Here is a 57,671-nt window from a genome sequence, read left to right as displayed (position 1 = left end):
GTTAGCATGAACTCTCGTAAGTTCAATTTTATCAGCAAAATCAATGGATTGGTTGTAGATATCAGCACCACCAATAATAAAAACTTCTTCCTCTTTTGGGCAAACTTTAATAGCATCTTCAATAGAATTGACCACGATGCAACCTTCAAAAGCATAGTCTTTTTGGCGTGTGATAATCACATGGGTACGGTTGGGCAAAGGTTTCGGAAAGCTTTCAAAAGTCTTTCTACCCATAATAATGTAATGGTCAGAAGTAATTTGCTTGAATCTTTTAAAATCATCGGGTAAATGCCAAACCAATTGGTTGTCTTTACCAAGAGCATTGTTTTCGGCCGCAGCCGCGATAAGAGTAATCATTAAATATTTTTTTTATTGTCAACTTCGTTTTTAAGTTGTTCGATTTTTTTTCCTTGCATAGTCATGAGACGATTAATTTGCTCACGTTCCCAATTTTTATTCATAAAACTATCGGTAATAAACACCTTAATGAAGTGCAAAATAAAGATAAAACACCAAGCGGTGATGGCCCAGATGTACCAATTAGTTGGTTCTCCAACATTCAGCCATTTGTTAATTATAAAAATAAAAATGCTTCCTAAAAAAAACAAAACAAAATGAAAATAGAGCCCTTTTTTTTGTTTGATTCTTTTTCGTGCATATTCATACATTTCATGTTGATCGTTATTCATGTGGCGAAAATTTGAATTTAAAGGTACAATTTTTTTTAAAATTACGAAATTTTCAATTGGATATAATTTAATGTGAAAACGTTTTCTTATTTTTAATTTTATAATTAACCGACTAAAAATTAAGAATATAGATTTTATTTCTGCACAAAATTAATAAAACAATAATTCTTTAGGGTGCTTGTAAAACGTTGCTTTTTATTGCTTTACTTTGCTTCATTAATCTATAAATGAATTAGTTATGTCAATTAAGAAACAAGTTATAAAAACAAAACCGGTTGTTAAAGTTACCTTTTCAGTCGATGCAAAAGAAGCAACTACCGCTGCAGTAGTAGGAGATTTTAATAATTGGAATCCATCAGAAGGGGAGTTGTCAAAATTAAAAAACGGAACTTTTAAAGCCGCTTTCGATTTACCAAAAGACCATTCGTTTGAATTCAAATATCTTGTTGATGGTACGTATGTAAACGAACCAGAAGCAGACAGTTACCGTTGGAATGAATATGCTAATGCTGAAAACAGCGTTTTAGAAGTATAATTATAAGTTTAGTTTGTTTGTATGAAAATCCGTTTGACCTTTATAGTCGAGCGGATTTTTTTATATGCTGCAATCTAATGAAATTGGTATATTGTAGGAACATCTAACGCGTCTTCCTCTTTGTAAAGCAGGATTCCAATCGTCATATAGAGATAAAACTCTAATGGCTTCTTCGTCTAGTCCATAGCCTAGTCCTTTTATAACTTTGATGTCTGTTATTTTACCTTCTTTGTCTACGATAAAAGACAATAATATTTTTCCTTTCACTTTATTTTTATAGGCTGAATTGGTAGGTGAAAATTTTTTACCAATGAATTTGTAGAAATGCTCCATTCCTTTTTTAGGTTCTGGTCTTATTTCTAAACTTGTATATTCATTTTTTATTCCGTTTTCTTCAGTGCTTACACCTGAAATTAGTTCGCCATCAGCATAAGTTTCTTCATAAGTAAAAGATGATTTACTAGATTTTCCTGCCCATTTTCCGTCTTTATAACCTTCTTTATAGTTGCCTTTTTCTTCAAAAAACTCATCCACAGCTTCTACATAACCATTGCCGTTGGTAACGGTTTGTTCTCCTTTTTTATTCCAATAATTAATCATTTTATGGTACTTCGCATTGTTCCAAGGCAAGTCAAAATAGAGGCTTTCTTCTCTAAGGTTTCCGTTTTCATACCAGGTAAAAGACTTTCCAATGGGTTTGTTATCTACATAAGTAATAAGGCTTTGCTTGTTGCCATTAGCATAATAATAAATACTTTCACCATTTAATTTTTCGGCATTTTTATCCGTATAAGAAAAGCTACTTAGCAGTTGGTTTTTGTTGTTGTAAGTGGATAAAGTATAGCTCTCTATTTCTGGATTGACTTTTTTGAATACTTTATATCTAAAAAAAGTTTCTTTAGTTGCAGGATTTCCCAAAGAGTCAAGATACTTGATGGCAGATTCGCTGTCTTGAGCTAATGCTATTTTAGAAAGAAATAGAAGCAAGAATACTAGTTTTGTTTTCATATATTACGAATGATTTTTTATATAATTGACTAAAGCTTGTTCGATGTTTTCCATCGATTTTACGGATACCATTAAACTGTTTATTTTTTGTTTTTCAACTTCAGAATTTGCTTTTTCATTATACCAATTGCCTTGTCCTTTAAAGGTTTGCTTTTCCCAAGTTACAATTTCTTTTTTTGAAATCGGATTCCATATTACACTATCAAAGGTGTTGTCGACGGTGACTTTATAATCAATAATTTTGTTTTTGACCGTTATCGGAATTATAAATTCGGACCAACTGTGATTGTTGTCGGTAATCACTTTTCCTTTCAAATTTAGTGTTTTTAAAAGGCAAACAAAAGCCATTTCTCTTTCACTACACCATCCAAAAGTAGAAAATTTATCGCAATTTGGAGCGGTATACAATGGTTTTTCACTCAAAAGCTCACTCAAAAATAAGTAGGGTGTTCGGTCGATATCGGCGTATGATTTGTATTTAGAAAAAGCCGCAGGAGATTTTACCGTGTTCAATTTTTGATTGGTATTGAGTGCCGTAATTTCATATCTCGGATTGGGGTTGATCCAATGCCAAAAATAAGGAATGTTTAAAATGTCACCTCGTGAACCATTTGAGGCGTTTTTGCTGGTAAAGAGTTTGTGAAGTATTTCAATAGTGTAAAATTGTTGCTTTATCACAGTGTCCTCTGTAGGTAAGTTATTCTCAGAACAAAAAGACTTATAAGTCGTGTTGTCTGTTGATGCAAAATCTTTGTAGTGATTTTGAATCAATTGTTTAAAGAAAAGTGGCGCGCTTGTTTCTGTATAAGAAGAGGTTTTTGCCTGAAAAGGAGTGGTATCTTCAGAAACGATCTTTTTGCATGCCCAAAAAGGCAATAGCAAAACAAATAGGTAAGTATATTTCATGAAAGAGTTTCTTTTCATAAACGAAAAAAATAGAAAATTCTTATTCAAAGAAACAACTGTAAATTATACCGCTACAATTCCTTTAATATGCGGATGCGGATCGTAACCTTCTAAAGTGAAATCGTCAAAAGTGAAGTCGAAAATGTTTTTTACATTCGGATTCAAGATCATTTTTGGTAATGGTTTTGGCTCACGCGATAGTTGCAATTCGACTTGCTCAATATGATTGTTGTAAATGTGTGCATCACCAAAAGTATGAATAAATTCGCCTACTTGTAATTCGCAAACTTGTGCGATCATCATCGTAAATAAGGCATACGAAGCAATATTGAAAGGAACACCAAGAAAAATATCGGCGCTTCTTTGGTACAGTTGACACGATAATTTTCCGTCGGCTACATAAAACTGAAAAAAGGCATGACATGGTGGTAAAGCTGCTTTTCCATTAGCCACATTTTCTGAAAAAGATTTGGAAGTATCAGGTAAAACAGATGGATTCCATGCCGAAACCAACATTCTTCTGCTGTTGGGGTTGTTTTTTAAGGTATCTATTAATTCGGTAATTTGGTCGATTTCTTCGCTGTTCCAATTGCGCCATTGGTGGCCGTAAACCGGACCCAAATCGCCATTTTCATCAGCCCATTCGTCCCAAATTTTAACACCGTTTTCTTTTAAATACCCAATGTTAGTATCGCCTTTTAAAAACCAAAGCAATTCGTATATAATCGATTTTAGATGTAATTTTTTAGTAGTTACCATCGGGAAACCTTCCGATAAATCAAAACGCATTTGGTAACCAAATACACTTTTGGTTCCGGTTCCGGTGCGGTCACCTTTTTGAGTTCCGTTTTCTAAAACGTGCTTTACTAAATCGTGGTATTGTTTCATTTTTTGTTGATTTGGTTGTTTGGTTATTTGTTAATTCGAATAACCAAATTAACGAACATCCGAATTAACTTTTATGATTCTCTTTTCGAAATTTCGTCTCTAATGCGAGCTGCTTTTTCATAATCTTCGTCTTGAACAGCACCTTCCAGTAAATCGTGCAATTCGGATAAACTGAATTTTTTATACGTGTTTTCGGAATTTGTATCGTCGTTTTCTAAACCAAAAGTTTCGGGTGTTGAAAGTACGCCTTCATCTTCTGGATTTGAATTTTCAAGATCGGCAGGGTTGGCATTTAAGTATATTCCGGCTTTGTCAAGAATGTTTTTGTAAGTAAAAATAGGCGCTTGAAAACGCAATGCTAAAGCAATCGCATCGGAAGTTCTAGCGTCAATTATTTCTTCAATTTTGTCTCTTTCGCAGATGATACTGGAGTAGAAAACACCATCCACCAATTTATGGATAATGACTTGTTTGACTACAATGTCAAATCGGTCGGCAAAACTTTTAAATAAATCGTGTGTTAGTGGACGTGGTGGCTTAATTTCTTTTTCTAAGGCAATGGCAATAGATTGTGCTTCAAAAGCTCCAATGACAATAGGTAATTTTCGTTCGCCATCTACTTCATTCAAAATTAGAGCATAGGCGCCATTTTGTGTTTGACTGTAGGATATTCCTTTTATGGTTAATTTTACTAAACTCATTTAGATTTTAGATTTCAAATATTAGATTTTAGACTTCTGAATTGAGATAAACGTTCTTCTAAAAACTGATTTTTATTCAATTCAGTTTGCCAACTAGCCCTGATAGTAGCGGTATCTTTTACACCTGTCAGGTTTTAGAAACCTGACAGGTGTAAAAATTTAGCGGATAGCAGGAATTGCGACTGCAAAGTAACGAAAAAGATTCGCTTCTAAAAATAAAAAAATAAGCTACCTGAAAATAATTTCGGATAGCTTATTGTGTTTGATTTTGATTTATTTTTAGCTGTTATTAGCTTTAAATTCTTTCAATTTTTGAGTCAATCTTGGAATGATGTCGAAGGCATCGCCTACAATTCCGTAATCGGCTACTTTAAAGAAAGGTGCTTCAGCATCAGTATTGATGACTAATTTTACTTTAGAAGAGTTGATTCCGGCGATGTGTTGAATAGCACCCGAAATTCCCACAGCAATGTATAAATTAGTAGCTACTGGTTTTCCAGTTTGACCCACGTGCTCGCTGTGAGGACGCCATCCTAAATCGGAAACCGGTTTAGAACACGCAGTTGCTGCTCCAAGTACAGAAGCCAATTCTTCCAGCATTCCCCAGTTTTCTGGGCCTTTCAATCCGCGACCGCCAGATACTACAATATCGGCATCGGCAATCGTTACTTTTCCTGATGCTTTTTCTACCGATTCTACTTTTACATTGAAATCGGCATCGTTTAAACTAGGTACAAAATCTTCTTCGGCTAATGAGGCATTGTTTTCTACTAATCCGAAAGAATTTTTAGCCAATGACAATACTTTAATGTCTGTAGCTATTTCTGTGATATTGAATGCTTTGTTAGAAAATGCATTTCTTTTTACTTGAAAAGGTGTAGTAGAAACCGGTAATCCAACTACATTAGAAGCAAATCCTGCCTCTAAACTTACGGATACGAATGGTGCTAAATACAAACTATCGGTTGTTGAAGAAAGCACAATTACTTTAGAACCTTCTTTTTGAGCGGCTTGTTTAACTACATCGGCATAGGCTTTGGCGTTGAAATTGGCTAACTTGTCGTTGGTTACTTTCAATACTCTATCAACACCATATTTAGATAGTTCGGAAACATTTCCTGCGTTAACAGTTACTGCTGTTACAGTTGTACCAAGAGATTCGGCAACTTTTTTTGCATAAGACGCTAATTCGAAAGCTACTTTCTTAAATTTTCCGTCTGCTGATTCTGCGTATATTAATAATGACATAATAAATTAGGATTAAGGATGTTTTATTAAGGATTTTGAGCAAGGAGTTCGTGTTTAGGATTAAAACCTAATTCCTGAATCCTAATTCTTAAATTACTTTTGCTTCGTTGTGTAAGGCATTTACCAAACCGTCTAAATCGTCTGGAGCAAATAATTTTACTGCCGATTTTGGAGCAGGTTTTTCAAATTTTACCGCTTTCGTATTGTTGTTGGCCGCTACCGGTTCCAAAACAGTTAGTACTTTGGTTCGTGCCGTCATGATACCACGCATGTTAGGAATACGAAGGTCTTTTTCTTCTACCAATCCTTTTTGTCCACCAATAACTAATGGAAGTGCTGCCGAAATAATTTCTTTACCACCATCGATTTCTCTTGCTGCTTTGGCAGAAGAACCGTCAATGGTTAATTCGGTACACGAATTTACGAAGTTGTAATTTAACAATCCAGCCAACATTCCAGGAACCATTCCGCCATTATAATCTAACGATTCTTTTCCGCAAATGATTAAGTCGTAGCCACCATTTTTTGCTACTTCAGCCAATTGTTTGGCAACAAAGAAACCGTCGGTAGGAGCAGCATTAATACGAATAGCTTCGTTAGCACCAATGGCTAATGCTTTTCTTAACGTTGGTTCGGTATCGGCGCCACCCACATTGACAACAGTTACATTGGCTGCTTGTTGTTCTTGAAACCAAATGGCTCGGGTTAAGCCAAATTCGTCGTTGGGATTGATAACATACTGTACTCCGTTGGTGTCGAATTCTGAATCGCCGTTTACGAAGTTGATTTTTGAAGTAGTATCAGGCACATGGCTGATGCAAACTAGTATTTTCATTATAGGTGTGATTAAAAATTTTCTGAGTGTAAAAGTATAAAATATATTTCTAATTTTTATATGCGCGCATAATATTTTTTTAAAAAAATGCAGTATTATATCGATTTCGCTGTTGATTTTGAAGTACAGTAACGAATATGCCGAAGTATAATTTCGAAAAATAGTCAATAAACAATCTGTTAAGGTATGTTTGGGACTAAATTTAGTATTTCTGATTTAAAGCGAAGAAGCATTTGAATTTTTGTAAAAGTGCATTTTTTCTATAAAAGTATCCATGTCACATTTTTGGTTTGTTTTGATTTCTTCAATAATAGGCTCAGAAGAAGTGTCTGTTTTTATAACCAAAAAATAATCGTAATAAAAATTTACTTTAGAAAGTAACATACCAATTATGCCTATTGTAAAAAGAATGTAGAAATCTATAAAGAAACTTGTGATGATGAAAAAAAGTGCTCCTGTTATTAAAAAAAATTCTGTTTTGCCACTTGGGATGTAGAAATAGTTAATTGCCTTGATGTGGCTGGTTTTGATGACATGATTATTGATTGTAACCTCATCATCATTAATGGTTCCGATACAGTTTTTATAAATCATAGTAATACTTGCTTTTACAAATTTACGTTAAAATTTAAGTTGCGGATGTTATAAAAAAAGTTAATTTTAAGGAGTGTATTTACGATTAAAGAAGTTGTGATTTCTTCTTTTAATTGGAATTGATTTTTAAATTGGGTGCAATGATAAAACAATTTCTCTAGTATTATATCGATTTCGTTAAAAACAATTTCTTTTTTTTGCTAAAACAATTTATAAAATCACCTCAAAAAATATTTTTATCATTTTTAATTTTTACTTTTGCTATCCAAAATTGACATTAAGAAATTCTATACATGAGAACAATACAATTTAGAGAAGCAATTGCCGAAGCGATGAGTGAAGAAATGCGTCGCGATGAATCCGTATATTTAATGGGAGAAGAAGTAGCCGAATACAATGGTGCTTACAAAGCTTCTAAAGGAATGTTGGATGAATTTGGACCAAAACGTGTAATCGATACTCCAATTGCCGAATTAGGTTTTGCTGGAATAGCTGTAGGTTCAGCCATGAACGGATGTCGTCCTATTGTGGAGTACATGACGTTCAATTTTTCATTAGTAGGAATTGACCAAATTATTAATAACGCTGCTAAAATGCGTCAAATGTCGGCGGGACAATTTCCAATGCCGATGGTTTTTCGTGGGCCAACAGCTTCTGCTGGACAATTAGGAGCAACACATTCACAAGCTTTTGAAAATTGGTTTGCTAACACTCCAGGATTGAAAGTGGTAGTTCCATCTACTGTTTATGATGCTAAAGGTTTATTAAAGGCAGCTATTCGTGATAATGACCCAGTTATTTTCATGGAATCAGAACAAATGTATGGTGATAAAGGCGAAGTGCCAGATGGAGAATACATCATTCCGTTAGGTGTTGCCGATATCAAAAGAGAAGGTATTGATGTAACAATAGTGTCTTTCGGAAAAATCATCAAAGAAGCATTTATTGCGGCTGACGAATTGGCTGCAGCAGGTATTTCTTGTGAAATCATCGACTTGAGAACCGTACGTCCAATGGATTATGACGCGATTATCAATTCGGTTAAAAAAACCAATCGTTTAGTAGTTCTTGAAGAGGCTTGGCCATTTGCCAGTGTAGCTTCAGAAATTACTTATATGGTTCAAGACAAAGCTTTCGATTTTCTAGATGCTCCGGTACAAAGAATCACAACCGCTGATACGCCTGCACCGTATTCACCAACCTTATTAAAAGAATGGTTGCCAAATGCAGCAGATGTTGTTAAAGCTGTTAAAAAAGTTATGTACAAATAATATAATCCACTATATTTGAGGCTTCATCAGAGACTATTTGATGAAGCTTTTTTTTTGCTTGCTATGAAGAAAATACTTTTTTACCTTTTTACAGTTGGATTGATCAACACTGCTTTGGCGCAAACTAAAGTCAGTGGCGTTGTTATTGATAAAAATAATCAGCCAGTATCGTATGCGAATATTGTTTTTAAAGGTTCAAATGAAGGAACTGTAAGTGACGAAAATGGTAAATTTTATTTGGAATCGGCAAAAACGTATACCACAATTGTAGTCGCTTTTGTAGGGTATGTAAATAAAGAAGTCGATTTAGAGAAGCCTGTAACCTACAATATGAAAGTGCTTCTTAATGCAGAAGAAGTGCTTAAAGAAGTGATTATTTATAAAGGTAAAACGTCTAAAAAAAACAATCCAGCTTTAGATATTCTTCGAAAGATATGGGAGCGAAAACGCAAAAACGGATTGCGAATGTTCAGTCAATACCAATATGAAAAATACGAAAAAGTAGAATTTGATTTGAACACCATCGACAGTGCTTTTATGAAAAGTAAAGTCTTTAAAGGAATGGAGTTTGTATTCAAAAAAGTCGATACTTCTAAAGTTACAGGCAAAACCTACTTACCCATCTTCATCAACGAATCGATGTATGATGTGTATGGAGACAATAAAATCAAGAAAGAAAAATCGATATTAAAAGCCAATAAAAACTCGGGTTTGGGTAATGGTGACGGCGTGAATACGTTTATCAAAGATTTGTATAACGACTACAATATTTACAACAATCACTTGAATTTTTTCGATAAAAGTTTTACCAGTCCATTATCTACAACGGGTATTGACGTGTATAATTACGTGCTAAGCGACAGTGCTTTTGTAGATAAAAAATGGTGTTACAACATTGTATTTTACCCAAGAAGAAAAAACGAGTTGACTTTTAAAGGTGATTTTTGGGTAAACGACTCGACTTTTGCCATCAAAACCATCAATATGGCGGTGTCTAAAAGCGCCAATATTAACTGGGTGAAAGACATTTATATCGAACAAGAATTTGATGTGGTAAATGATTCGGTGTTTCTTTTAACACGAGATTACATGATGTCTGATTTTGCCTTGAATAAAAAAGAAGAGTCCAAAGGGGTTTATGGAAAACGAACCACATTATTCCGGAATCATAAATTTGATGAAGTAAAACCCGATAAGTTTTATAAAGAAGAAGTCAATTTTATTGATAATTCGGTCTTCACCAAATCGGATGATTATTGGGAGCAAAACCGATTTGAAAAACTCAATAAAGATGAGGTTGGCGTTTACAAGCTCTTAGACACCCTCAAAACCGTCAAGAAATTCAAGCAGATGTACAGTTTGGTCACCATATTGGGCAGCGGCTACATACAAAAAGGAAACATTGATTACGGACCGATATTTTCAGCTTTTGGATACAATGTAGTAGAGGGTTGGCGTCTCAGAGTAGGCGGTAGGACCTATTTCGGACCCAATGATAAATGGCGTTTGCAAGGGTATACGGCTTACGGATTTGACGATAATAAATTCAAATATGGCTTGTCGGGTAAATGGATGATTGATACCAAAAACAGAATTATCATTACTGCCGGAAACCGAAGAGATGTTGAACAAATAGGAGCGAGTTTAACCACAACCAACGATGTGTTGGGAAGAAGTTTTGCTTCTTCAAGCGTGTTCAGTTCGGGTACCAATGGGAAATTAACCAACATCAATTTATCAACCGCTTCTATCGAAATTGAACCGGTTAAAAATTTAATTTTTCAAACTGGATTTTCGTATAGAACTTTAGAATCGGCATCGCCAACGTTTAGTTTAGATTATTATGCTGATGATACGTATACCACCACTAAAAGTGCTGTAAAACAATCGGAAGTCAATTTGCAAGTAGAGTATACACCCAATAAAAAAACGGTAGGTTACGGTGTGGAACGCTTGAGTGTGGATAGTCCCTACAGTCGATTTTTTATCAACTACAGCCAAGGTTTTAAAGGTTTAATGAATAGTGATTTTGATTACAGCAAAATTCAATTGTATTATAAGCAACCCATTTTAATTGGGCCATTAGGCAGAACTAATTTAACGATGGAGTTAGGGAAAACTTTCGGACAAGTACCACTTGGATTAATGAGTGTTATTCCCGGAAATCAAACCTATTTTATCATCGGAAATACGTTCAGTAATTTGAATTTCTACGAATTTGTAACCGATCGATATGCAACACTGCAATGGGAACACAATTTTCAAGGAAGACTGTTGTCTAGAATTCCGTTAATGCGAAAATTAAATTGGAGAGAAATTATTGGAGCACGTACCGTTTATGGTGATATTTCTAATGAAAATATGCTGCTTAACGCTTCGGGATTACAATATAAAGCGCCAACAACTCCGTATTGGGAATACAGTGTAGGTATTGGAAATATCTTCAAAGTGTTCCGAATCGATGCCAGTTGGAGAGGCAATTACAGAGACATGCCGGGCACTAATAATTTCACTATTAAAGGCGAATTCGGATTCTATTTCTAATCGAATTTTCTTCTATGCAAGAAGCTATTCACTACTTATCGGCTAAAGATGAGACCCTAAAATTCATTCTTGAAAATTTTGGCAATCCCATAATCCAAAAACGAGAAGAAGGATTTGCTTCCATGTGCCACATCATTTTAGAACAACAGGTTTCTATTGCTTCTGCCAAAGCGTGTTATGTCAAATTGGAAAATCATTTCGGAAAAATTACTCCAAAAAACATCTTATATGCAACAGATCTCGAACTTAGAAATTGTGGTGTTTCTCGCCAGAAGATAATTTACCTCAAAGATTTAGCGGCTAAAGTGCTTTCCAAAGAAATTGTTTTTGAAAGCTTTTCATCCAAATCAGAAACGCAAATCCGTAACGAGCTTATTGCCATAAAAGGCGTCGGAAATTGGAGTATTGAAGTCTATTTAATGTTTTGTTTACAATCACCCGATATTATTCCTTTAGGAGATATTGCCATTAAAAACACCTTAAAGGAATTGTATCAATGCCAAACACAAGAGCAAATGGCTTTACTTTCAGATAATTGGAAGCCTTTTAGAACAGTTGCTTCCTACGTTATTTGGCATTATTATCTGGTAAAACGCAACAAAATAAAAATGCAAAATTAATATACATTTCTATGGCGTTTTTCGATAATTATTTACCTTTGCACTCGTTAAAAAAATAATAAAAAAAATGACAGCAGATAAAGTGCAAACGTTTGATGTTTTGGTAGAAATTCCAAGAGGTAGCCGAAACAAATATGAGTATGATTTTGAGTTAAAAAGAATGCGATTTGACCGAATGTTATTTTCGTCAATGATGTATCCGGCAGATTACGGATTTATTCCAGAAACTTTAGCGTTAGATGGTGACCCATTAGATGTTTTAATATTAGTTACCAAACCAACGTTCCCAGGTTGTGTTATCGAAGTAAAGCCAATAGGTGTTTTCCACATGGCGGATGATAAAGGACCCGATGAAAAAGTAATTTGTGTTCCTGTATCCGACCCAAATTGGAATAGCCTAGAAGATTTGTCAGATATTCATCCACACCTTCTTAAAGAGATTGAACATTTTTTCGAAGTGTACAAAGATTTAGAAAAGAAGCAAGTCGATGTGCAAGGTTGGGGTGATGTTACAGAAGCCCGACGAATCATTAAAGAATGTGTAGATCGATTCGATGCCATAGAAAATAAACCGAAAGGCCTTTTCAGTATAAAATAATCAAAAAAGCAATACTCTTATTAAAGTATTGCTTTTTTATTTATTTCTGTTTTGCTACATTTACAAAATATTAACAAAAACCAAATTTATATTTTTATGGATTCATCAATGATTTATGTGCCAATAGTCATGGCATTAATTGGATTAGCTTTTATGGCAATCAAAAGATCTTGGGTTTTAAAACAAGATGCCGGAGACGGTAAAATGAAAGAGATTTCAGATTACATCTACGAGGGTGCCTTAGCGTTCCTAAAAGCAGAATACAGATTACTAGCAATTTTTGTGGTTATAGCAAGTGCTGTTTTAGCAGGTATTACGTTTATACCAGGTGTTAAAACGGATATTTTAATTGTTGTAGCTTTCATTTTCGGAGCTTTCTTTTCAGCTTTAGCTGGAAATATGGGGATGAAAATTGCGACTAAAACGAATGTAAGAACCACGCAAGCAGCTCGTACTAGTTTGCCTCAAGCACTAAAAGTGTCTTTTGGAGGTGGAACTGTAATGGGTCTAGGAGTTGCTGGTTTAGCCGTTTTAGGATTAACCGGATTTTTTATCGTTTTCTATACCATCTTCATGAAAGGCGCTTGGACGAATACTGAAGATATGACTAAAGTACTCGAAACACTTGCTGGTTTCTCATTAGGTGCCGAGTCAATTGCCTTGTTTGCACGTGTAGGTGGTGGTATTTATACCAAAGCAGCCGATGTGGGTGCCGACTTAGTAGGTAAAGTAGAAGCTGGTATTCCAGAAGATGATCCGCGTAATCCTGCTACCATTGCCGATAACGTAGGAGATAATGTAGGTGACGTTGCGGGTATGGGCGCCGATTTATTTGGTTCGTATGTAGCAACTGTTTTGGCGGCGATGGTACTTGGAAATTATGTGATTAAAGATATGGGTGGCAACCTTAAAGATGCTTTTGGTGGAATCGGACCCATCTTATTACCAATGTCAATTGCAGGTTTCGGAATTTTATTCTCGATCATCGGAACCATGTTAGTTAAAATTTCAAGTGATGATGCTAAAGAAGCACAAGTACAAAAAGCATTAAATATCGGAAACTGGGTTTCTATCATTTTAACTGCCGTAGCTTGTTTCTTCTTGGTAAAATATATGTTACCACAAACCATGAACATGGAGTTCTTCGGAGAAGGATTAAAAGAAATCTCATCGATGCGTGTGTTTTATGCTACTTTAATTGGATTAATTGTGGGTGGTGCTATTTCATCAGTAACCGAATATTACACAGGATTGGGTACAAAACCAGTTTTGGCTATTGTACAAAAATCATCTACAGGTGCCGGAACTAATGTAATCGCTGGTTTAGCTACCGGTATGATTTCAACCTTCCCAACAGTATTATTGTTTGCAGGTGCTATTTGGGCATCCTATGCCTTTGCTGGTTTCTATGGTGTGGCTTTAGCGGCTTCGGCGATGATGGCTACAACGGCAATGCAATTGGCAATTGACGCTTTTGGACCAATTTCTGATAACGCAGGCGGTATTGCAGAAATGAGTGAATTACCAAAAGAAGTACGTACACGTACTGACATCTTGGATTCAGTGGGTAACACTACGGCTGCTACTGGAAAAGGATTTGCTATTGCTTCTGCAGCGTTAACCTCATTAGCGTTGTTTGCGGCTTATGTAACCTTTACAGGAATTGATGGTATCAACATCTTCAAAGCGCCTGTATTAGCGATGTTGTTTGTGGGTGGAATGATTCCGGTTGTGTTTTCGGCTTTGGCGATGAACTCGGTAGGTAAAGCGGCCATGGATATGGTATACGAAGTACGTCGTCAGTTCAAAGAAATTCCAGGAATTATGGAAGGAACGGGCAAACCAGAATATGGTAAATGTGTAGAAATTTCTACTAAAGCAGCATTACGCGAAATGATGTTGCCTGGCGTTTTAACTATAGGTTTCCCAATTGCGATTGTATTATTAGGTAAATTGGTGTATGGAAGCAACAACCAATTAATCGCCGAAATGTTAGGTGGTTATATGGCAGGAGTAACTGTATCAGGTGTGCTTTGGGCAGTGTTCCAAAATAACGCTGGTGGTGCATGGGATAATGCTAAAAAATCATTCGAAGCAGGTGTTGAAATCAACGGCGAAATGACCTACAAAGGTTCTGATGCACACAAAGCTGCGGTAACCGGTGATACTGTTGGAGATCCATTTAAAGATACGTCTGGACCATCAATGAATATCTTAATCAAATTAACGTGTTTGATTGGTTTAGTAATCGCGCCAATCTTAGGAAACGGTTCAGCTCCAGAAGGAGGAAAAATGATGAAATGCACCATCGAAATGAAATCTAACTGTTCAGAAGATATGGGCGGTTGCGACATGGATAAATGTGCTAACATGACCAAAGAAGAATGTGCTAAAATGTGCGACAGTCTTAAATGTACTCCAGAACAAAAAGAAATGTGCTTGTCTCATTATGATGCTAACGGAAAATTTGTAGCACCAAAGGAATGTGAAGGCGACATGAAAAAAGATTGTTGTGCTAAAAAAGAAATGACTTCAACCGAAGGCAAAGACGTTAGAGTAGAAATCACAAACACCAACGGAAAAGCTAAAGCAACGGTTACAACAACAGTAGGAGGTAAATCTACTTCTCAAACTTTTGAAGGAACTGAAGCCGAAGTAAAAGCTAAAGTAGAAGCCTTAAAATAATAGTGCTTACAGTATAGTATAAAGCCTCACGAAAGTGAGGCTTTTTTATTGTTTTTTTATGTAAATTTAGCCAATCATAAATAACCAATAGATGTTTAAAAAAGGGCTTTTTTTGCTGGTATTAATGGTCAATGTTGTTTTTTCGCAAAACGAATTGCCTCTCATTCCGAAACCTCAATCGATTCAAACTGAAAAGGGTTCTTTTGTCATAACTAAAGAAACGGTAATTCAAGCCGATAAAAAAACATTCGAAGCCAATTACCTAAAAGCACAAATCAAAGAAATCACAGGGTTGGACTTGCCAATTCTACCAGTTTCCAATGCCAATTCCAAGATTGCACTAAGTTTTGTCGTTGAATCTATTGTGAGTACTGCTAGCAATCAGTATCATTTGGATATTACAACTAAAAAAGTAAGTATTCAAGCTGAGTCTGATGAAGGATTTTTCTACGGAATTCAAACATTTTTACAATTAATTCCATCCAATTCAAAAACTCAAATTAAAGTCCCTTGTTTAAAAATTGACGATGAGCCCAAATACGCTTGGCGCGGCATGCACCTCGATTGCGCGCGTCATTTCTTCCCAAAAGAGTTCGTCAAAAAATACATCGATTATTTAGCCATGTATAAATTCAATACCTTTCATTGGCACTTAACCGACGATCAAGGATGGCGTATCGAAATCAAAAAATACCCAAAACTCACCGAAATTGGAGCTTGGCGCAACGGCTCGATGGTAGGGCATTACAACGATCAAACCTATGATGATAAACGTTACGGCGGATTTTATACCCAAGATGACATCAAAGAAATTGTAGCGTATGCAACCCAACGCCACATCACGGTAGTTCCCGAAATTGAAATGCCGGGTCACGCCGTGGCAGCCTTAGCTGCTTATCCCGAATATTCGTGTACGGGAGGACCGTTTCAAGTAGCCAAACAATGGGGTGTTTTAGACGATGTGTTTTGCCCGAAAGAAGAAACCATTACTTTTTTAGAAGATGTTTTGACCGAAGTGATAGCATTATTTCCTTCAAAATACATTCACATTGGTGGCGATGAATGTCCGAAAACGCGTTGGAAAACCTGTCCGCATTGCCAAGCTTTAATCAAAGAAAAAGGACTCAAAGACGAACACGAATTGCAAAGTTATTTTGTGCAACGCATCGAGAAGTTTGTAAACAAAAAAGGACGAAAAATCATCGGTTGGGATGAAATTCTCGAAGGCGGCTTAGCACCCAATGCTGCGGTAATGAGTTGGCGCGGTACCGAGGGCGGAATTGCAGCTGCTAAACAAAAGCACTTTGTGGTGATGACGCCAGGTGCTTATTGCTATTTTGATCATTACCAAGGCGATCCCAAAAATGAACCATTGGCTATTGGCGGGTACACCACAGTAGAAAAAGTATATTCGTTCAATCCAACGCCAACCGAGTTATCTGTCGAGGAAGCTCAATACATTTTGGGTGCACAAGCGAATCTGTGGACCGAATATATTGAAGATTCCTCTAAAGTAGAATACATGATTTTTCCACGAATAATGGCATTGTCAGAGGTGCTTTGGGGAACTTCAAACGCTACTAATTTTAAGAATTTTCAAAACAGAATGGTGCAACAGTTTGTAACTTTAGATAGAAAAGGAATTACGTACAGTAAAGCACTTTTTGAAGTAACGACTAAAGTGCGTCCGAGTGCTACTAATACTGCTGTTGTATTGGAATTGCATTCGGCTAATGAAGCAAAAAACATAAAATATACGACTGATAATACCACTCCAACGGCCAAGTCAATTTCGTATTCAAACCCTATTACAATTAATAAAAATCAAACTATAAAAGCGGCCTATTTTGAAAAAGAGGTACAAAAAAGTGCTTTAATAGAACAATCCTTCTTTTGGAATAAAGCAACTGGTAAACGCATCACATTGGTCGATCCGCCTCATGAAAATTATAATTCAGGTGGCGCTTTTACATTGGTAGATGGAATTGTAGGGAATCGCAGTAAATTTGGTCGAGATTGGCTCGGATTTTCAGGTAAAGACTTGAACGCTACAGTCGATTTAGGAACTGAAACAACCATTCATCAAGTGTCTGTTAGCGTGCTTTCTAATGAAGGAAGTTGGATTTACTATCCCAATACTATTGAAATTTTACTTTCTAATGATGGAAAAGAGTTTACATCAATTAAGCAACTTTCATCATCTGAAATTAAAACTGTTAATGGATTGGTTGTGGTGAATTTTGAATCACAATCGGCACAATATATCAAAGTAATTGCTACTAATTTGGGTAAAATCCCAACAGGAATGCCAGGTGCCGGATCGGATGCGTGGCTTTTTGTAGACGAAATTGGTGCAGAATAAAACAAACTTAACATGGCAAATCGCAGAAATTTTCTAAAAACAGCCGCTGCAGGTTCCATAGCATTGGCGCTGAATTCTTTTAAATCGAAAGAAGAGCAGATAGCTACCGAAACAAGAGTTGTAAATAAACCCATCGTGCTTTCTACATGGAATTTTGGCGTAAAAGCCAATGGCGCCGCATGGGAAATTCTCAAGAATAATGGTCGTGCGTTAGATGCTGTGGAAGCTGGTGTTCGTGTTCCCGAAGGCGATCCAACCGAACGTAGTGTTGGCTATGGCGGACGACCCGACTGCGATGGAAGAGTCACGCTAGATGCCTGCATCATGGACGAATTTTCTAATATTGGTTCGGTGGCGTGTTTGGAGTACATCAAACATCCCATTTCGGTGGCACGTTCTGTGATGGAAAAAACACCGCATGTGATGTTGGTTGGTGATGGTGCTCTACAGTTTGCGTTGTCGCAAGGGTTCCCGAAAGAAAATTTACTCGTTCCAGATTCTGAAAAAGAATGGAAGGAATGGCTCAAAACCAGTCAATACAAACCCATTGCTAACATTGAAAATCACGACACGATAGGTATGATTGCTTTAGACAGTTCTGGAAATCTTTCGGGTGCTTGTACCACAAGTGGCATGGCTTTTAAAATGCACGGTCGCGTAGGTGATTCGCCGATTATTGGTGCCGGATTGTATGTTGATAATGAAATTGGAGCAGCAACCGCAACCGGTCATGGCGAAGAAGTCATTAGAATTGCAGGTTGTCATTTGGTAGTCGAATTGATGCGTCAAGGGAAATCGCCTCAAAAAGCCTGCGAAGAAGCTGTTTCCAGAATTGTAAAACTAACCAAAAATCGGAATAAAGAGTTGAAAGACATACAAGTTGGATTTATTGCTTTAAACAAAAAAGGCGAATACGGTGCGTATTGTGTTCAAGGTGGTTTTAACTATGCAGTCAATGACAATTCAGGAAATAAATTAATTGATGCAGCTTACTTTTTAAAATAATGGCAAAATTAGAAATCGCTTGCTTCAATATGCAATCGGCTATCATTGCTCAAGAAAATGGAGCTGATCGAGTAGAACTTTGTGACGGAATTGCTGTTGGTGGCACTACGCCTGATTACGAAATGGTGACACAAGCACGTCAAGAATTAAGCATCGATTTGAATGTTATGATTCGACCGCGAGGCGGCAATTTTGTGTATACAAAGGAAGAGTTTGAACAAATGAAATCGGAAATTTTAGCCTTTAAAAAACTCCATGTTGATGGATTTGTGTTTGGGATTCTAAATGAAAACGGTACCATAAATGTCGAGCAAAATAAAGCATTAGTACAATTAGCACATCCATTTCCATGCACATTTCACCGAGCTTTTGATGAGGTTTCTAATGTCTTTCAAGCACTTGAAGAGATTATTGATTGCGGTTTTCAAACGATCTTAACTTCAGGGCAAGCACCTCATGTGATGGAAGGTTGTGATTGTTTAACGGAATTGGTTTCTAAAGCCAATAATCGCATCATTATCATGCCTGGTGGTGGATTGCGGTCATCAAATATTTCTAGTATTCAACAAAAAACAAAGGCACACTATTACCATTCATCAGCTATTACTGATGGAGATGAAACTGCCAATGCTTTTGAAGTAAAAGCCTTAAAAATGAAGTTGAATCTTTAATTTTGTTGCTATGAAAAAATACATTTTTCTTTTCGTTTTGGGATTTTATGGAAGGATTTACAGTCAAAGTCAAGCAACGTTAGATAGCATTACAGTTGATTATAAAGTGTGCTTGGAGCAAACAAAAGATCGAGTTACCTGTACCAAAGAACTTTTTTGGCTGTATCAAGATTTGCAATTTGATTTTTACCATAAATCAGTAGAGGGTTTAGATAGTATTACTAAAGTCAACAAAGCTAAAGCTTGTGGTGAATGGGTGAAAACTAAAGACTATTTTGTGGGTGCACAATTATTAAAGTTCAAGCAAAAATACCCCAAAGAACGTATTGATAGACCCAGTAAACTAGCCGAAAAAGATGCCTATTTGGCCTTTAAAAACATTTGTGATTATATTTTAGAACGCATTAAATACCTCATGACGCAAACAGGAACAAAGAAGTGAATCGCTGTCAAATGAAGTTGATAGTTACAATAGTATTTCATAAAAAAAATGCCTCACATCGGTAAGGCATTTAATATTTTATTAGAACAAACCGTTTATTTCGGCATCAATTCTATTGATGATCATTCCTAAATCTTCCGGATTGTTTACAAAATCAATATCATCAACATCAATAATAAGCAGTTTTCCTTTGTCGTAGGTAGTAATCCAAGCTTCGTAGCGCTCGTTCAATCGGCTTAAATAGTCAATCGAAATGGTATTTTCATAATCACGACCGCGTTTGTGAATTTGTCCTACTAAATTCGGAATCGAACTTCTTAAATAAATCAACAAATCGGGTGCTTTTACCAAGCTTTCCATCAATTCAAAAAGCGATTTGTAGTTTTCAAAATCACGATTGGTCATCAATCCCATAGCATGTAAGTTGGGCGCAAAAATGTGTGCGTCTTCATAAATCGTTCTGTCTTGAATGATTTTTTTGCCGCTTTCGCGAATTTGCAACACTTGACGGAATCTACTGTTCAAGAAATAAATCTGTAAGTTGAACGACCAGCGCTCCATTTGATGGTAAAAATCATCCAAATAAGGGTTGTCTACTACATCTTCAAAATGAGGTTCCCACTTAAAATGTTTTGCTAAAAAACGCGTTAATGTTGTTTTTCCGGCGCCTATATTTCCTGCTACTGCTATGTGCATTATGGTATTGTAATTTTATAATTCGTAATTCCTTGGTTGGTAAAAATAGATAAAATTTGGTCTTTGTAATACATTTTTTTGAACGATTTCTCAACAATTTGTATTTCGTAGGTTTTATCAGTGTTTTTGTCATTTAGGAACCACCTATTGTCTTTGAAAAACATGATTTTATCATCACTTAGCAGTTGTACATTCGAGCCAGTAGCTACTGTGCCATTGGAAAATGTTCTACCATAAATGGTGCAAACCATCCAATTATTTTGCTTGTCAATCCATTGAAAATAATTAAAATCACTCTGATAATCCATTATTCCATCGGTAATAGGAATTCCGATGTTTTGATACAAATTAGAATTCAAGTCATACAAAGCAAGTTGCTGATTCATGCTATTGAAAACCCATAATTTATTTTGACCCGAAACACCAACAGCGGAGGCAACAACTGGGATTTCTAATACAGAAAAATCTACTTTCTGAATTTCATTCAATTGATTGTCTAAGACGATAACTGAATTGAATGCTTCGTAAAAAACAACCACTTTTAACGGATTCAAAATATCGACTTTGCTGATTTTTCCCAACGAAAGATTTTGGTATTGCAATAGTGCACTTTCGGTTTTTTTGAAAAGCACATTGTTTTTAAGGTAAAAGCAATTGTGGTATCCGTCAAATCCCACAAAAGCATCGGCTTCAATAGCAATTGAATCGGTTTTAATGGGAATTAATTTCTGGTTTTGAGCGAAACTAATGCCACACAAGAAAATCGTTAAAAGACAAATTATTTTTTTCATTCTGAGGCTAAATTACAGTAAACCATTTGAATTTTAAGAAGTCAACGTTAAATATTTAACAAATCTTTGGTAACAAATGAGAATTCCAATCGTCATATTTGTTACTTCAAAACAATAAAGCAACTCATAATGAAAAAAATAACGTTTACTCTAGCACTTTTATTGGCGTTTATTACTTCTAATGCGCAAAAAGATTTTCAAGGAATGGCGGTTTACGAATCGAAAACCAGTACCGCCGATTTTAAATCTAGAATGTCGGGAAATAAAGATATTACTCCCGAAATGCAAAAGATGATCGAAGAGCGAATGAAAAAAATGTTTGAAAAAACATTCATTTTAAATTTTGATAAACAAGCCTCTATTTACAAAGAAGAAGAAAAATTGGATGCGCCAGGACAAAATAATGGTGGAATGCGAATGATGTCTTCAATGATGGGCGGTGGCGGAACCTATTATAAAAATGCTAAAGAGAAAACGTATACGGTTGATAAGGAGTTTATGGGAAAAGAGTTTTTGGTGAAAGATTCACTGATAACTTACAAATGGAATATGGAATCGGAAACGCGTCAAATAGGTGGGTATACCTGTTACAAAGCAACGGCAGTCATTCCAGCTAGTAAAACCGATTTTAGAAATTTCCGACCTAAAAAAGAAGAAGACATCAAAAAAGCTGAAGATGCTAAGAAAGACGAAACTAAAACTGCCGATGGGAAAGAGAAAAAAACCAGCTTTATGGATGAAATAGATTTGCCAAAAGAAATCACCATTACGGCATGGTATACACCAGAAATTCCGGTTAATCAAGGGCCAGAAGGCTACTGGGGATTACCCGGTTTGATTTTGGAAGTAAACGACGGTAAAACCATCATTTTGTGTTCAAAAGTAGTTTTGAATTCGAAAGATAAAGTAGAAATCAAAGCACCAACCAATGGTAAAGTGGTTACTCAAAAAGACTACGATGAAACCGTAATCAAGAAAATGGAAGAATTTAGAGAAATGAACCAAGGTCAAGGCGGAGGTAGAAGAATGGAAATGCGAATGGGTAACTAATTCCACAATATAAAAACACAAAGAAGAATCTCTAAAATGGGATTCTTCTTTTTTATTTAAAAAATCAAACAAAACAAAGACAATACAATTTTAGTTATGAAGAACATTACGTTACTTTTTTTATTCGTTACTACGGTTTCGCTGGCACAAAATATTCGCTTTGAAGGTGTTGTTTTGGAGTCGGGAAAAACACCCTTAGAAATGGCCAACATTATGGCGGTCAACCAAGCCACTAAAGGAATGGATGCTTATGCCATCACTAATGACAAGGGAAGATTTGTTTTGAATTTGAAAGCCAATGCAACTTACACAATTAAGTTAAGCTACATCGGAATGCAAAACAAAGAAATTACGGTAACTACAAAAGCCGAAAACATGACCCAAAATATTTCGATGGAACCCGGAGGAATTCAGCTCGATGGCGTTGAAATTGTTCGTGAAATGCCCGTTTCTATTAAAGGCGACACCATAGTATATAATGCCGATTCTTTCAAATCGGGAACCGAACGAAAATTGGAAGATGTATTGAAAAAACTACCTGGAGTAGAAGTTAATGCCGATGGTGAAGTAGAAGTAGAAGGAAAAAAAGTGACCAAATTAATGGTGGAAGGAAAAGACTTTTTTGATGGCGATACCAAATTAGGCGTGAAAAATATCCCGGCAGATGCGATTGACAAGGTTCAAGTGCTCAGAAATTACAATGAAAATTCTATTTTAAAAGGCGTTGAAAACAATCAGGATAATGTAGCGATGAACATCAAATTGAAAGAAGGTAAAAAGAACTTCTGGTTTGGAGACATGACTGCTGGTGCCGGAAACAGCAAGCGTTACATCGTAAATCCGAAGTTGTTTTATTACAATCCAAAATACAGCATTAATATCATTTCAAATTTTAATAATACTGGAGAATTGCCATTGACTATTCAAGATTATTTTAAAATGACAGGAGGATTTAAAAATATGATGTCTAAAGGTGGAAGTAATTTTAATGTGTCGTCCAATGATTTGGGGATTTCCTTGTTGCGCAACAATAGAGCTAAAGAAATCATTACTCGTTTTGGTGCTACTAATTTTGCCTATAATCCAACTAAAGCTTGGACCTTGAGCGGTTTCGGGATTTTGTCATCGTCAACCACCGATTTAGAAACGGTAACGCAAACTACAATTTTGGCCACCAATACCAATACGACACGTAATGAATTAGCACATCAAAAATCAGATTTTGGGTTGTTCAAATTGAGTTCGAGCTACAAACCCAATGCTAAATTCCAGTTTGACTACGATATTCTGAATAAGCTTTCAAGGCAAAATGAAGAATCGGGACTGTTACGAGAAAATATTTTTCCAGACAACACAACAACTTCTGAAAACATTGCGACGACTAAAAAGCAAAACCCAACCTCGGTCAATCAAAATTTAGGGTTGTATTATACACAAAGCGATAAAAACGTTTTTGCCTTTGAAGCACAGCATTTGTATCAAGATGAGAACCCTTTTTACAACATGAATTTAGGATACAATCCATTTCCAGATTCTCCAATTCCGAATGATCCCAATAATCTAGGGATTCAAGATCAAGGTTTGGGAAGGTATATTTTAAATCAAAACCGTTATGTAAAAACCAACAAGCTCGATTCTAAATTGGATTATTACTATATGGTAACGCCAAAAAGTAATATCAATGTAACTTTAGGAAATACGTATTCGTATCAAAGTTTTAACTCCAATATCTACCAAGTTTTAAGTGGTGGTGCCGTTAACGATATGAATGCTAATTCTAAAAACGATGTGCGCTACCATTTTAATGATGCCTTTTTAGGATTGCATTACAAGGTGTTAACCGGTAAGTTTACTATAACACCAGGAGTTAGCTTCCATACTTATGCAATGAATAACCAACAATCAGGAACCGATTACAAGAATAATTTCACGAGAATTTTACCCGATTTATTTGCTTTGTGTCAAATCAAAAAGGCAGAAACGTTGACGTATAATTTTTCATTTTCCAATGATTTTACCGACATCAATCAGTTGGCTTCGGGTTATGTTTTGTCTAGTTACAGCAGCTTGTTTAAAGGATATAGAGGTCTTGAAAATGCCACTTCTCAAGTACATACGTTGCGTTATTTTAAATACAACATGTTCAATTTTGAAAATATTTTTGCGGTAGCCAATTATACTAGAAAAATGGACGCTGTAAAAACAAATGCTGAATTTATTGGTGTAAATCAATCGTCTACACCTTACAATTCATCTAATTTTGCTGACGAATCGTTGTCGGGTATGGGAAGCTACGGACGTTCGTTCTTGAAAAACTACAAAGCATCTACCAGTGTAAGTGTGAATTGGAACAAATATTATAATTTACAAAATGGTTCCTTAGCAACTTCCAAAAGCTACGTTCAAAATTATACATTTAAAGTAGCGACTAATTATAAAAACTTGCCCAACATCGAATTAGGGTATAATTATGTGATTACCGACAACAATAATAATAACAGAGTAACCAAAATTTATACGCAAAAACCTTTTGCTCGTTTGGATTATTATTTCTTGAAAAGTTTCTCGTTTGTATCCGAGTATGAGTATTATAAATATTACAATAACGACAAAACGATTCAAAATAATTACCAATTCTTAAGTGCAAGTTTGATTTATCAAAAAACAAAAGACAGTAAGTTTGAATACAAAGTTGCAGTAACCAATTTGTTGAATACGACAACACTTAACGATAATTCTTTCAATCAATACAATACTACAAATTCACAGTACACCGTTCAACCGCGATATTTTATATTTAGTTTGAAATACAATTTGTAATAAAGTTTACTTTTTTAAAGAACTCCTTCGAAATAGAAGGAGTTTTTTTTCGAAGTAATTTTATAATATATACTCGTTATGTAGCGTTATTAGTATTAAAAACCTATTTTTAAACCGTTATTAACCAACCAATTTATTTCATGAGAAGAATTTTTGTTTTGTTGTATTTCTGCGGAATTTCAACTATTTTTTCACAAACAACAGCTTTAGAGCCAGGAGTTTATAAGTCTAATGTAAAAGGACAAAATGTGATGCTGAAGGTCTTTGAAGACAATAAGTATGAAATGTCTTTTTTATACGGCAAATTTACTGTAGATAATGATACTATTAGCTTTAAAAGCAAACCCGAAGGTGAATCGGGGTTTAAAGTTAAAGTCAACAAAACTGCCGAATATTCTAGTACGTTGAAAATAAAGATTAAGGCAGAGTATTTAATGTATTTTGGTCAAAACATCTATTTGGGAACACAAAAAGAAGATAATGCCATGGTAGAATACAAGCCAATTTTTGACTATCTCAGGGAAAAAGACAAGCAGTATTCTGAAAGAAAAACAGAGTATACCCTAAGTATTGATAAGGTAAAATACCTATATTTTGTAGAGAATATTCAACCCGAAGCGTCAATTTCTAAATTTCAGATTGATCCCGAAACTAATATGATTGAAATGGAATATGAAGGTTTGGCAGCGGCAAGTATTCAGCTAAAAGGGAAAGTCGACCCTGAAACCAAAAAGCTCACGATAATGGAGGGAAGACGAGCTTCACCCATTTTTGTTTTTGAAAAAGAAGGAACAGAAACGCCAAAAGTGACAGATGAAAATTTAAAACCTTTAACCGTTCAATACGATAAAGAATGGAAAAAGAACAACGGCTTTGAAGAAGAAGAAAATACCGAATATTTTGGAGAACGCGAAGCCGCTTCTTATACTTTTAAACATACGAATTTTAAAAATTACGATGAAGCTCTGAAAAACACAGCAAAATCAGAGTCTAAATTTTTAGCAATTGTGTTTGATAACAGTAAAGACGCTCCAAAAAAATTCAATTCTTTTATAAAATCGTCTGAAGAAGAAATGACCCATTATATGCGAAGAGGTTATAATGCCAGTCGCGATCATTTTAATTTTTATTTGGCTTCAGAAAAAGATAAAGCCTTGTTGGAGAAATTCAAAATTAAAAATCAGCCAGTAATCGTTTTTTTAAATTCAAATGGAGAATTACTTTACCATACGGATGGAGCTTTAGAAGGTGATAATTCGGATAAATTTAACCCAAGAAATTCTATTGCTGATGAATTGACAAAGACCAATGCTAAATTGAAATTGGATAAAATTTTAAGCAATAAGAAAGCATCTGTTAGTGAATTAAAAAAAGGCTTTTTAGCCATTACAAAAGCCAAAGGCGGCTCGTCTTATGACTATGATGCTGTAGCAGATTCTACAGCAGTAGAAGTACAAGAAGATTATGATGGTGTGGCAGTAGATACCGCAGTAGCTGCTGTAGCAGAGCCACGTTTGTATGACGATGATTATTTCCGTGTAGACGACCAGCAAAATTTGTACCTCTTTAAAGCCAATAAGAATACTGTAGCTGAAAAGTGGAAAAGTATAGTGGCTTATTACACCAAAGAAAATGAGTATGATGCTGATTTTATTGAAATTGCCAAAAGAGAATTAATTGGGCATGGGTTTACCTCTAAATTATTTGATGGTGAAGCCTCTAATTATGATTTGGATTTTAAAATTTTAGATTATATTTTTAAAAATTATGAGTTAATCCTTAAAAAAGAAAATCCTACAGAACCTCTGAATGAATATGATGACATGGGGTATAGGCTCAATGAAGATGAGGATGAAGTTGAAATAGCAAGAATATTGAGTTCGTTTTTTTCTAAACGTTTGGGTGATGCAACGCTACTTGATACGTCTTCAAAAGAGAAGTACATCAAGTACAACAAAATGTTTTTAAAAGTATCGGGTTATAATCTTAGTAATTTCAAAACCTATATTGAACAAATTGGCGCAAGCAATCCGACAGATAAAGCCTTGTATTTTTCTGAATTTGAAGATTTTTTCAATACCTTCACATCAAAGAATCAAAGTGTTATTGAAACATTAGATGTTATGTATGTGGGCCAAAAAGATGATTATATGGACTGGAATGATTACAAACAAATTTATTCTGGATTGGCAAACACCGTAGCATGGGACGTTGTTGAGTTAAAAACAAAAGACCAAAGTTTAATTCAGAAAGCTATTCAATGGAGTGAATCGAGTTTGAAAGTGGATCCAAAGAGTCCGTATTATCTGGATACGTTGGCTCAGTTGTATTACATGAATAACCAAAAGGATAAAGCAATTGCAACCGAACAAAGAGCTATAGACAGTATCAAAGACAATGACACTGACCAGATTCAAACGTATACCGATGTTCTGGAAAAAATGAAAAACGGAACGTATTAAAAAACAAAAACCTGACTAGAAGTAGTCAGGTTTTTTTTATCAATCTTTTAAATATTACAAATTAAAAGCGTTTTTTACTTGGTCTACAAAATCTAATTTCTCCCAAGTAAATAATTCAACAGTTACTGTTTTTTCTTCTCCGTTTGGAGTTTTAAACGTTTTGGTTACAGTTTCTGGTTTTCTTCCCATGTGACCGTATGCCGCTGTTTCACTATAAATTGGGTTTCTCAATTTTAAACGTTGCTCAATAAAATAAGGACGCATATCAAAAATAGCTTCTACTTTTTTGCTGATTTCTCCATCGGTTAAATTAACTTTAGAGGTGCCATAAGTAACTACATTAATTGAGGTTGGTTTTGCCACTCCGATAGCATACGAAACTTGTACTAAAATTTCGTCACACAATCCAGCAGCAACCAAGTTTTTAGCAATGTGACGCGTAGCATAAGCAGCACTTCTATCTACTTTACTTGGATCTTTTCCAGAAAAAGCACCACCACCGTGAGCTCCTTTTCCACCATAAGTATCCACAATAATTTTTCTACCAGTCAATCCAGTATCTCCGTGTGGTCCTCCGATTACGAATTTTCCAGTTGGGTTAATGTGATACGTAATGTCATCGTTAAAAAAGTGAGCATATTGTGGGTATTTTGCTTTAATTCTCGGAATCAAAATCGAAATCAAATCGCTTTTAATTTTCGCCAACATTTCAGCTTCTGGAGCAAAATCATCATGTTGTGTAGAAATTACAATAGCATCAATACGTTGTGGTTTGTTGTCGTCAGAATATTCTAAAGTCACTTGTGATTTAGCATCTGGACGTAAATACGTAATTTCAGAATTTTCTCTTCTTAAATTGGCTAATTCAATCAACAAAGCATGGGATAAATCCAATGCAAGTGGCATGTAATTCTCAGTCTCGTTAGTAGCGTAACCAAACATCATTCCTTGATCACCAGCACCTTGCTCTTCTTTGCTTGCTCTATCAACACCTTGATTGATGTCGGCAGATTGCTCGTGAATTGCTGATAAAACACCGCAAGAATTGGCTTCAAACATATATTCGCTTTTGGTATAACCAATTTTCTTGATTACTTCTCTAGCAATGGTTTGAACGTCTAAATAGGTATTCGACTTTACTTCACCAGCAAGAATTACTTGTCCTGTAGTTACTAGAGTCTCACAAGCTACTTTTGATTCGGGATCAAAAGCTAAAAAATTGTCAATTAATGCGTCTGAAATTTGATCAGCTACTTTGTCTGGATGTCCTTCACTCACTGATTCTGACGTAAATAAATAAGCCATAATATAATTTATTTTTAAATTTATTTTGAGAAGAAAAAAAAGGACCGCAAGAATGGCTAAAGAGAGTTTCTGCTTTAGCATTTTTTAACGAGGTTGCAATCAGTTCAAATTTTTCCTCTAATTTTTTTGCAAATTTAGAAAAGTTTTTAAGTATTAAAAGATTTTTTTTATTTTTATTTTTATATTTGTTTTTGAATTAACTATAAAAAACAATCTATGATGAAAAAATTACTCTATTTATTTTTGTTGACACCTTTTTTTGGTGTGGCGCAAACCAATGTGTACAACTATGGTTTTAGTGGTGTAACTGCCGATTTAGCAACGGCAGGTTGGTCTCAGGTTAATCGCAGTAATCCTGTTGGTGCTTCTACTTATTTAATTCCTACCGCAGCTAATACTGCATTCGTTGGTGGTGGTTATACAGGTGGAACTAATTCTTACATTTTAGTAAATTATAACAGTACTACTGGAGCAGGAACAATTAGTAACTGGTTGTTTACTCCTGTTATTACTGTTCAAAATGGAGATGTTGTGTCTTTTTATACACGTAAAGGTGGCGATGGAACTACTACTATTTATCCAGACAACCTTCAATTCAGAATGAGTACTAACGGTGCTTTTACAGCAGATCCTACTTCGGTTACTTCAGTAGGTGATTATACCAATTTGTTGGTTGAAGTAAATCCTACTTTGAATGATACAGATTATCCATTCACATGGACTCAGTATTCATATACTGTAACTGGATTGTCTAGTCCTACAGATGTAAAATTTGCTTTCAGATATTATGTAACTAGTGGTGGTCCTAGCGGTAACAATTCAGATATTATTGCTATCGATGATTTTTCAGTTGACAGACCTGCTGCAAGTAACCAAGATTTCTTTGCAAGTAACTTTTCAATTCAACCAAACCCTGTAAAAGATATTTTTACTTTAACAGCAAAAAATAATACCGCTATCGAAAACATTAAAGTAATTGATATCAATGGAAGAGTTGTTAACGAATTGAATGTTTCTGGAGCTGATAATGCTCAAGTGAACATTGCCGATTTAAATGCAGGAGTTTACTTTGTAAAAGTGCAAACAGAAGCTGGAGTTGGAACTTCAAAAATTATCAAAAAATAAGTAGTACTTATTAATATTTCAAAAGGAGCTTAATTTTTAAGCTCCTTTTTTATTACAACGTTTTCGCTGTTTTTTTTTAACATAATTTAATTTTTTGTTGTAAATCTAAATTCTATGTTATTACTTTGCAGTGTTCATAAACATATTGATTGTTATCACGAAAGCCCGAGGGAATAGACCCGATGAAAGCTTAGCAACCCTACCCTTGTAGAAGGTGCTACATTCTAGTTTGAGATTCAAACAAAGATAACCACGAGATATTTCCTCTCACTTTCTACGATAACATATAATTAATACTAATAACCCTAAAGGGTGTGCTATTTATATGTCAAAAATACAACAAGCTATTCAAGAGCGAATTCTGGTCCTTGACGGTGCTATGGGAACGATGCTTCAAAGAAACAATTTCTTCGAAGAAGATTTCCGTGGTGATCGGTTCAAAGATTTTCCTCATCCATTAAAAGGCAACAACGATCTGCTTTCTATCACGCAACCCCAAGCAGTGAAGGAAGTACATCGTTTGTATTTTCAAGCGGGTGCCGATATTGTAGAAACCAATACGTTCTCGGGAACAACAATAGGTATGGCCGATTATCACTTAGAAGATTTAGTTTATGAACTCAACTTTGAATCTGCCAAAATTGCTCGAGAAGTTGCTGATGAGTTTACCGATAGACCCCGATTTGTGGCAGGTTCGATAGGACCTACCAACAGAACAGCATCGATGTCACCCGATGTAAACGACCCAGGATTTCGTGCAGTTACATTTGATGATTTGCGTGTTGCCTACAAACAACAAGTGGAAGCACTTATTGATGGCGGTTGCGATGTTTTATTAGTGGAAACAATATTCGATACACTCAATGCTAAAGCGGCTCTTTTTGCTGTCGAAGAAGTAAAAGAAGCACGCAATATTGATATACCGGTAATGGTTTCTGGAACGATTACGGATGCTTCTGGAAGAACGCTTTCGGGACAAACTGTAGAAGCTTTTTTGATTTCTATTGCTCACATTCCGTTATTAAGTATCGGATTCAATTGCGCTTTAGGTGCCGATCAATTGAAACCATATCTTAAAAGATTAGCTCACAATACACAGCTTAACATTTCGGCACATCCTAATGCTGGCTTGCCTAATGCTTTTGGGCAATACGATCAAACGCCATTAGAAATGCAAGCCCTAATTAAAGAATATTTACAAGACAATTTGGTCAACATTATTGGCGGATGTTGTGGTACAACACCAGAACATATTAAGGCTATTGCTGAAGTGGCAAAAGAATTCAAGCCAAGAAAAAGTCAAACACAAATTTCACAAATTATCACAAATTAAATCTGTGTCAATTTGTGAAATCTGTGTTTAAAAATAAAACTTAGTGACTTAGTGCCTTTGTGGCAAACCGAAGAGAAAATGTCAGAAACAAAATATTTAAGATTATCAGGTTTGGAGCCACTTATTGTAACTCCAGAATCTAATTTCATCAACGTTGGTGAACGAACTAATGTGACAGGTTCACGTAAGTTTCTTCGACTGATTAAAGAAGAGAAATATGAAGAAGCACTTTCTGTAGCCAGAGAACAAGTGGAAGGTGGTGCTCAAATTATCGATGTCAATATGGACGAAGGAATGTTGGATGGCGTCTATGCCATGACCAAATTTTTGAATCTTATTGCGGCTGAACCCGATATTGCTCGTGTTCCTGTGATGATTGATAGCTCCAAATGGGAAATTATTGAAGCGGGTTTAAAAGTCATTCAAGGAAAAGGCGTTGTGAATTCAATTTCACTTAAAGAAGGAAAAGAAACCTTCATTCATCATGCTAAATTGATCAAACGTTATGGTGCCGCCGTTATCGTGATGGCTTTTGACGAAGACGGTCAAGCCGATACCTACGAAAGACGTATCGAAATCTGTAAAAGAAGTTATGATATTTTAGTTGATGAAGTACATTTCCCTGCCGAAGACATCATCTTTGATCCGAATATCTTCCCGGTAGCAACCGGAATGGACGAACACAAATTAAACGCTATAGATTTCTTCAGAGCGACCAAATGGATTCGTGAAAATCTTCCTTATGCCGGAATTTCAGGTGGGGTAAGTAATGTGTCGTTTTCGTTTCGAGGCAATGATAAAGTGCGAGAAGCGATGCATTCGGCGTTGTTGTTTCACGCCATTAAAAATGGGATGACAATGGGAATTGTAAACCCAGAAATGCTAGAGATTTACGATGAAATTGATCCAATTTTATTAGAACATGTGGAAGATGTTTTATTGAATAGAAGAGACGATGCTACCGAACGATTGTTAGACTTGGCCGAAAGTTTCAAAGGGGATTTCAAATCCAATGAAAAGGCAATTCAAGAGTGGCGTAACGGTTCGGTTCAAGAACGATTAACACATTCGTTGGTAAAAGGAATTGACGAATTTATCGAAATAGATGTAGAAGAAGCTAGAACCACTTCGGAAAAAGCCATCGATGTTATCGAAATTAATTTGATGGCAGGAATGAATGTGGTAGGTGATTTATTCGGAAGCGGAAAAATGTTTTTGCCTCAAGTGGTTAAATCGGCTCGTGTTATGAAAAAAGCTGTTGCCTATTTATTGCCTTTTATCGAAGCACAAAAAGATGGAAAATCGTCTTCAGCTGGTAAAGTGTTGATGGCCACTGTAAAAGGCGATGTACACGATATCGGGAAAAATATTGTAGCGGTAGTTTTAGGGTGCAACAACTTCGAAATTATCGATTTGGGTGTGATGGTACCACCAGAAAAAATCATTCAGGCCGCCGTAGAACACCATGTAGATATTATTGGATTAAGCGGATTGATTACGCCTTCATTAGATGAAATGGTGTATTTGGCCAAAGAAATGGATAAACTCAACATCAAAATTCCAATCATGATTGGTGGTGCAACAACTTCAAGAGCGCATACCGCTGTGAAAATTGCACCAGAATATAAAGAGACCGTGGTTCATGTAAACGATGCTTCGCGTGCGGTAACGGTAGCGAGTAATTTGCTTCAAGCTGAAACTAAAGTTGATTATGCCAAAACGATTCGGGAAGAATACAACAAACTAAGAGAAGGTTATTTGAGTAGAAGCAGAGATAAAAACTTCTTGTCTATTGAAGACGCTCGTAAAAATAAATTGCCATTAGATTGGAACAATTTCAATCCTATAAAACCTAATTTCATCGGAACGAAAACCGTGGAAGTGGAGCTTTCAGAATTGGTTGATTTTATCGATTGGACACCTTTTTTTCAATCGTGGGAATTGCACGGAAAATTTCCAGCTATTTTAACCGATGAGGTGGTTGGCGAACAAGCCACCACTTTATTTGCTGATGCACAAGAAATGTTGCAGCAAATTGTTTCCGAAAACTGGTTAACTGCCAAAGGAATTTTAGGAATATTTCCAGCCAATACTGTAAACGATGATGATATTGAGGTACAACCTATAACCGACAACCGACAACCAACAACTTTTCTAACGTTACGTCAACAATCTCAAAAAACAGCAGGCGCACCAAACATAGCATTAGCCGATTTTATAGCGCCAAAAGATTCAGGGAAGCAAGACTATATCGGGTGTTTTTGTGTCACTACCGGATTTGGAGTAGACGAAAAAGCAGCTGAATTTGAAAAACAATTAGACGATTACAATTCGATTTTGGTCAAAGCATTGGGTGATCGTTTAGCAGAAGCGTTTGCCGAATATTTACACCTAAAAGTACGTAAAGAAATTTGGGGTTATGCTTCTGATGAGAATTTATCAAACCAAGATTTAATTGCCGAAGAATACAAAGGAATTCGTCCTGCACCAGGGTATCCAGCTTGTCCCGACCATTTAGAAAAGCCAACCATTTGGAAATTACTCAATGTAGAACAAGAAATCGGAGTGACCTTAACCGAAAGTATGGCCATGTGGCCTGCTGCATCCGTTTCGGGTTATTATTTTGCCAATCCAGAAAGCAAGTATTTCGGATTGGGAAAAATTAAAGAAGATCAAGTAATAGATTATGCCAAACGTAGAGGAATTTCTACCGAAATGGCCAATAAATGGCTAGCGCCGAATATAGCAGATTAAATTAGTCATAAAGTCAAATGTCATAAAGTTTATAAAGGACTTTCGACTTTCGACTTTCAAACTTTAAGACATAAAAATGAAAGTAACCCAACATATCGAAAACGCTCAAGGGAAACCGTTGTTTTCTTTTGAAATTTTACCACCATTGAAAGGCCAAAACATTCAATCTATTTTTGATAGTATTGATCCGTTAATGGAATTCAATCCGCCGTTTATTGACGTAACCTATCATCGTGAAGAATACGAATTCAAAGAATTGCCAAGTGGTTTATTGCAAAAGAAAGTGGTAAAGAAACGTCCTGGAACGGTTGGAATATGTGCCGGAATTCAGAATAAATATTCGGTCGATGCTATTCCGCATATCTTGTGTGGTGGATTTACCAAAGAAGACACCGAGAACTTATTAATCGATTTGGATTTCTTAGGTATTGATAATGTCGTAGCACTTCGTGGTGATGCGTTGAAAAACGAAACCTATTTCAAACCAGAGAAAGAAGGAAATGAATATGCTACCGAATTGGTAACGCAAATCAGCAATTTGAATAACGGCATTTATTTGGATGAAGATTTGAAAAATTCGGCTAAAACTAACTTTTGTATTGGTGTAGCTGGGTATCCCGAAAAACACATGGAAGCGCCAAGTTTGGATAGTGATATTCATTTTTTGAAAGAAAAAATCAGAAATGGCGCCGACTACATTATTACTCAAATGTTTTTTGACAATAAAAAATTCTTTGATTTTGTGGACAAATGCCGAACAGCCGGAATTACAGTGCCTATTATTCCTGGACTGAAACCTATTGCTACTAAAAAACAACTGAATTTGATTCCGCACCGCTTTAGTCTTGAGTTGCCAGACGATTTGATTATGGCAGTAGTCAAAGCCAAAGACAACGATGCTGTAAAGCAAATCGGAATTGAATGGTGTATTGCTCAAAGTAAAGAATTAGTGGCGGCTGGAATTCCGGTGTTGCATTATTATTCGATGGGGAAAGCGGAAAATATTAAGGCAATTGCTAAAGAGATATTTTAAATTAGCATTGCACTTTGCTTAGTGCATAGAAGAAAAATAGTATCGGAAAAAAGACTAAAAACAACAAAAATAAGCTAAGGTAAATGTACCCTTTTGGTTTGTGTTTTATCAATAATACAACAGATGTAATATTGATAGAAAAAGCTCCAATAATTATAAATGGAATCAAAGTAGAAGAATTGGTATAGATACTAATCAATCCTACTAGTATCTCAATTAATACAACCGTTATAATATTTGTTTTTAAGTTTTCCATAAAATATTTTCTCAAATGTAATTTATTTTTACAAAAGACAACTACTAACTAGCCCTGATGGCAGTGGTATCTTTTACACCAGTCAGGTTATTAAAACCTGACTGGTGTAAAAATATAACGAACAGCAGGAAAATGGTAGGCAAAAGAACCCAAACCAATCGCTTCAAAAATTATAGAAATCCTAAACTTATTCTGTTATATTTGTGCCACTTAATATTGTAGAATGAGGAACTTATGTTTTCTATTGTGCTTCTTTTCCGTGGCTGTATTTGCTCAAGAAAATGAGGATTCCAATGCTTTAGAAGTGTCATTTTTGCGCGGAAATGTATTGCCACACACCAAAGATTTATACCATTTGCAAGGACATGCGGATGGCGTGATGTTGAGTTTTTTAAAGCAAACGCACGGTAAAGACGAATGGCATTCGGCGTATAATTTCCCAGATTATGGCGTATATTTCGAATATCAAAACTACAATAACGATTTTTTAGGAAAGGTCTATGCAGCTGGAGTTTTGTACAATTTTTACTTTCTAAACCGCAATCTCGAACTCAAATTATCGCAAGGTATTGGCTACGCTACTAATCCGTATGATAAAGTAGAAAACAGCAAAAACAAAGCTTTTGGGTCTACCTTAATGGCCAATACCAACATTGGTTTGTTTTATAAAAAAGAACATCTTTTGGATAAATTTGGATTGCAAGCCGGATTCTTATTTACCCATTTTTCTAACGGTAGAACCAAATCACCTAACAGCGGTATCAATTCGTTTTTGCTGAATGTGGGTGTGAATTACGACTTCTCTAAAGTGGCGAATAAAGCGGTAGATACGGCTTTAGTGAAGAAAAGTTTTAAGGAACCCATCAAGTATAATTTTGTAATTCGCAGCGGATTTAACGAAAGTCCTGTAATCGGCAGCGGACAACATCCGTTTTACCACATTGGTTTTTTTGTAGACAAGCGTTTCAATCGCAAAAGCGCGTTGCAATTGGGAACCGATTTGTTTTTAACCAATTCGTTCAAAGATTTTATCAAATATAAATCGGTAGCCTTTCCCGAATTGAATATCAATCCCAATACCGATTATAAACGGGTAGGGGTTTTTGTGGGATATGAATTATTTGTCAACCGAATTTCGCTTGAGGCTCAAGTGGGCTATTATGTATACCGACCTTTTGTAAATGACATCGCGATTTACGATCGCGTTGGGTTTAAATATCATATTAATCCAAAATTGTTTGCCAGTTTTTCGGTAAAAACGCACATGTTTTTGGCAGAAGCGTTAGAATTTGGTGTTGGAGTTAGATTATAAAATTATGAAGAAACTGTTTGTATTTATAAGTTTAGTTTTGGTTTTGACGTCTTGTGAAAAGCCAAGCGAATGTTTTGAAAGCACCGGAGATATGGTCACGCGAAGCATTCCCGTTTCGCCATTTACCCGAATAAAAGTCTACCGTGGCATTGCGCTGGTCATCACTCAAGGCCCAGATTATAAAGTCGAAGTGCAGTCGGGCAGCAATCTAATCGATAATATTGAAGTCACTCAAGTGGATAATCAATTGGTTTTAAAAGACAATACGACCTGCAATTGGTTGCGTGAATACGGGCAAACAACCGTGTACATAACAGCTCCCAATCTCGAAGATATTTACTCCAAAACCGAACGAAATATCAGTTCTAATGGTGTTTTAACGTATCCAATTTTACGACTTTTCGCTCTAGACAAAGATGGCGATGGTGAAGATGGCGCAGGCACAGGCGATTTCTTTATCAACCTTAATAACGGTCAGTTAGTTATTGAAAACAACAACGTATCTCGTTATTACATTACCGGAAATACGGTTGAAGCCTTACTGAATTTATACGCAGGTGATGGCCGAATAGATGCTCAAAACTTAACGGCTCAAACCATCAAAGTGTACCACAGAGGTTCCAACGACATGATTGTTCGTCCCATTCAAAGCATTACGGGAAAGATGTTGAGTACAGGCGATATCATCTTAAAAAACAATCCGCCAATAGTCGATGTACAGCAATTGTACCAAGGGCATGTGATTTATAATTAGAAGCCCATCCTGCTGTCCGTTTCAAGTTTTTTCATGCCAAGCCATTTTTGTAAGCTGTAAAAAGAGCTTCTAAGGTCGCTTTTTTACCGCAACAAAAAATAGGCTTATCTTTTCAAAAAGCTTTTCACTACCATCAGGGCTAAGGTGCTAAAGTTATTTTTTAGACGTTTTCTCTCTAAAAATGGTTTCTAAGTTTTTGCTTTTCAAATTAATTTGAAGGGCTTTCAAACCATTGTCATGAGCAAAGTCAAATACCGAAGAACGGCAGTCGTTTTCAGTTTCAAAAGTGAGTTCCCAAACATTATTATGGGTGTTGGTATACGATTTTAAATCGGCTAATTTTGCAAATAACGTTTCGTTTATTGGTTTGTCAAATTCAACTTCAATTACTTGTTCTGTAACCTCCGAAACCAGTTTGTCCAATTTTTTGTCGGTAACAATTTTGCCGTTATTGATGATAATCACTCGGTCACAAATCGCTTCTACCTCTTGCATAATGTGTGTCGAAAGAAAAACGGTTTTGTTCTTCCCAACGTTTTTAATCACATTTCTAATTTCCACCAATTGATTGGGGTCTAGACCAGTGGTGGGTTCGTCCAAAATCAGCACATCAGGATTGTGCAACAAAGCCGTTGCTAAACCTACACGCTGGCGGTATCCTTTAGATAATTGTCCAATTTTTTTATGACTTTCAGGCGTTAGACCAGTCAACGCAATAACTTCTTCAATACGTGATTTAGCCACTTTATACACATCGGCATTGAATTCTAAATACTCACGCACATACAAATCCAAATACAACGGATTGTGTTCTGCCAAATAACCTACCGAAAGTTGTACCGCTTTTTGGTTTTCGGTAACATCATTTCCATTCACCGAAGCTTTGCCTTCATCGGCATTAATATAAGTGGTCAAAATTTTCATCAAGGTCGATTTTCCAGCGCCATTCGGACCTAAAAATCCAACGATTTCTCCTTTTTTTACCGAAAAAGTAACATTGTCTAGTGCTTTTTGAGCACCATAATTTTTGGAAATATTTTGAACTTCTATAGACATAACTTGATATTTGTAGCAAATGTAAACAGAAATATTTTTGAATTATTGTTTTTCATAACAGATTCCTTCAAAATAATTTTAAATTTGAGAATTCTAACAACCACCTTAATTAATTTATACATGAAAAAGCAATTATTAGCCGTATTATTTTTTGGATTTTTAACCCAAGCACAACAAAAACCTACCATTCAAAAAGAGGAAATTGTCAGAATAGAAACCGCTTTGGCTTCTGATAAAATGCAAGGAAGAGAAATTTTTACTCCCGGAATTGATTCAGCTTCCGCTTTTATTGAAAAAGAATTTACAGCTATCGGGCTTTCTCATTTTGATAATCTTACTAATTATAGACAAGAATTTCAAGCCAAAGGAAAGCCAGCAAACAATGTAATAGGCATTCTTAAAGGAAAATCTAAACCCGAAGAATTTGTGGTTTTTTCAGCGCATTACGACCATTTAGGAATAAAGAGTTCTGGTGATGATACGGTTTACAATGGAGCCAACGACGATGCGTCTGGAGTAACGGCGGTTATTGCATTGGCAAAGTATTTCAAGGAATTAAATAACAACGAAAGAACCTTGATTTTTGTGGCCTTTACCGGTGAAGAAGTTGGGGGTTATGGCTCGAAATATTTTTCTAAAAACATGGATGCCGATAAAGTAATCGCAATGTTCAATATCGAAATGATTGGTACCGAAAGTAGATGGATACGCAATTCAGCCTACATCACGGGTTTTGAAAAATCTAATTTCGGAACTATTTTACAAAATAACCTAAAAGATACTAACTTCAAGTTCTATCCCGATCCTTATCCAGCGGAACAGTTGTTTTACCGTTCTGATAATGCACAATTAGCCGCTTTGGGTGTTCCTGCACATACTATTTCTACGTCTAAAATGGATTCGGAACCCAATTACCACCAGTTGAGTGACGAAGTTTCGACCTTAGATTTAGACAACATGACCGAAATAATCAAAGCCATTGCATTGAGTTCGGAAACCATTGTTAACGGAACCGATACGCCAACTCGTGTAAAAAAACTATAAAGTTTTATTTATACGTAATCGATTTCGTAATTTTTTTTAATTTTTTTGTAATGGTTTGACATTTTTTGCTACTTTAGCAAAACATAAAACAATAATGAATACAAAATTCACAACATATTACAACTATTTCTTTTATTTCTTCTTCGGACAGAGAAAGGGATTGGTATTGTGTTATGTAAAAAAGTAAAAAGTTAAAACATAGATATACAAATCCCGATGCAAATCGGGATTTTTTTTTGAATATAATGAAAGAAAAAATAGCCATACAAGGAATTAAAGGCTCATTTCACCATCAAGTAGCTTTAGAATATTTTCAAGAAAATGTTGCTATAGACGAATGTTTGTCGTTTGAAGCACTTGCCGATAGTTTGAATAGCAACCAATCGCAACTGGCGGTAATGGCAATCGAGAATTCTATTGCAGGTTCTATTATTCCAAATTATGCGCTGATTGACTATAATAATTTTCACATTATAGGCGAGTATTATTTGGATATAATTCAGAATTTGATGGTGCTAAAAGACCAACGATTTGATCAAATCCAAGAAGTGCATTCGCATCCAATGGCGCTGTTGCAATGTATGGAATTCTTGAAAAAACATCCGCAGATTAAATTGGTAGAAGATAAAGATACCGCCGAAACCGCGCGTAGAATTCATCAGAATCAGTTAAAGAACATCGCGGCTATTGGTAGTAAAGTCGCAGCCGAATTGTATGATTTAGAAATCATTGCACCCGAAATTCAGACCGTAAACAACAACATGACACGTTTTTTTATTATCAGTAAAGAAGGAAGTCAAGTTTCAAAAGAGCAAATCAACAAAGCCTCTTTAAAATTTGAATTGGACGACACGCCAGGAAGTTTGGCAACTGTTTTAAATGTAATGACCAATTGCAAATTGAACTTAACCAAAATTCAATCGATGCCCATCATAGAAACGCCATTTCAATATTCGTTTTTTGTGGATGTCGTTTTTGAAAAGTACAAGCATTATGAAAAAGCGACTAAAATTTTAGAAATCATGACCAATCATTTTAAGGTTTTAGGAGAATACAATAACAAAAAGCAATAACAAATTCAAAAATCAAATTCAAAAATCAAATTCAATATCAAAATTCAATCAGTGAAAATCCGTATAATCTGTTAAATCTGTGGTAGAAAAAATAGATTTTGATTTTCGTTCTACATAGCGATGAAAACGCAGGTCAAGCGAAGCAGCTCTATGAGAAAATGAAATCTATGTTTCTATGTGGTTAAAAATTAACAATCCGAATCCGTGGTAAAATTAAAATGATACATACAGCAAAAAGACTAGAAACCGTTCAAGAATACTACTTCTCACGAAAATTGAAAGAAGTAAGACAACTAATGGCGGAAGGAAAACCGATTATCAATATGGGAATTGGAAGCCCTGATTTGGCACCACATCCTACGGTAATTGAAGCGATTCAAAACGCAATGTTTGATGATAAAGCCCACGAATACCAAAGTTATCAAGGTTTGCCCGAATTACGTCAAGGTTTTGCTCATTTTTATAAAAACCAGTTTGATGTTGACTTGGATTTCAATTCGGAAATACTCCCATTAATGGGTTCTAAAGAAGGAATTATGCACATTTCATTGGCTTTTTTAAATGAAGGTGATGCCGTTTTGATTCCCAATCCGGGCTATCCAACCTATGCATCGGTAACCGAATTGGTGCAAGCTAAAGCCATATATTACGATTTGAAAGAAGAGAATATGTGGCAACCCGATTTCGAAGCCTTAGAAAAAACCGATTTATCAAAAGTGAAATTGATGTGGGTGGGGTATCCGCACATGCCTACTGGCGCGAATGCTACTTTAGAATTGTATCAAAAGATAATCGATTTTGGAAAGAAGCATGACATTTTAATTGTCAATGACAATCCATATAGTTTTGTTTTGAACGACAATCCGTTGTCTATTTTTCAAATAGAAGGATCTAAAGAAATTGCTTTAGAATTGAATTCCTTAAGCAAAACCTTCAACATGGCTGGTTGGCGAGTGGGAATGGTTTCAGGAAATGCAACGCTACTTGATGCCGTGTTGAAAGTAAAAAGTAATATGGATTCGGGTATGTTCTATGGCATTCAAAAAGGCGCCATTGCTGCCTTAAAATTAGGGAAAGATTGGTTTGAAAGTCAGAATGAAATTTACACCAAAAGAAGAAATTTGATTTTTGAATTAGCCGAAAAAATGAAGTGTACTTTCGATAATAATGCTGTTGGAATGTTCGTTTGGGCAAAATTACCAATCGGAATTCAATCGGAACAATTCATTGATAATCTCTTGTATGATAAATACATTTTCCTAACACCAGGAACTATTTTTGGTAGTAACGGCGAAGGTTACATTAGATTTTCATTGTGTGTAAAAGAAGAAAATATTCTAGAAGCAATAAAAAGATTTCAATGACAAAAATCAATAGCAAAAATCAATAGCAAAAGTCAATAAAAATAGATTGAAAATTTTCTAAATTATTAAAGTTTGATTTTTGAAATTAAAAAAATAAATAAAACATGAAAGTATTTATTACAGGAACGGGATTAATTGGCGGCTCGATGGCATTAGACATCAAGACCATTTATGATGCGGCAAAAGTTTTCGGGATTGATACTAACGAAAAGCATTTGGAGGAAGCTATGCAACTCGGAATTATTGACGAAAAAGCTACTGAAAATGATTTAATTAACGCAGATTTAGTGATTGTTTCGGTGCCAGTTGATGTGGGTTTAGTAATTTTGCCGGAAATTTTGAATAGAATAGGTGAACAAACCTTGGTTTTTGACGTTGGTTCCACCAAATTGCCTATTTGTGAAGCGCTGGAAAATCATCCGAAAAGAAGAAATTTTATGGCGTGTCATCCCATTGCAGGAACGGAGTTTTCTGGACCCAAAGCAGCTGTCAAAGGTTTGTTTGAAGGAAAAACCAACATCATTTGTGAGGTAGAAAAAACAACTTTCAAATTGCAAGAAAAAGGCATGGATTTATTTAAAAAACTCGGAATGCGTATTCGATACATGGATCCGAAATCACATGATAAACACATTGCTTATGTATCGCATTTGTCGCACATCAGTTCGTTTATGCTCGGAAAAACCGTCATTGAGAAAGAGAAAGATGAACAAGATATTTTTGACATGGCAGGTTCTGGATTTGAAAGTACGGTGCGTTTAGCCAAAAGTTCACCAGCCATGTGGACTCCCATTTTTAAACAAAATAAAAAACAAGTAGTCAAGTCATTAGAAGAGTATATTGAGAATTTAACTCATTTTAAGGAATTACTTGAGAATGATAATTACGAAGCTGTTTTTAACGAAATGCAAAATACGAATAGAATAAAAGAAATATTGAAATAGATACTAGAGACAAGAAGAAAGATGCAAGATTTACAGTTTAGTCTTTTCTCTTTTTTCTTGCTTCTTTTCTCTCAAATTAAAAAAAAATGGAAAATAACAAAGAAATGAGAACGTGGTTGAATGATTTTAATTTGCCACATCCAATTGTAATCGCTGGGCCATGTAGTGCCGAAACCGAAGAACAAGTATTGAAAATTGCACACGAATTGAAAGATTCTAAAGTGTCTATTTTTAGAGCGGGTATTTGGAAACCAAGAACGCGTCCGGGTGGATTTGAAGGTGTTGGTGAAATTGGGTTGAAATGGTTGCAAAAAGCCAAAGCTGAAACGGGTTTGTTAATGGCTGTTGAAGTGGCTAATGCGGCTCACGTAAAATTAGCTTTAGAATATGATATCGACGTGTTGTGGATTGGGGCACGCACCACCGTAAATCCATTTGCCGTTCAAGAAATTGCCGATGCATTGCAAAATACTAATAAAATTGTATTGGTAAAAAATCCAGTAAATCCTGATTTAGCGTTGTGGATTGGTGGTGTAGAACGTTTGTATAATGCAGGAATTAAAAAATTAGGCATCATTCACAGAGGATTTTCAACCTATGAAAAAACCAAATACAGAAACAATCCGGAGTGGCAAATTGCCATTGACTTCCAACATAGATTTCCCGATTTGCCTTTGATTATTGATCCATCACACATTACAGGAAATCGCGATATGATTTTTCAAGTGACGCAAGAAGCCTTGGATTTGAATTACGACGGAATGATTATTGAAACCCATATTGATCCCGATAATGCTTGGAGTGACGCCGCCCAACAAGTTACGCCAGAGCGTTTGAAGAAAATTATTTTCGATTTGACCATCAGAAAAGAAACCGATGATGCCGACGATTACCAACAACGATTGAATGTGCTTCGTGGAAAAATAGATGAATTTGATGTGAAATTATTGGATGTTATTGGTAAAAGAATGAAAGTTGCCGAAGATATTGGTGCTTTGAAAAAAGAGAAAAATGTAGCCGTATTGCAAAACAAACGTTGGAATGAAGTATTGGATAAAATGATCTTAGAAGGAAGCCAAAAAGGACTAAGTGAAGCGTTTATAGTGCAATTTTTTAAAGCGATTCACCAAGAAAGTATTACGCATCAAGAGAAAATATTTAATCAATTATAAATATTGAATTACGAATTATGTATTGTAAATTAGTTGTAATTTTGCCATGCATAATTCGTAATTTTCAATTCAAAATTAAATATGACTGGACTAGTTTATAAATCGACCGGAAGTTATTACACTGTAAAGACCGAAGACCATCAGGTTTATGAATGCCGTATTAAAGGCAAGTTCCGCATGAAAGGTATTAAAAGCACCAATCCGATTTCGGTGGGTGATGTGGTTGATTTTGAATTGGATACTACTACGGATGAAGAAATCGGGCAAATTCACAACATTCACGATAGAAAGAATTACATCGTAAGAAAATCGGTGAATCTTTCCAAACAAACACACATTATTGCTTCTAACATTGATGTCGTTTTTCTATTGGTTACCATCAACAATCCGCCAACAACGACGAGTTTTATGGATCGTTTTTTAGTTACAGCGGAAGCCTACGGAATTGAAGCAGTGATTGTTTTCAATAAAATTGATACCTATGACGATGCTACTTTAGACGAACAATTGTATTTGCAACATGTGTATTCTGAAATTGGGTATACCTGTTTGCGTGTTTCGGCTAAAGATGGAAAAGGATTGGATGCTCTTAAAGAAATGATGACTGGAAAAGTATCTATGTTTTCAGGGCATTCGGGTGTTGGAAAATCGACTTTGGTGAATGCTTTAGAACCCAATTTAGATTTAAAAACCAAAACCATTTCGGAACAAAGTAAGCAAGGGCAACACACTACGACGTTTGCAGAAATGTATGATTTATCTTCTTTTGATGCCAAAATTATCGACACACCAGGAATCAAAGGATTTGGTATTGTGGACATGGAAAAAGAAGAAATTGGAGGTTATTTTCCTGAATTTTTCAAATTGAAAGACCAATGCAAATTCAACAATTGCTTACACAAAGAAGAACCGCATTGCGCCATTAAAAAAGCATTAGAAGAAGATAAAATTGCGTGGTCGCGATACAACAGTTACCTCAAAATCTTAGAAGGCGACGACGAACATTACCGACAAGATATTTACAATGACGACCGAATTGCGAGTGATGAAACACGAAAATAAGTTGTTTCAAAAATCAATTTCAAAAGTCAATTTCAAAAGTCAATTTCAAAATTCAACTTCAAAATTCAACTTCAAAAGTCAATAGTTTTGTCATTCTGAGGAACGAAGAATCTCATAAAGAAAACAAACCAATCACTATGAAAGCAGTATTACAGCGAGTATCAAAAGCATCAGTTGAAATAAACAGTAAGGTAGTAGCTAATATTAATCTTGGATTATTGATTCTAATCGGAATTGAAGATGCCGATACTCACGAAGATACTGTTTGGTTAACATCTAAAATTGCCAATCTTCGTATTTTTGGTGATGAAAACGAGGTGATGAATCTTTCTGTCAAAGATATTGATGGAGAAGTGATTGTAGTGAGTCAATTTACACTTCATGCATCTACCAAAAAAGGCAATCGTCCTTCCTATATTAAAGCGGCTAAACCCGATATAGCAATTCCGATGTACGAAAATTTTGTAATTTTATTAGAAAAAGAAATTGGAAAAAAAGTGCAAACAGGTCAATTTGGTGCAGATATGAAAGTGACTCTTTTAAACGATGGTCCTGTCACCATTATCATTGATACAAAAAATAAAGAGTAAAATGTGTTTTATTTAAATAAATTCTTATTTTTGGATAAACCAAGCCAAAATGAGACATTTAATTTACCTGCCTATTCTGCTATTTTTTTTCAATATTACTTCTGCTCAAAACAGCGAATATTCCTCACTTTTAATTCCAGAAAATCTTAAAGAAAATGCCAACAGCATTGTTAGAAATCAATCGATTGATATTGATATTCTTTCACAAAAATCGATGGTTATCAAGACGTATAAAGTAGTTACAGTTTTGAATTCTAAAGGATTGAGTAATGTGGATGCTAAAGAATATTATAGTAATTCTGAAAAAATAACGTTCATTCAGGCTACTATATATAATGCTTTTGGAAGAGAAATCAAAAAAATTAAAAAAAGTGATTTTAAAGATCAAAGTGTAGCTGATGGTTTTTCAATGCTCACTGATGGGCGATTTCTTTTTCTGGATTACACCCCAACTGATTATCCATTTACGGTCGCTTTTGAAAGCGAAACTAAAACACCAAATACTGCTTTCGTTCCAAGTTGGAGTCCCATTGATGATTATTTTGAAAGCGTTCAGAAGTCGGAAATTAAAGTCCATTTTCCTTCCGATTTAGGATTTAAGTATAAAGAAATCAATCTCGAAGGAAAAGGAGTGGTAAAAACCGAATTACCCGGTAATATTACGTTTAAAGTAGAAAATATAGCTGCTGAAAAACCAGAAGATTTTTCCCCATCATCTGATAAAATTCTACCAACAGTGAAGTTTGGATTGGAAAAATTTTACCTTGAAGGAGTTGAAGGAACAGCAAAAACATGGGAAGACTTTGGCGCATGGACTTACAATTCTCTTTTAAAAGACACTGAAGAATTACCTGAAGAAACCCAAAATAAAATAAGAGCGTTGGTTGGTACTGAGACGGATCCTATCAAAAAAGCAAAAATAGTGTATCAATACGTGCAAGACAAAACCCGTTACGTAAGTATTCAATTAGGAATTGGCGGTTGGAAGCCCATGCTTGCCAAAGATGTTGATCGTTTGGGGTATGGCGATTGTAAAGCCTTAACCAATTATACTAGAGTTCTTTTGAAAACTATAGGTGTAGAATCGTATTACACAGAGATTTATGGGTCAACGGGAATGAAAGATTTTCAAAAAGATTTTGTAGCCATGCAAGGCAATCATGTTATATTGGCATTGCCTAATAAAGATAAAATGCTGTTTTTAGAGTGCACAAGTCAAACGTTACCTTTTGGTTTTCAGGGAGATTTTACCGACGACCGATATGCACTATTGGTTAAACCTGAGAAAGGAGAAATCATTAAAACCAATCAATATTCTGAAAAAACCAGCTCGCAAATTTCAAAAGGAAATTATGTTCTTGACTTAGAAGGAAATATTACTGGAGCAGTTAAAATAAAGTCCAAAGGCATTCAATACGATAATATTTTCGCTCTTGAAAGATCGGCAAAAGAAGAAATTGATGAACATTACAAATCTCATTTTTTCTGGATTAATAATTTGAAAATGGAAAAAATAAAGTTCAACAACAATAAAGACGAAGTTGAATTTACGGAAGATTTGCAAATTAGTGCTGCGGGTTATGGCAAAAATAACGGTGGTCTGATGATGCTTCCAATCAATTTGTTCAATCAAAATTCTAACATACCACAACGGTATCGTTCTCGAAAAAACCCATTCGAGATTTCTAGAGGATTTTACGATGAAGATGAGATTGAGGTAACTATTCCTGAAGGGTTAAAACTAGATGCCAAACCAGAAAATACAGAAGTGAAAGATAAATTTGGCACCTACAAAATGGAGATTATTGTGGTGAGTCCCAATACACTTTTATACAAACGTTCATTACTTATCAATAAAGGATTTTACGATAAATCGGAATATGAGAATTACCGAAAATTTAGAGAGCAAATTGCCAAAATTGATAATTCAAAAATAGTTTTAACCAAAAAATAAAAGCCATGAAAAAAATCGCATTTGCACTACTATTCTTTGTAATAGTATTTGGAAACAGTTATGCCCAAAAAAGAGAGTTAGGAAATGTTACTGTAGACGAATTAAAAGAAAAAGTACATCCTAAAGATTCTTCTGCGGTTGCTGCTGTCCTTTTTGAAAAAGGTAGAAGCTATTTTGAATACAATCAAGAAGAAGGTTTTAGAGTGATAACTGAAGTTGAAGTTAAACTTAAGATATATAAGAAAGAAGGCTACGATTGGGCCAATAGAACTGTTTCTTTTTACATAGGTGGTGGCGTTAGTGAATCGGTTTCTTTTGCTAAAGCAGTAACCTACAATCTTGAAAACAATCAAATTGTAAAATCGAAACTTAAAAGTGATGGAGAATTTGTTGAAAAAGTGAATAAATTTTGGTCTCGTAAAAAAATATCGATGCCCAATGTAAAAGAAGGATCTATTGTAGAATATAAATACACCATTAGGTCTCCGTATATTTCTACATTACCAGAATGGAATTTCCAATATTCAATTCCAGTAAGTTATTCAGAATATGAGACTTTAATACCCGAATATTACATTTATAATACCTATCGCAAAGGTGCTTTACAACTTATTGAAACCAAAGATGCGACCAATAAAACAGTAATGATTGTCGATAAAGAACGCTCAATGCAATCCATTCGAAGCGGAGCTCAATCGGGAATAAAGAGTACTACAAGTGAATTTAGATACATCGAAAATAAAACAAAATTTGTTTTGGAAAACGTTCCAGCTTTAAAGGACGAATCATTTGTAAACAATATTGATAATTACAGGTCTAGTGTGCAACATGAACTTTCTGAAAAAAGGTTGCCACAAGCAATTGCAGAGTTTTATTCTACTACTTGGGAAGATGTCACCAAAAAAATATACGAGAGTGAAGATTTTGGGGATCAACTAAATAAGGACAACTATTTTGAAGGTGATGTTAAGACGTTATTACAAGGATTGACTACAGCAGAAGAAAAAATAGCAACCATTTTCTCTTTTGTACAATCTAGAATGAACTGGAATAAATACAATAGTTATTCTTGTGATGATGGGGTGAAAAAAGCCTATCAAGACAAAACAGGAAATTCGGCAGAAATAAATTTAATGTTGGTTTCTATGCTGCGTTATGCACAATTGGATGCCAATCCAGTATTGGTTAGTACACGCGCCAATGGGATATCACTTTTTCCAAGTCGAACAGCCTACAATTTTGTTATCGCTGCCGTAAATATTAATGAAAACCTTATTTTGTTGGATGCAACAAGTAAAATCGCACTTCCCAATATTTTACCGGTTAGAGATTTAAATTGGTTTGGACGAATCATCAGAAAAGACGGTACGTCAGATTTGGTTGATTTAATGCCAAAAACACTATCCTATGATGTGGTTAATATGTTAGTAACTATGGATGATAAAGGACAAATTTCGGGTAAAGTTAGAGAGCAATATCTAGACCATAGTGCCTTGCGTTTCAGAGATAATTTAGGAGGATTAACTAAAGATGCTATCGCAGAAAAAATTGAAAAACAATTCAAGGGAATTGAAATTGCAGATTATGAATTGTCTAATTCTAACATATCAGAACCAGTTGTGGAAAAATATGCGGTTACAAGTTCCAACGTCAGCGAAATTATTGGGGATAAAATTTATTTTTCACCGATGCTTTATTTGGCTACTACCGAAAATCCATTTAAACAAGAAACACGAGAATATCCTGTAGATTTTTCCTATCCTTTTAGAGATAAATACATGATTAATATTACCATTCCAGATGGATATACGGTAGAAAGTACGCCCAAATCTATTGCAATTGCTATGGATATGAAATACGGTGCTTTTAACTACACGGTTACGGTAATGAATTCTCAAATTCAATTGTCTGCTGTTTTAGATATTAATACGTCTATTATTGCTCCAGACGATTACAATACCTTAAAAGAATTTTTTAAAGTTGTTGTAGAAAAACAGAATGAAAAGATAGTATTAAAGAAAATATAAAGCAACTATGAAAAAAGCACTATTTGTCATATTCGTTTTTTTTTGTTTGAGCAGGGTATCAGCTCAAAATTTCGAATTAGATAAAGTAACCAAAGAGCAATTGTTACAAAAAGTGCATCCTAAAGATACTTCGGCTGCTGCTGCTATACTCTTTAAAAAAGCACATGTTATTTATAATTATAGTGAGAAAAAGGGTTTTACTACTACAACAGAGTTTTCTATAAAGCTTAAAATCTATAAAAAAGATGGGTTAAAGTGGGCCAATTTCGAGATTCCTTATTATGTAGGGTATACTGAATTAAATGATGAACAAGTTAATATCTTAAAAGCCACTACTTATAATTTAGAAAATGGGAAGATAGTAAAACAAAAAGTCTCAAGCGAAAGCAAATTTAAAGAAAAGGTAAATGAGTTGTGGGAAACTAAAATGGTCACATTTCCCAATGTCAAAGAAGGCTCAATTATAGAACTAAAGTATGAGTTCAAATCAGAAAATTTATCTGAATTGCCTGTATTTCAATACCAATATCAAATACCAGTAGATTATGCACAATTGCTAACCGAAATTCCTGGTTTTTATTTGTACCAAGCCATGAAAGCAGGCTATGTTGATGTGAGTATGAATGATAAAATTGAAGATGCCTCGAGAGAGTATATGGACGAAGGACATAATACACGATATCTTACTTACCAGCAAATAAAGACAATTTACGAAGTAATGGATGTACCTGCTTTGTTAGAAGAAGATTACGTTAGTAACATTAACGACTATTATGGTAAAATTGAACATGAATTAAAAACGATTCAATATCCAAATGAACCTGTAAAACAAATTGCCACATCATGGGAAAGTGTTGCGAAGTCGATCTATGAAGAAAAAAATTTTGGTGGCGAACTGTTGAAAATTGATTATTTTTTACCTGATTTAAAAAAGATAACCGATAAAACAGAATCCAAAGCCGATCGTCTCAAACAAATTTATGAGTATGTAAAAAACAAAATGAATTGGGACAACAAAAGAGGCTATTATGTCATTAAAGGTGTAGAAAAAGCCTATGCTGAAGCTACAGGAAATGTTGCCGAAATCAATCTCATGTTGACTTCAATGTTAAAAATGGGTGGTTTAGAGGCAAATCCGGTTTTATTAAGCACACGTGATAACGGAGTAGCTTTGTTTCCCAATCGCTCTAAGTTCAATTATGTAATAGCATCGGTAGAACTCGATGGAAAGCGCTATTTGCTTGATGCTACGAATAAATATGGTACGATAAATAATCTTCCAACTAGAGATTTAAACAACAAAGGACGCTTAATTAACAAAGACGGTTCGTCGGAAGAGATTAATCTGATGCCCGAATATAATTCATTGTATAACATGAATCTTATTGGTGCTATTGATGCCGATGGTGTTATTACAGCTCAAGTTAAAGAGCAATATTTTGATTACAATGCCCTGCGATTTAGAACCAATTATTCAGGTGTTTCCAAAGAAAGTTATATTGAAAATCAAGAGAAAAGAAATCCCGGACTTGAAATCAGTAATTATGAATTGAAAAATGACAAATCGGTTTATGAACCTGTAATTGAAACTTATTCTATTAAAAATAAAAATGCAGTGGAACTCATTGGAAATAAAATCTTTTTTTCACCAATGTTATATTTTGCGATGACTCAAAATCCGTTCAAACAAGAAAACCGATTGTACCCTGTTGATTTCTCATTTCCGTCTAAAAATAAATACGCATTCACGATCACCATTCCAGAAGGCTATCAAGTAGAAAGCATGCCCAAACCAATAGCGATAGGAATTGACAATAAATACACAGCCTTTAATTATGCAGTTGTCAATAATGATAAACAAATCAGTATTACCGTAACTTTTGATGTAAATGCCTCGGTAATTCCATCAGAACATTATGAAGGTTTAAAACAGTTTTATAAGCTTATGCTTGAAAAAGAAAACGAGAAAATTATATTAAAAAAGATCTAGATGAGTAGGTTTAATCACTGTTTTACATTAAATTTTTATTGGTTAATTGTCTTGTTGGGATGTTCAATAAGTTCTGCTCAAAATCACGAATTGGGTAAAGTAACGATAGATGAATTGAAAGAAAAAGTGCATCCTATTGACTCTACAGCATCTGCAGCAGTATTATTTACCAAGGGAAAAGTTAGTTTTGAGTTAAATGAGAGCGATTATACAATGATTACTCAAGTTGAGGTTAAAATAAAAATTTACAAGAAAGAAGGATACGAATGGGGTAATGAAAAAATACCGTTTTATATTGGTGCTTCGGCAAGAGAATCTGTAGAATTTTCAAATGCAGTAACTTATAATTTGGTTAATGGTACTATTCAAAAAACAAAAGCAAAACCAGAAAATGAATTTGTAGAAGAAATTAATAAATCGTTTCAGGTTAAAAAAATTTCAATGCCAAATGTTAAAGAAGGAGCTATCATAGAATATAAATATACCATTAGAACGCCATTTATTACTAATATTAGAGATTGGCAGTTTCAAAAAAAAATACCCGTTAATTACTCCGAATTCACGACGGATATTCCAGAGTACCTTATATTTAATGTGTTCAGAAAAGGTTCGGCTGTTTTTGAAGAAACTAAAGATAAAATAAGTAAATACATCAGTATTTCTCAAGATCATTTGTCTTGGCAATACAAAAGAAGATTACAATACAATCCATATACCCATGATGTAGATCAAATTAGCTACATCGATAATCGTACTGTTTATAGTCTTAGAAATGTCCCTGCATTAAAAGAAGAATTATTTGTCAATAATATAAATAATTATGCTTCTGTTGTAGAGCACGAACTGTCCGGAATTAACTTGCCCGATGCTTCTTTTGAAAGCTTTTCAGTAACTTGGGAAGATGTAGCCAAAAAAATTAATGAAAGTGAATATTTTGGCGACCAACTTAACAAGACTAATTATTATGAAGATGATTTAAAAAATGTCTTGTCTACTTCACTCACTAATGAGGAAAAAACTGCCGCTGTATTTAAGTATGTTCAATCAAGAATGAATTGGAACAAACGTTTAAGTTACTATTGTTATGAAGGGGTCAAGAAAGCGTATCAAGATAAAGTGGGAAACTCGGCCGAGATAAATTTAATGTTGGTTTCTATGTTGCGACAAGCCAATCTTGAGGCCAATCCGGTTTTAATAAGTACAAGATCTAATGGTATTTCTCTTTTTCCAAGCAGGTCAGCCTTTAACATTGTTATTGCATCGGTTCTCATTGATGGTAAATTGGTGTTATTGGATGCGACTAGTAAATATGCAACACCAGGAATGTTGCCCATCCGAGATTTGAATTGGTTTGGCCGATTAATAAAGAAAGACGGAACCTCAGAAATGGTCGATTTAATGCCAACAACAACCTCCTATGATGTGGTAAATATGATAACCAGTATAGATGTTACTGGACAAGTAAAAGGTAAGATTAGAGAGCAATACCTTGATTATAGCGCTATAGAGTACCGAGAAAAATTAAGCGAACTGAATCAGAACGAGGTTATTGAAAAAATAGAAAAAAAATACAATTCGTTAGAGATTGAAAATTTTGAATTGACTAATAATACTACTACCAATGAGTCAGTTGTGGAAAAATATGATATTAAAACTAATGGAGCAACCGAAGTTTTGGAGGGCAAAATTTATTTCTCACCAATGATTTGCTTTGCCATGAGCGAAAATCCATTCAAACAAGAAACCAGAGCCTATCCGGTAGATTTTTCATTTCCTTTTCGTAACAAATTTACAAGTACCATCACTATTCCTGAAGGATATCAAGTAGAAAGTCTTCCAAAATCTATTGCTATTTCGATGGAAATGAAATATGGCACATTTAATTATACGGTAACCAATACAGAGTCTCAAATACAATTAACAGCTGTGCTTGAAATTAAAACTTCCATAGTACCTCCAGAAGATTATGATATTCTAAAAGAATTTTATAAAGTAGTTGTAGAGAAAGAAAACGAGAAAATCGTACTTAAAAAAATCTAATTTACCGCTTTCAAACCAATAAAAAGAACTATTATCTGCCATGCTTTCCTAATTATATTTATATTTTTGTGGGATTGTTTTTCGAATTAAAAAATAAACTCATGGATTTAAAAAATTCCCAACTAGACGTAGACAACTGGATTAAAAACCACGGCGTTCGCTATTTTAACGAATTGACCAATATGGCGCAACTTACCGAAGAAGTAGGTGAAGTAGCCCGAATTATTGCGCGTCGTTATGGGGAACAATCGGAAAAAGAATCGGATAAAAACAAAGATCTTGGTGAGGAACTAGCTGATGTGGTTTTTGTGGTCTTGTGTTTGGCAAATCAAACAGGAATCGACCTTCAAGCCGCTTTTGATAAAAAGATGGATTTGAAAACCAACCGCGATCACGACAGACATCACAACAACGAAAAATTGAAATAATTGTGAATCTCAAAGTAGAAAAGTCAAAAGTCGAAAGTCGAAAGTTGAAAGTTCAAATAACAGGAAGTAAATCAGAAACCAACCGATTGTTATTGTTACAAGCGCTATATCCTAACATCACTCTAGAAAACACCTCTAATTCTGATGATTCTGAAGTGATGATTAACGCACTTCAAAAATCCTCAGTCTTCAATCCTCAATCCTCAATTGTAGACGTTCATCATGCTGGAACGGCAATGCGTTTTCTAACCGCTTTTTTTGCCATTCAAGAAAATAGCGAAGTAGTTTTAACAGGCTCGTCACGAATGAAGGAGCGACCAATAAAAATCCTTGTAGAAGCCTTAATCCAATTAGGAGCAACTATTACTTACGAAGAAAATGAAGGCTTTCCACCCATAAAAATCATAGGAAAGAAACTATCTAAAAGTCAAGTATCACTTCCAGCCAATGTAAGCAGCCAATACATTTCAGCTCTTTTATTAATTGCTCCAAAACTTGAAAATGGTTTAGAATTAACTCTTGAAGGTGAAATTACGTCGGTTCCTTACATCAAAATGACTTTAGGATTGCTAAATGAAATTGGTGTTGAAACTTCATTTTCAGGAAATGTTATCACAGTGAAATCCAAATTATCCATTGGTAATCGTCAATTATCCATTGAAAGTGATTGGAGCTCAGTATCGTATTTCTATTCAATAGTGGCTTTGTCAGAAGTGGGTACTCAAATCACATTGTCAACCTACAAACAAAACAGCCTTCAAGGCGATAGTGTGTTGGCCGAAATCTATGAGAGTTTTGGAGTGATGACTTCTTTTAATGAAGATAATTCCATTACAATTTCAAAAGCTAAGAACGAGCATTCAGCCGAAGTGAACTTTGATTTAAACAATTCACCAGACATCGCTCAAACCATTACGGTAACGTGTTTCGGATTGGGAATTGGGTGCCATTTAACAGGTTTGCATACGTTGAAAATTAAAGAAACTGATAGATTGGAAGCGCTAAAAACAGAATTGTCAAAATTGGGAGCAAAAATTACGGTAACAAATGATGCTCTAACAATCGAAAAATCCAATAATATAAAGTCGAATATAGAAATAGCCACCTATCAAGACCATCGAATGGCCATGGCTTTTGCACCATTAGCACTAAAAGCTCCACTAGCGATTCAAGACGCTGAGGTAGTTTCAAAATCGTACCCAACCTTTTGGAAGGATTTAAAAACCATAGGTTTTAGTATTTTTGAAGAAGAATAAAACTAAGAAACTTAGATTCTTAAAGCCTTTACACTTCTTTTTCAAAATAAACCGTAAAACACTTGACAACGCCTATCTCACCGTCGTATATTTGCAAACTGAATTTTAAAGGGCTAAGGAAAACAACCTTAAACTTTTAAACTCTTAAACTTTTAAACTCTTTTTAAATGAAATTATCTCATTTTCAATTCAATCTTCCCACAGAATTATTAGCTGAATTTCCAGCAGAAAACCGCGACGAATCTCGTTTGATGGTAATCGATAGAAAAACAGGTACCATAGAACATAAAATGTTTAAAGACATCATTAATTATTTTGGAGAAGGTGATGTAATGATTCTAAACAACACCAAAGTTTTTCCTGCAAGAATGTATGGAAATAAAGAAAAAACTGGTGCTAGAATTGAAGTGTTTTTATTGCGTGAATTGAACGCAGAACAACGTCTTTGGGATGTTTTAGTAGATCCTGCTCGTAAAATCAGAATCGGAAATAAATTATATTTCGGAGATGATGATTCGTTGGTAGCTGAGGTAATTGACAATACCACTTCTCGCGGTAGAACTTTGCGTTTTCTTTACGACGGTTCATACGAAGAATTTAGAAGAAAATTGACAGAGCTAGGTGAAACGCCAATCCCAAAATACATCAATCGTGAAGTAACCGAAGAAGATGCCGAACGTTACCAAACCATTTATGCCAAAGAAGAAGGTGCGGTTGCCGCTCCAACTGCTGGTTTGCACTTTTCAAAACATCTTTTAAAACGCTTGGAAATTAAAGGCGTGAATTTTGCCGAAGTAACCCTACACGTTGGTTTAGGAACTTTTAATCCAGTCGAAGTAGAAGATTTATCGAAACACAAAATGGATTCGGAGGAATTAAAGATTACGCAAGAAGCCTGTGATATTGTAAACAATGCAAAAGCAAACAAAAAGAAAATCTGTTGTATCGGAACCACTTCGATGCGTGCTATTGAAAGTTCGGTTTCGTCTGCAAGAACGCTCAATCCTTATGATGGTTGGACGAATAAATTTATTTTCCCACCTTACGATTTCAGTATTGCCGATTGTATGGTAACCAATTTTCATACACCAAAATCGACGTTGTTAATGATGATTTCCGCTTTTTGTGGCCACGATTTAATGCGTAAAGCCTACGACGAAGCCATCAAAGAAGGATACAAATTCTACTCCTATGGTGATGCCATGTTGATTTTATAATCACTACATATACAAATACAATCTCATCAGCAATGGTGAGATTTTTTTTTGGAGCGAATCGTTCGGGCATTGCTACAATCGCTATTCCTGCTATTCGTCTCGTTAAAAAAACGAGACTACTATCAGAGCTAGTTAGCCATCGTCTTACATAAAAGTCAATTTTCAAAAGCTCTTTTTTCTGTTCTCTTTTTTCTATACATTTACAGCACAAACAATACCCACAATGACATTTCAAAATACACGTGAATTCGCGCAGCAATTGGACGCTCAAGACGAATTAAAAAACTACAGAAACGAATTCATTTTCCCACAACACAACGGAAAAGATGTGATTTACTTCACGGGAAATTCACTAGGATTACAACCCAAACGCACCAAAAAATATGTTGACGATGTCATTAACGATTGGGCAAACCTTGCCGTAGAAGGTCATTTCTATGCTGAAAAACCTTGGTGGGATTACCACGAACGTTTTGCTGCACCGTTGAGTACAATTGTAGGCGCCAAACCTTCAGAAGTTACGGTAATGAATACCCTAACCATCAATCTGCATTTGTTAATGGTGTCGTTTTATCGCCCAACAAAAACACGTTATAAAATCATTTGCGAAGAAAAGGCCTTCCCATCTGATCAATACATGTTTCAATCGCAAGTCAATCACCACGGTTATAAACCAGAAGATGCTATTGTCGAAATCAAAAGACGTGAAGGTGAACACAACATTCGTCTCGAGGATATTCTTTCTAAAATTGAAGAAGTTGGAGATGAATTAGCGTTAGTATTATTTGGCGGCGTAAACTATTATACCGGTCAAGTTTTTGACATGAAAGCCATCACCGAAGCAGGCCATAAAGTTGGGGCTTATGTAGGTTTCGATTTGGCGCATGCAGCCGGAAATATTGCCTTAGAATTACACGATTGGAAAGTAGATTTTGCAGCTTGGTGTTCGTATAAATACATGAACTCCGGACCCGGAAATGCTTCAGGCTGTTTTGTACATGAAAAGCACCATCATGCTAATTTACCACGTTTTGCTGGATGGTGGGGCCACAACAAAGAACGTCGTTTCAAAATGGAACCTTCTTTTGATCCAGTTCACGGCGCCGACGGCTGGCAAGTAAGTAATTTGCCTATTTTGTCTTTAGCGCCATATTTAGCTTC

The 57,671-nt window shown here is 35.2% G+C and carries 47 protein-coding genes and 1 riboswitch (2 of these 48 running past the window's edge); of the genes, 34 read left to right on the top strand and 13 right to left on the bottom strand.

The genetic code is table 11. From position 1 onward, the window contains the following. Both ACODSI_RS05055 and ACODSI_RS05050 read right to left on the bottom strand, forming a co-directional pair. Positions 1 to 357 carry the 5' portion of a dihydrofolate reductase gene (locus ACODSI_RS05055; RefSeq protein WP_488915761.1) on the bottom strand. Its footprint begins 126 nt before the window's first position, so 357 of the gene's 483 nt are visible here — the first part of the coding sequence; it begins with the start codon at positions 355 to 357; the stop codon falls past the left edge of the window. Further along, positions 357 to 689 (bottom strand): 2TM domain-containing protein, encoded by a 333-nt coding sequence (locus ACODSI_RS05050; RefSeq protein WP_488915760.1) that lies wholly within the window; start codon positions 687 to 689, stop codon positions 357 to 359. Before ACODSI_RS05050 ends, ACODSI_RS05055 begins: the two co-directional genes overlap by 1 nt. A 238-nt stretch (positions 690 to 927) precedes the next feature. Here ACODSI_RS05050 and ACODSI_RS05045 point away from each other — a divergent pair, with 238 nt between their 5' ends. Continuing rightward, positions 928 to 1,224, top strand: a complete 297-nt coding sequence (locus ACODSI_RS05045) for an isoamylase early set domain-containing protein (protein WP_488915759.1) — start codon at positions 928 to 930, stop codon at positions 1,222 to 1,224. A 60-nt stretch (positions 1,225 to 1,284) separates the two neighbouring features. Here ACODSI_RS05045 and ACODSI_RS05040 read toward each other — a convergent pair whose 3' ends face one another. The 7 genes from ACODSI_RS05040 to ACODSI_RS05010 all read right to left on the bottom strand — a co-directional run bounded on the left by ACODSI_RS05040 (position 1,285) and on the right by ACODSI_RS05010 (position 7,404). Then, positions 1,285 to 2,232: an energy transducer TonB gene (locus ACODSI_RS05040; RefSeq protein WP_488915758.1), complete on the bottom strand. Its 948-nt coding sequence runs from the start codon at positions 2,230 to 2,232 to the stop codon at positions 1,285 to 1,287. A gap of 3 nt (positions 2,233 to 2,235) precedes the next feature. Beyond that, a complete protein-coding gene (locus tag ACODSI_RS05035; protein WP_488915757.1) occupies positions 2,236 to 3,138 on the bottom strand; it encodes a hypothetical protein in 903 nt (300 codons plus the stop codon). Positions 3,139 to 3,201: 63 nt separating this feature from the next. Continuing rightward, the gene (locus ACODSI_RS05030; RefSeq protein WP_488915756.1) at positions 3,202 to 4,026 is read right to left on the bottom strand and encodes a thymidylate synthase; all 825 of its coding nucleotides are present in this window, start codon (positions 4,024 to 4,026) and stop codon (positions 3,202 to 3,204) included. A 71-nt stretch (positions 4,027 to 4,097) separates the two neighbouring features. Further along, complete coding sequence (locus ACODSI_RS05025; RefSeq protein ID WP_488915755.1) at positions 4,098 to 4,727, bottom strand: bifunctional nuclease family protein; 630 nt, start codon at positions 4,725 to 4,727, stop codon at positions 4,098 to 4,100. Positions 4,728 to 5,006: 279 nt separating this feature from the next. Next, positions 5,007 to 5,975, bottom strand: coding sequence for an electron transfer flavoprotein subunit alpha/FixB family protein (locus ACODSI_RS05020; protein ID WP_488915754.1), 969 nt, complete (start codon positions 5,973 to 5,975; stop codon positions 5,007 to 5,009). Between the two features lie 88 nt (positions 5,976 to 6,063). Beyond that, complete coding sequence (locus ACODSI_RS05015) at positions 6,064 to 6,810, bottom strand: electron transfer flavoprotein subunit beta/FixA family protein (protein WP_488915753.1); 747 nt, start codon at positions 6,808 to 6,810, stop codon at positions 6,064 to 6,066. Positions 6,811 to 7,026: 216 nt separating this feature from the next. Continuing rightward, complete coding sequence (locus ACODSI_RS05010) at positions 7,027 to 7,404, bottom strand: hypothetical protein (protein WP_488915752.1); 378 nt, start codon at positions 7,402 to 7,404, stop codon at positions 7,027 to 7,029. Between the two features lie 293 nt (positions 7,405 to 7,697). Here ACODSI_RS05010 and ACODSI_RS05005 point away from each other — a divergent pair, with 293 nt between their 5' ends. From ACODSI_RS05005 to ACODSI_RS04965, 9 genes are all read left to right on the top strand, one after another. Continuing rightward, positions 7,698 to 8,675: a pyruvate dehydrogenase complex E1 component subunit beta gene (locus ACODSI_RS05005; RefSeq protein ID WP_488915751.1), complete on the top strand. Its 978-nt coding sequence runs from the start codon at positions 7,698 to 7,700 to the stop codon at positions 8,673 to 8,675. Positions 8,676 to 8,738: 63 nt separating this feature from the next. After that, complete coding sequence (locus ACODSI_RS05000) at positions 8,739 to 11,219, top strand: DUF5686 and carboxypeptidase-like regulatory domain-containing protein (RefSeq protein ID WP_488915750.1); 2,481 nt, start codon at positions 8,739 to 8,741, stop codon at positions 11,217 to 11,219. A gap of 14 nt (positions 11,220 to 11,233) precedes the next feature. Beyond that, positions 11,234 to 11,839, top strand: a complete 606-nt coding sequence (locus tag ACODSI_RS04995) for a DNA-3-methyladenine glycosylase family protein (protein WP_488915749.1) — start codon at positions 11,234 to 11,236, stop codon at positions 11,837 to 11,839. 67 nt (positions 11,840 to 11,906) lie between these two features. Further along, on the top strand, positions 11,907 to 12,437 hold the full coding sequence (locus ACODSI_RS04990; protein WP_488915748.1) for an inorganic diphosphatase: 531 nt from the start codon (positions 11,907 to 11,909) through the stop codon (positions 12,435 to 12,437). A gap of 96 nt (positions 12,438 to 12,533) precedes the next feature. After that, a complete protein-coding gene (locus tag ACODSI_RS04985; protein ID WP_488915747.1) occupies positions 12,534 to 15,122 on the top strand; it encodes a sodium-translocating pyrophosphatase in 2,589 nt (862 codons plus the stop codon). 91 nt (positions 15,123 to 15,213) lie between these two features. Next, complete coding sequence (locus ACODSI_RS04980) at positions 15,214 to 17,484, top strand: glycoside hydrolase family 20 protein (protein ID WP_488915746.1); 2,271 nt, start codon at positions 15,214 to 15,216, stop codon at positions 17,482 to 17,484. Positions 17,485 to 17,496: 12 nt separating this feature from the next. After that, positions 17,497 to 18,489 carry an isoaspartyl peptidase/L-asparaginase family protein gene (locus ACODSI_RS04975; protein ID WP_488915745.1) on the top strand — a complete coding sequence of 331 codons (993 nt, stop codon included), beginning with the start codon at positions 17,497 to 17,499 and terminating at the stop codon, positions 18,487 to 18,489. After that, a complete protein-coding gene (locus ACODSI_RS04970; RefSeq protein ID WP_488915744.1) occupies positions 18,489 to 19,160 on the top strand; it encodes a copper homeostasis protein CutC in 672 nt (223 codons plus the stop codon). The genes ACODSI_RS04975 and ACODSI_RS04970 overlap by 1 nt, the downstream gene beginning before the upstream one ends. 10 nt (positions 19,161 to 19,170) lie before the next feature. Further along, positions 19,171 to 19,602, top strand: coding sequence for a hypothetical protein (locus ACODSI_RS04965; protein WP_488915743.1), 432 nt, complete (start codon positions 19,171 to 19,173; stop codon positions 19,600 to 19,602). 81 nt (positions 19,603 to 19,683) lie between these two features. Here ACODSI_RS04965 and ACODSI_RS04960 read toward each other — a convergent pair whose 3' ends face one another. Together ACODSI_RS04960 and ACODSI_RS04955 are read right to left on the bottom strand one after the other, a co-directional pair. Then, positions 19,684 to 20,298, bottom strand: a complete 615-nt coding sequence (locus ACODSI_RS04960) for a deoxynucleoside kinase (RefSeq protein WP_488915742.1) — start codon at positions 20,296 to 20,298, stop codon at positions 19,684 to 19,686. Then, entirely contained in the window at positions 20,298 to 21,089 is a 792-nt protein-coding gene (locus ACODSI_RS04955) for a hypothetical protein (RefSeq protein WP_488915741.1), read from the bottom strand. Before ACODSI_RS04955 ends, ACODSI_RS04960 begins: the two co-directional genes overlap by 1 nt. Before the next feature lie 129 nt (positions 21,090 to 21,218). On the opposite strand from ACODSI_RS04955, the gene ACODSI_RS04950 reads away from it, so the two are divergent. The 3 genes from ACODSI_RS04950 to ACODSI_RS04940 all read left to right on the top strand — a co-directional run bounded on the left by ACODSI_RS04950 (position 21,219) and on the right by ACODSI_RS04940 (position 27,421). After that, positions 21,219 to 22,139 (top strand): GLPGLI family protein, encoded by a 921-nt coding sequence (locus ACODSI_RS04950; RefSeq protein ID WP_488915740.1) that lies wholly within the window; start codon positions 21,219 to 21,221, stop codon positions 22,137 to 22,139. A gap of 96 nt (positions 22,140 to 22,235) precedes the next feature. Next, on the top strand, positions 22,236 to 24,959 hold the full coding sequence (locus tag ACODSI_RS04945; RefSeq protein WP_488915739.1) for a carboxypeptidase-like regulatory domain-containing protein: 2,724 nt from the start codon (positions 22,236 to 22,238) through the stop codon (positions 24,957 to 24,959). Positions 24,960 to 25,099: 140 nt separating this feature from the next. Then, positions 25,100 to 27,421, top strand: coding sequence for a tetratricopeptide repeat protein (locus tag ACODSI_RS04940; protein ID WP_488915738.1), 2,322 nt, complete (start codon positions 25,100 to 25,102; stop codon positions 27,419 to 27,421). 54 nt (positions 27,422 to 27,475) lie between these two features. Here ACODSI_RS04940 and metK read toward each other — a convergent pair whose 3' ends face one another. After that, positions 27,476 to 28,726 (bottom strand): methionine adenosyltransferase, encoded by a 1,251-nt coding sequence (metK, locus tag ACODSI_RS04935; protein ID WP_488915737.1) that lies wholly within the window; start codon positions 28,724 to 28,726, stop codon positions 27,476 to 27,478. Positions 28,727 to 28,945: 219 nt separating this feature from the next. Between metK and ACODSI_RS04930 the strand changes: the two genes are divergently transcribed. The 6 genes from ACODSI_RS04930 (at position 28,946) to ACODSI_RS04905 (ending at position 37,293) form a co-directional block, all read left to right on the top strand. Next, positions 28,946 to 29,851, top strand: coding sequence for a T9SS type A sorting domain-containing protein (locus ACODSI_RS04930; protein ID WP_488915736.1), 906 nt, complete (start codon positions 28,946 to 28,948; stop codon positions 29,849 to 29,851). Between the two features lie 149 nt (positions 29,852 to 30,000). Then, a riboswitch (SAM riboswitch) is annotated at positions 30,001 to 30,104 on the top strand. 72 nt (positions 30,105 to 30,176) lie between these two features. Beyond that, positions 30,177 to 31,184 carry a homocysteine S-methyltransferase family protein gene (locus ACODSI_RS04925; RefSeq protein ID WP_488915735.1) on the top strand — a complete coding sequence of 336 codons (1,008 nt, stop codon included), beginning with the start codon at positions 30,177 to 30,179 and terminating at the stop codon, positions 31,182 to 31,184. Between the two features lie 57 nt (positions 31,185 to 31,241). Then, on the top strand, positions 31,242 to 33,938 hold the full coding sequence (gene metH / locus ACODSI_RS04920) for a methionine synthase (RefSeq protein ID WP_488915820.1): 2,697 nt from the start codon (positions 31,242 to 31,244) through the stop codon (positions 33,936 to 33,938). 76 nt (positions 33,939 to 34,014) lie between these two features. Beyond that, positions 34,015 to 34,971, top strand: a complete 957-nt coding sequence (gene metF, locus ACODSI_RS04915) for a methylenetetrahydrofolate reductase [NAD(P)H] (protein WP_488915734.1) — start codon at positions 34,015 to 34,017, stop codon at positions 34,969 to 34,971. 479 nt (positions 34,972 to 35,450) lie between these two features. Further along, the gene (locus ACODSI_RS04910) at positions 35,451 to 36,539 is read left to right on the top strand and encodes an acyloxyacyl hydrolase (protein WP_488915733.1); all 1,089 of its coding nucleotides are present in this window, start codon (positions 35,451 to 35,453) and stop codon (positions 36,537 to 36,539) included. A gap of 4 nt (positions 36,540 to 36,543) precedes the next feature. Beyond that, a complete protein-coding gene (locus tag ACODSI_RS04905) occupies positions 36,544 to 37,293 on the top strand; it encodes a head GIN domain-containing protein (protein WP_488915732.1) in 750 nt (249 codons plus the stop codon). Positions 37,294 to 37,446: 153 nt separating this feature from the next. On the opposite strand, the gene gldA is transcribed toward ACODSI_RS04905, so the two are convergent. After that, complete coding sequence (gene gldA, locus ACODSI_RS04900; RefSeq protein ID WP_488915731.1) at positions 37,447 to 38,349, bottom strand: gliding motility-associated ABC transporter ATP-binding subunit GldA; 903 nt, start codon at positions 38,347 to 38,349, stop codon at positions 37,447 to 37,449. A gap of 120 nt (positions 38,350 to 38,469) precedes the next feature. Here gldA and ACODSI_RS04895 point away from each other — a divergent pair, with 120 nt between their 5' ends. The 15 genes from ACODSI_RS04895 to kynU all read left to right on the top strand — a co-directional run. Continuing rightward, positions 38,470 to 39,393, top strand: coding sequence for a M28 family metallopeptidase (locus ACODSI_RS04895; RefSeq protein WP_488915730.1), 924 nt, complete (start codon positions 38,470 to 38,472; stop codon positions 39,391 to 39,393). 245 nt (positions 39,394 to 39,638) lie between these two features. After that, positions 39,639 to 40,466, top strand: coding sequence for a prephenate dehydratase (locus ACODSI_RS04890; RefSeq protein ID WP_488915729.1), 828 nt, complete (start codon positions 39,639 to 39,641; stop codon positions 40,464 to 40,466). A gap of 218 nt (positions 40,467 to 40,684) precedes the next feature. Beyond that, positions 40,685 to 41,830, top strand: coding sequence for a pyridoxal phosphate-dependent aminotransferase (locus ACODSI_RS04885; RefSeq protein WP_488915728.1), 1,146 nt, complete (start codon positions 40,685 to 40,687; stop codon positions 41,828 to 41,830). A 104-nt stretch (positions 41,831 to 41,934) separates the two neighbouring features. Beyond that, a complete protein-coding gene (locus ACODSI_RS04880; protein WP_488915727.1) occupies positions 41,935 to 42,774 on the top strand; it encodes a prephenate dehydrogenase in 840 nt (279 codons plus the stop codon). A gap of 86 nt (positions 42,775 to 42,860) precedes the next feature. Then, positions 42,861 to 43,946 (top strand): chorismate mutase, encoded by a 1,086-nt coding sequence (locus ACODSI_RS04875; RefSeq protein ID WP_488915726.1) that lies wholly within the window; start codon positions 42,861 to 42,863, stop codon positions 43,944 to 43,946. A gap of 81 nt (positions 43,947 to 44,027) precedes the next feature. Continuing rightward, on the top strand, positions 44,028 to 45,008 hold the full coding sequence (gene rsgA, locus ACODSI_RS04870) for a ribosome small subunit-dependent GTPase A (protein WP_488915725.1): 981 nt from the start codon (positions 44,028 to 44,030) through the stop codon (positions 45,006 to 45,008). 137 nt (positions 45,009 to 45,145) lie between these two features. Next, entirely contained in the window at positions 45,146 to 45,598 is a 453-nt protein-coding gene (gene dtd / locus ACODSI_RS04865; RefSeq protein WP_488915724.1) for a D-aminoacyl-tRNA deacylase, read from the top strand. A gap of 49 nt (positions 45,599 to 45,647) precedes the next feature. Further along, positions 45,648 to 47,552 carry a DUF3858 domain-containing protein gene (locus tag ACODSI_RS04860; RefSeq protein WP_488915723.1) on the top strand — a complete coding sequence of 635 codons (1,905 nt, stop codon included), beginning with the start codon at positions 45,648 to 45,650 and terminating at the stop codon, positions 47,550 to 47,552. A gap of 5 nt (positions 47,553 to 47,557) precedes the next feature. Beyond that, a complete protein-coding gene (locus ACODSI_RS04855; RefSeq protein ID WP_488915722.1) occupies positions 47,558 to 49,579 on the top strand; it encodes a DUF3858 domain-containing protein in 2,022 nt (673 codons plus the stop codon). 7 nt (positions 49,580 to 49,586) lie between these two features. Beyond that, positions 49,587 to 51,569, top strand: coding sequence for a DUF3858 domain-containing protein (locus ACODSI_RS04850; RefSeq protein ID WP_488915721.1), 1,983 nt, complete (start codon positions 49,587 to 49,589; stop codon positions 51,567 to 51,569). Then, positions 51,570 to 53,609, top strand: a complete 2,040-nt coding sequence (locus tag ACODSI_RS04845) for a DUF3858 domain-containing protein (protein WP_488915720.1) — start codon at positions 51,570 to 51,572, stop codon at positions 53,607 to 53,609. A 101-nt stretch (positions 53,610 to 53,710) separates the two neighbouring features. Beyond that, positions 53,711 to 54,037, top strand: coding sequence for a nucleotide pyrophosphohydrolase (locus ACODSI_RS04840; protein WP_488915719.1), 327 nt, complete (start codon positions 53,711 to 53,713; stop codon positions 54,035 to 54,037). 2 nt (positions 54,038 to 54,039) lie between these two features. Then, positions 54,040 to 55,293: a 3-phosphoshikimate 1-carboxyvinyltransferase gene (gene aroA / locus ACODSI_RS04835; protein WP_488915718.1), complete on the top strand. Its 1,254-nt coding sequence runs from the start codon at positions 54,040 to 54,042 to the stop codon at positions 55,291 to 55,293. Between the two features lie 167 nt (positions 55,294 to 55,460). After that, positions 55,461 to 56,510: a tRNA preQ1(34) S-adenosylmethionine ribosyltransferase-isomerase QueA gene (gene queA / locus ACODSI_RS04830; protein WP_488915717.1), complete on the top strand. Its 1,050-nt coding sequence runs from the start codon at positions 55,461 to 55,463 to the stop codon at positions 56,508 to 56,510. A 223-nt stretch (positions 56,511 to 56,733) separates the two neighbouring features. Next, positions 56,734 to 57,671, top strand: partial view of a kynureninase gene (gene kynU, locus ACODSI_RS04825; RefSeq protein ID WP_488915716.1) — the 5' portion only. It continues 340 nt past the right edge of the window; only the first 938 of its 1,278 coding nucleotides appear in the window; its start codon is at positions 56,734 to 56,736; the stop codon falls past the right edge of the window.

This window comes from Flavobacterium sp. FG139 (assembly GCF_057809695.1).
The sequence above is the reverse complement of the archived record's forward strand: the minus strand, read 5'-3'. Positions and strand labels throughout refer to the sequence as shown.

Coding starts and splice junctions, on each gene's coding strand:
- ACODSI_RS05050 (WP_488915760.1), bottom strand. CDS start 689: ATGAATAACGATCAACATGAAATGTATGAATATGCACGAAAAAGAATC.
- ACODSI_RS05045 (WP_488915759.1), top strand. CDS start 928: ATGTCAATTAAGAAACAAGTTATAAAAACAAAACCGGTTGTTAAAGTT.
- ACODSI_RS05040 (WP_488915758.1), bottom strand. CDS start 2,232: ATGAAAACAAAACTAGTATTCTTGCTTCTATTTCTTTCTAAAATAGCA.
- ACODSI_RS05035 (WP_488915757.1), bottom strand. CDS start 3,138: ATGAAATATACTTACCTATTTGTTTTGCTATTGCCTTTTTGGGCATGC.
- ACODSI_RS05030 (WP_488915756.1), bottom strand. CDS start 4,026: ATGAAACAATACCACGATTTAGTAAAGCACGTTTTAGAAAACGGAACT.
- ACODSI_RS05025 (WP_488915755.1), bottom strand. CDS start 4,727: ATGAGTTTAGTAAAATTAACCATAAAAGGAATATCCTACAGTCAAACA.
- ACODSI_RS05020 (WP_488915754.1), bottom strand. CDS start 5,975: ATGTCATTATTAATATACGCAGAATCAGCAGACGGAAAATTTAAGAAA.
- ACODSI_RS05015 (WP_488915753.1), bottom strand. CDS start 6,810: ATGAAAATACTAGTTTGCATCAGCCATGTGCCTGATACTACTTCAAAA.
- ACODSI_RS05010 (WP_488915752.1), bottom strand. CDS start 7,404: ATGATTTATAAAAACTGTATCGGAACCATTAATGATGATGAGGTTACA.
- ACODSI_RS05005 (WP_488915751.1), top strand. CDS start 7,698: ATGAGAACAATACAATTTAGAGAAGCAATTGCCGAAGCGATGAGTGAA.
- ACODSI_RS05000 (WP_488915750.1), top strand. CDS start 8,739: ATGAAGAAAATACTTTTTTACCTTTTTACAGTTGGATTGATCAACACT.
- ACODSI_RS04995 (WP_488915749.1), top strand. CDS start 11,234: ATGCAAGAAGCTATTCACTACTTATCGGCTAAAGATGAGACCCTAAAA.
- ACODSI_RS04990 (WP_488915748.1), top strand. CDS start 11,907: ATGACAGCAGATAAAGTGCAAACGTTTGATGTTTTGGTAGAAATTCCA.
- ACODSI_RS04985 (WP_488915747.1), top strand. CDS start 12,534: ATGGATTCATCAATGATTTATGTGCCAATAGTCATGGCATTAATTGGA.
- ACODSI_RS04980 (WP_488915746.1), top strand. CDS start 15,214: ATGTTTAAAAAAGGGCTTTTTTTGCTGGTATTAATGGTCAATGTTGTT.
- ACODSI_RS04975 (WP_488915745.1), top strand. CDS start 17,497: ATGGCAAATCGCAGAAATTTTCTAAAAACAGCCGCTGCAGGTTCCATA.
- ACODSI_RS04970 (WP_488915744.1), top strand. CDS start 18,489: ATGGCAAAATTAGAAATCGCTTGCTTCAATATGCAATCGGCTATCATT.
- ACODSI_RS04965 (WP_488915743.1), top strand. CDS start 19,171: ATGAAAAAATACATTTTTCTTTTCGTTTTGGGATTTTATGGAAGGATT.
- ACODSI_RS04960 (WP_488915742.1), bottom strand. CDS start 20,298: ATGCACATAGCAGTAGCAGGAAATATAGGCGCCGGAAAAACAACATTA.
- ACODSI_RS04955 (WP_488915741.1), bottom strand. CDS start 21,089: ATGAAAAAAATAATTTGTCTTTTAACGATTTTCTTGTGTGGCATTAGT.
- ACODSI_RS04950 (WP_488915740.1), top strand. CDS start 21,219: ATGAAAAAAATAACGTTTACTCTAGCACTTTTATTGGCGTTTATTACT.
- ACODSI_RS04945 (WP_488915739.1), top strand. CDS start 22,236: ATGAAGAACATTACGTTACTTTTTTTATTCGTTACTACGGTTTCGCTG.
- ACODSI_RS04940 (WP_488915738.1), top strand. CDS start 25,100: ATGAGAAGAATTTTTGTTTTGTTGTATTTCTGCGGAATTTCAACTATT.
- metK (WP_488915737.1), bottom strand. CDS start 28,726: ATGGCTTATTTATTTACGTCAGAATCAGTGAGTGAAGGACATCCAGAC.
- ACODSI_RS04930 (WP_488915736.1), top strand. CDS start 28,946: ATGAAAAAATTACTCTATTTATTTTTGTTGACACCTTTTTTTGGTGTG.
- ACODSI_RS04925 (WP_488915735.1), top strand. CDS start 30,177: ATGTCAAAAATACAACAAGCTATTCAAGAGCGAATTCTGGTCCTTGAC.
- metF (WP_488915734.1), top strand. CDS start 34,015: ATGAAAGTAACCCAACATATCGAAAACGCTCAAGGGAAACCGTTGTTT.
- ACODSI_RS04910 (WP_488915733.1), top strand. CDS start 35,451: ATGAGGAACTTATGTTTTCTATTGTGCTTCTTTTCCGTGGCTGTATTT.
- ACODSI_RS04905 (WP_488915732.1), top strand. CDS start 36,544: ATGAAGAAACTGTTTGTATTTATAAGTTTAGTTTTGGTTTTGACGTCT.
- gldA (WP_488915731.1), bottom strand. CDS start 38,349: ATGTCTATAGAAGTTCAAAATATTTCCAAAAATTATGGTGCTCAAAAA.
- ACODSI_RS04895 (WP_488915730.1), top strand. CDS start 38,470: ATGAAAAAGCAATTATTAGCCGTATTATTTTTTGGATTTTTAACCCAA.
- ACODSI_RS04890 (WP_488915729.1), top strand. CDS start 39,639: ATGAAAGAAAAAATAGCCATACAAGGAATTAAAGGCTCATTTCACCAT.
- ACODSI_RS04885 (WP_488915728.1), top strand. CDS start 40,685: ATGATACATACAGCAAAAAGACTAGAAACCGTTCAAGAATACTACTTC.
- ACODSI_RS04880 (WP_488915727.1), top strand. CDS start 41,935: ATGAAAGTATTTATTACAGGAACGGGATTAATTGGCGGCTCGATGGCA.
- ACODSI_RS04875 (WP_488915726.1), top strand. CDS start 42,861: ATGGAAAATAACAAAGAAATGAGAACGTGGTTGAATGATTTTAATTTG.
- rsgA (WP_488915725.1), top strand. CDS start 44,028: ATGACTGGACTAGTTTATAAATCGACCGGAAGTTATTACACTGTAAAG.
- dtd (WP_488915724.1), top strand. CDS start 45,146: ATGAAAGCAGTATTACAGCGAGTATCAAAAGCATCAGTTGAAATAAAC.
- ACODSI_RS04860 (WP_488915723.1), top strand. CDS start 45,648: ATGAGACATTTAATTTACCTGCCTATTCTGCTATTTTTTTTCAATATT.
- ACODSI_RS04855 (WP_488915722.1), top strand. CDS start 47,558: ATGAAAAAAATCGCATTTGCACTACTATTCTTTGTAATAGTATTTGGA.
- ACODSI_RS04850 (WP_488915721.1), top strand. CDS start 49,587: ATGAAAAAAGCACTATTTGTCATATTCGTTTTTTTTTGTTTGAGCAGG.
- ACODSI_RS04845 (WP_488915720.1), top strand. CDS start 51,570: ATGAGTAGGTTTAATCACTGTTTTACATTAAATTTTTATTGGTTAATT.
- ACODSI_RS04840 (WP_488915719.1), top strand. CDS start 53,711: ATGGATTTAAAAAATTCCCAACTAGACGTAGACAACTGGATTAAAAAC.
- queA (WP_488915717.1), top strand. CDS start 55,461: ATGAAATTATCTCATTTTCAATTCAATCTTCCCACAGAATTATTAGCT.